The organism is Amycolatopsis sp. NPDC048633 (genome assembly GCF_040650695.1).
Lineage (GTDB): Bacteria > Actinomycetota > Actinomycetes > Mycobacteriales > Pseudonocardiaceae > Amycolatopsis.
In genome coordinates this window covers 1-55542 of record NZ_JBEZHS010000002.1, presented here as the reverse complement: position 1 = coordinate 55542, position 55542 = coordinate 1, and the positions used below count along the sequence as shown (strand labels likewise).

General features: G+C 71.9%; 57 protein-coding genes (1 of these 57 only partly in view). 26 read left to right on the top strand and 31 right to left on the bottom strand.

All coding sequences use genetic code 11. The annotated features are described in order from the left end of the window. Window positions 1–694, bottom strand: partial view of an alpha/beta hydrolase gene (locus AB0C38_RS06835; RefSeq protein WP_360667738.1) — the 5' portion only. Its footprint begins 158 nt before the window's first position; only the first 694 of its 852 coding nucleotides appear in the window; its start codon is at window positions 692–694; the stop codon falls past the left edge of the window. Beyond that, complete coding sequence (locus tag AB0C38_RS06830) at window positions 691–1833, bottom strand: NAD(P)/FAD-dependent oxidoreductase (RefSeq protein WP_360667735.1); 1143 nt, start codon at window positions 1831–1833, stop codon at window positions 691–693. The genes AB0C38_RS06835 and AB0C38_RS06830 overlap by 4 nt, the downstream gene beginning before the upstream one ends. A gap of 95 nt (window positions 1834–1928) precedes the next feature. Between AB0C38_RS06830 and AB0C38_RS06825 the strand changes: the two genes are divergently transcribed. Next, window positions 1929–2468 carry a TetR/AcrR family transcriptional regulator C-terminal domain-containing protein gene (locus AB0C38_RS06825; protein WP_360667732.1) on the top strand — a complete coding sequence of 180 codons (540 nt, stop codon included), beginning with the start codon at window positions 1929–1931 and terminating at the stop codon, window positions 2466–2468. Between the two features lie 108 nt (window positions 2469–2576). On the opposite strand, the gene AB0C38_RS06820 is transcribed toward AB0C38_RS06825, so the two are convergent. From AB0C38_RS06820 to AB0C38_RS06765, 12 genes are all read right to left on the bottom strand, one after another. Next, window positions 2577–4406 (bottom strand): copper-binding protein, encoded by a 1830-nt coding sequence (locus tag AB0C38_RS06820; protein ID WP_360667729.1) that lies wholly within the window; start codon window positions 4404–4406, stop codon window positions 2577–2579. A 57-nt stretch (window positions 4407–4463) separates the two neighbouring features. Beyond that, window positions 4464–8423, bottom strand: coding sequence for a ThuA domain-containing protein (locus tag AB0C38_RS06815; RefSeq protein ID WP_360667726.1), 3960 nt, complete (start codon window positions 8421–8423; stop codon window positions 4464–4466). Then, window positions 8420–9397, bottom strand: a complete 978-nt coding sequence (locus AB0C38_RS06810) for a multicopper oxidase domain-containing protein (protein ID WP_360667723.1) — start codon at window positions 9395–9397, stop codon at window positions 8420–8422. The genes AB0C38_RS06815 and AB0C38_RS06810 overlap by 4 nt, the downstream gene beginning before the upstream one ends. A 19-nt stretch (window positions 9398–9416) precedes the next feature. After that, entirely contained in the window at window positions 9417–10271 is an 855-nt protein-coding gene (locus AB0C38_RS06805; protein ID WP_360667720.1) for a TIM barrel protein, read from the bottom strand. 9 nt (window positions 10272–10280) lie between these two features. Then, complete coding sequence (locus AB0C38_RS06800) at window positions 10281–11285, bottom strand: sugar phosphate isomerase/epimerase family protein (protein WP_360667717.1); 1005 nt, start codon at window positions 11283–11285, stop codon at window positions 10281–10283. Further along, window positions 11282–12424, bottom strand: coding sequence for a Gfo/Idh/MocA family oxidoreductase (locus tag AB0C38_RS06795; protein WP_360667714.1), 1143 nt, complete (start codon window positions 12422–12424; stop codon window positions 11282–11284). Before AB0C38_RS06795 ends, AB0C38_RS06800 begins: the two co-directional genes overlap by 4 nt. A 34-nt stretch (window positions 12425–12458) precedes the next feature. Continuing rightward, on the bottom strand, window positions 12459–13514 hold the full coding sequence (locus AB0C38_RS06790; protein ID WP_360667711.1) for a substrate-binding domain-containing protein: 1056 nt from the start codon (window positions 13512–13514) through the stop codon (window positions 12459–12461). 24 nt (window positions 13515–13538) lie between these two features. After that, window positions 13539–14546 (bottom strand): ABC transporter permease, encoded by a 1008-nt coding sequence (locus AB0C38_RS06785; protein WP_360667708.1) that lies wholly within the window; start codon window positions 14544–14546, stop codon window positions 13539–13541. Continuing rightward, the gene (locus AB0C38_RS06780; RefSeq protein WP_360667705.1) at window positions 14543–16045 is read right to left on the bottom strand and encodes a sugar ABC transporter ATP-binding protein; all 1503 of its coding nucleotides are present in this window, start codon (window positions 16043–16045) and stop codon (window positions 14543–14545) included. The genes AB0C38_RS06785 and AB0C38_RS06780 overlap by 4 nt, the downstream gene beginning before the upstream one ends. Next, entirely contained in the window at window positions 16042–17238 is a 1197-nt protein-coding gene (locus AB0C38_RS06775) for an ROK family transcriptional regulator (RefSeq protein ID WP_360667702.1), read from the bottom strand. The genes AB0C38_RS06780 and AB0C38_RS06775 overlap by 4 nt, the downstream gene beginning before the upstream one ends. A 541-nt stretch (window positions 17239–17779) precedes the next feature. Continuing rightward, a complete protein-coding gene (locus tag AB0C38_RS06770) occupies window positions 17780–18982 on the bottom strand; it encodes an ROK family transcriptional regulator (RefSeq protein ID WP_360667699.1) in 1203 nt (400 codons plus the stop codon). Window positions 18983–19013: 31 nt separating this feature from the next. Beyond that, a complete protein-coding gene (locus AB0C38_RS06765; protein ID WP_360667696.1) occupies window positions 19014–19220 on the bottom strand; it encodes a hypothetical protein in 207 nt (68 codons plus the stop codon). A 151-nt stretch (window positions 19221–19371) separates the two neighbouring features. Between AB0C38_RS06765 and AB0C38_RS06760 the strand changes: the two genes are divergently transcribed. Then, window positions 19372–21189, top strand: a complete 1818-nt coding sequence (locus AB0C38_RS06760) for an arabinofuranosidase catalytic domain-containing protein (protein WP_360667693.1) — start codon at window positions 19372–19374, stop codon at window positions 21187–21189. Between the two features lie 40 nt (window positions 21190–21229). Here AB0C38_RS06760 and AB0C38_RS06755 read toward each other — a convergent pair whose 3' ends face one another. Continuing rightward, complete coding sequence (locus AB0C38_RS06755; protein WP_360667690.1) at window positions 21230–21697, bottom strand: cupin domain-containing protein; 468 nt, start codon at window positions 21695–21697, stop codon at window positions 21230–21232. Then, on the bottom strand, window positions 21694–24402 hold the full coding sequence (locus tag AB0C38_RS06750; protein ID WP_360667687.1) for a BTAD domain-containing putative transcriptional regulator: 2709 nt from the start codon (window positions 24400–24402) through the stop codon (window positions 21694–21696). The genes AB0C38_RS06755 and AB0C38_RS06750 overlap by 4 nt, the downstream gene beginning before the upstream one ends. A gap of 247 nt (window positions 24403–24649) precedes the next feature. Between AB0C38_RS06750 and AB0C38_RS06745 the strand changes: the two genes are divergently transcribed. The 12 genes from AB0C38_RS06745 to AB0C38_RS06690 all read left to right on the top strand — a co-directional run bounded on the left by AB0C38_RS06745 (window position 24650) and on the right by AB0C38_RS06690 (window position 35106). Continuing rightward, window positions 24650–25555 (top strand): LysR family transcriptional regulator, encoded by a 906-nt coding sequence (locus AB0C38_RS06745; RefSeq protein WP_360667684.1) that lies wholly within the window; start codon window positions 24650–24652, stop codon window positions 25553–25555. Between the two features lie 74 nt (window positions 25556–25629). Beyond that, window positions 25630–26973, top strand: a complete 1344-nt coding sequence (locus AB0C38_RS06740; RefSeq protein ID WP_360667681.1) for an MmgE/PrpD family protein — start codon at window positions 25630–25632, stop codon at window positions 26971–26973. Continuing rightward, complete coding sequence (locus AB0C38_RS06735) at window positions 26970–27566, top strand: MmgE/PrpD family protein (RefSeq protein ID WP_360667678.1); 597 nt, start codon at window positions 26970–26972, stop codon at window positions 27564–27566. Before AB0C38_RS06740 ends, AB0C38_RS06735 begins: the two co-directional genes overlap by 4 nt. Before the next feature lie 66 nt (window positions 27567–27632). Then, a complete protein-coding gene (locus AB0C38_RS06730) occupies window positions 27633–28151 on the top strand; it encodes a tripartite tricarboxylate transporter TctB family protein (protein ID WP_360667675.1) in 519 nt (172 codons plus the stop codon). Window positions 28152–28175: 24 nt separating this feature from the next. Then, window positions 28176–29690 (top strand): tripartite tricarboxylate transporter permease, encoded by a 1515-nt coding sequence (locus AB0C38_RS06725; protein ID WP_360667672.1) that lies wholly within the window; start codon window positions 28176–28178, stop codon window positions 29688–29690. A gap of 10 nt (window positions 29691–29700) precedes the next feature. After that, window positions 29701–30690 (top strand): tripartite tricarboxylate transporter substrate binding protein, encoded by a 990-nt coding sequence (locus AB0C38_RS06720; RefSeq protein ID WP_360667669.1) that lies wholly within the window; start codon window positions 29701–29703, stop codon window positions 30688–30690. A gap of 11 nt (window positions 30691–30701) precedes the next feature. Continuing rightward, a complete protein-coding gene (locus AB0C38_RS06715) occupies window positions 30702–32048 on the top strand; it encodes an MmgE/PrpD family protein (RefSeq protein WP_360667666.1) in 1347 nt (448 codons plus the stop codon). Further along, on the top strand, window positions 32045–32725 hold the full coding sequence (locus AB0C38_RS06710) for an SDR family NAD(P)-dependent oxidoreductase (RefSeq protein WP_360667663.1): 681 nt from the start codon (window positions 32045–32047) through the stop codon (window positions 32723–32725). The genes AB0C38_RS06715 and AB0C38_RS06710 overlap by 4 nt, the downstream gene beginning before the upstream one ends. 140 nt (window positions 32726–32865) lie before the next feature. Continuing rightward, the gene (locus AB0C38_RS06705) at window positions 32866–33195 is read left to right on the top strand and encodes a PadR family transcriptional regulator (RefSeq protein ID WP_360667660.1); all 330 of its coding nucleotides are present in this window, start codon (window positions 32866–32868) and stop codon (window positions 33193–33195) included. A 2-nt stretch (window positions 33196–33197) separates the two neighbouring features. Further along, window positions 33198–33584: a DUF1048 domain-containing protein gene (locus AB0C38_RS06700; RefSeq protein WP_360667657.1), complete on the top strand. Its 387-nt coding sequence runs from the start codon at window positions 33198–33200 to the stop codon at window positions 33582–33584. Next, window positions 33581–34348, top strand: a complete 768-nt coding sequence (locus AB0C38_RS06695; RefSeq protein ID WP_360667654.1) for an ATP-binding cassette domain-containing protein — start codon at window positions 33581–33583, stop codon at window positions 34346–34348. The genes AB0C38_RS06700 and AB0C38_RS06695 overlap by 4 nt, the downstream gene beginning before the upstream one ends. Further along, a complete protein-coding gene (locus AB0C38_RS06690; protein WP_360667651.1) occupies window positions 34345–35106 on the top strand; it encodes an ABC transporter permease in 762 nt (253 codons plus the stop codon). Before AB0C38_RS06695 ends, AB0C38_RS06690 begins: the two co-directional genes overlap by 4 nt. Window positions 35107–35212: 106 nt before the next feature. On the opposite strand, the gene AB0C38_RS06685 is transcribed toward AB0C38_RS06690, so the two are convergent. Further along, window positions 35213–36160, bottom strand: a complete 948-nt coding sequence (locus AB0C38_RS06685; RefSeq protein WP_360667648.1) for a LysR family transcriptional regulator — start codon at window positions 36158–36160, stop codon at window positions 35213–35215. Between the two features lie 100 nt (window positions 36161–36260). Here AB0C38_RS06685 and AB0C38_RS06680 point away from each other — a divergent pair, with 100 nt between their 5' ends. From AB0C38_RS06680 to AB0C38_RS06660, 5 genes are read left to right on the top strand one after another with little or no spacing between them, the layout of a single operon-like run. After that, complete coding sequence (locus AB0C38_RS06680; protein WP_360667645.1) at window positions 36261–36497, top strand: hypothetical protein; 237 nt, start codon at window positions 36261–36263, stop codon at window positions 36495–36497. Then, the gene (locus AB0C38_RS06675; protein WP_360667642.1) at window positions 36494–37360 is read left to right on the top strand and encodes a MoxR family ATPase; all 867 of its coding nucleotides are present in this window, start codon (window positions 36494–36496) and stop codon (window positions 37358–37360) included. Before AB0C38_RS06680 ends, AB0C38_RS06675 begins: the two co-directional genes overlap by 4 nt. Then, window positions 37353–38447 carry a VWA domain-containing protein gene (locus AB0C38_RS06670; protein ID WP_360667639.1) on the top strand — a complete coding sequence of 365 codons (1095 nt, stop codon included), beginning with the start codon at window positions 37353–37355 and terminating at the stop codon, window positions 38445–38447. The genes AB0C38_RS06675 and AB0C38_RS06670 overlap by 8 nt, the downstream gene beginning before the upstream one ends. A 10-nt stretch (window positions 38448–38457) precedes the next feature. Further along, complete coding sequence (locus tag AB0C38_RS06665; RefSeq protein WP_360667637.1) at window positions 38458–38724, top strand: hypothetical protein; 267 nt, start codon at window positions 38458–38460, stop codon at window positions 38722–38724. Further along, window positions 38721–39110: a hypothetical protein gene (locus tag AB0C38_RS06660; protein WP_360667634.1), complete on the top strand. Its 390-nt coding sequence runs from the start codon at window positions 38721–38723 to the stop codon at window positions 39108–39110. Before AB0C38_RS06665 ends, AB0C38_RS06660 begins: the two co-directional genes overlap by 4 nt. On the opposite strand, the gene AB0C38_RS06655 is transcribed toward AB0C38_RS06660, so the two are convergent. The 11 genes from AB0C38_RS06655 to AB0C38_RS06605 are packed head-to-tail and all read right to left on the bottom strand — an operon-like array spanning window position 39107 to window position 46053. After that, window positions 39107–39457: a hypothetical protein gene (locus AB0C38_RS06655; RefSeq protein WP_360667631.1), complete on the bottom strand. Its 351-nt coding sequence runs from the start codon at window positions 39455–39457 to the stop codon at window positions 39107–39109. The two genes, AB0C38_RS06660 and AB0C38_RS06655, sit on opposite strands and share 4 nt — an antisense overlap. Then, window positions 39454–39729 (bottom strand): hypothetical protein, encoded by a 276-nt coding sequence (locus AB0C38_RS06650; protein ID WP_360667628.1) that lies wholly within the window; start codon window positions 39727–39729, stop codon window positions 39454–39456. Before AB0C38_RS06650 ends, AB0C38_RS06655 begins: the two co-directional genes overlap by 4 nt. A gap of 1 nt (window position 39730) precedes the next feature. Then, on the bottom strand, window positions 39731–39973 hold the full coding sequence (locus AB0C38_RS06645) for a hypothetical protein (protein ID WP_360667625.1): 243 nt from the start codon (window positions 39971–39973) through the stop codon (window positions 39731–39733). A gap of 10 nt (window positions 39974–39983) precedes the next feature. Beyond that, complete coding sequence (locus tag AB0C38_RS06640; RefSeq protein ID WP_360667622.1) at window positions 39984–40211, bottom strand: hypothetical protein; 228 nt, start codon at window positions 40209–40211, stop codon at window positions 39984–39986. A gap of 14 nt (window positions 40212–40225) precedes the next feature. Further along, window positions 40226–40480 carry a hypothetical protein gene (locus tag AB0C38_RS06635; protein WP_360667619.1) on the bottom strand — a complete coding sequence of 85 codons (255 nt, stop codon included), beginning with the start codon at window positions 40478–40480 and terminating at the stop codon, window positions 40226–40228. Window positions 40481–40490: 10 nt separating this feature from the next. Then, the gene (locus AB0C38_RS06630) at window positions 40491–41069 is read right to left on the bottom strand and encodes an SRPBCC family protein (protein WP_360667616.1); all 579 of its coding nucleotides are present in this window, start codon (window positions 41067–41069) and stop codon (window positions 40491–40493) included. Next, complete coding sequence (locus AB0C38_RS06625) at window positions 41063–41986, bottom strand: XdhC family protein (RefSeq protein WP_360667613.1); 924 nt, start codon at window positions 41984–41986, stop codon at window positions 41063–41065. Before AB0C38_RS06625 ends, AB0C38_RS06630 begins: the two co-directional genes overlap by 7 nt. A 26-nt stretch (window positions 41987–42012) precedes the next feature. Then, a complete protein-coding gene (locus AB0C38_RS06620) occupies window positions 42013–44403 on the bottom strand; it encodes an aerobic carbon-monoxide dehydrogenase large subunit (protein ID WP_360667609.1) in 2391 nt (796 codons plus the stop codon). Between the two features lies 1 nt (window position 44404). Further along, a complete protein-coding gene (locus tag AB0C38_RS06615) occupies window positions 44405–44944 on the bottom strand; it encodes a (2Fe-2S)-binding protein (protein WP_360667606.1) in 540 nt (179 codons plus the stop codon). A 1-nt stretch (window position 44945) separates the two neighbouring features. Then, window positions 44946–45812 (bottom strand): xanthine dehydrogenase family protein subunit M, encoded by an 867-nt coding sequence (locus tag AB0C38_RS06610; protein ID WP_360667605.1) that lies wholly within the window; start codon window positions 45810–45812, stop codon window positions 44946–44948. Window positions 45813–45822: 10 nt separating this feature from the next. Then, window positions 45823–46053, bottom strand: a complete 231-nt coding sequence (locus AB0C38_RS06605; protein ID WP_360667602.1) for a hypothetical protein — start codon at window positions 46051–46053, stop codon at window positions 45823–45825. Between the two features lie 133 nt (window positions 46054–46186). Here AB0C38_RS06605 and AB0C38_RS06600 point away from each other — a divergent pair, with 133 nt between their 5' ends. The 4 genes from AB0C38_RS06600 to AB0C38_RS06585 are packed head-to-tail and all read left to right on the top strand — an operon-like array spanning window position 46187 to window position 50566. Then, the gene (locus tag AB0C38_RS06600; RefSeq protein ID WP_360667599.1) at window positions 46187–47053 is read left to right on the top strand and encodes a xanthine dehydrogenase family protein subunit M; all 867 of its coding nucleotides are present in this window, start codon (window positions 46187–46189) and stop codon (window positions 47051–47053) included. A 1-nt stretch (window position 47054) separates the two neighbouring features. Continuing rightward, window positions 47055–47522 (top strand): (2Fe-2S)-binding protein, encoded by a 468-nt coding sequence (locus AB0C38_RS06595; RefSeq protein ID WP_360667596.1) that lies wholly within the window; start codon window positions 47055–47057, stop codon window positions 47520–47522. Then, on the top strand, window positions 47519–49879 hold the full coding sequence (locus AB0C38_RS06590) for an aerobic carbon-monoxide dehydrogenase large subunit (protein WP_360667593.1): 2361 nt from the start codon (window positions 47519–47521) through the stop codon (window positions 49877–49879). Before AB0C38_RS06595 ends, AB0C38_RS06590 begins: the two co-directional genes overlap by 4 nt. 18 nt (window positions 49880–49897) lie before the next feature. Beyond that, entirely contained in the window at window positions 49898–50566 is a 669-nt protein-coding gene (locus AB0C38_RS06585) for an RraA family protein (protein WP_360667590.1), read from the top strand. Here AB0C38_RS06585 and AB0C38_RS06580 read toward each other — a convergent pair. Both AB0C38_RS06580 and AB0C38_RS06575 read right to left on the bottom strand, forming a co-directional pair. Continuing rightward, window positions 50543–51133: a ricin-type beta-trefoil lectin domain protein gene (locus AB0C38_RS06580; protein WP_360667587.1), complete on the bottom strand. Its 591-nt coding sequence runs from the start codon at window positions 51131–51133 to the stop codon at window positions 50543–50545. The genes AB0C38_RS06585 and AB0C38_RS06580 overlap by 24 nt on opposite strands. 94 nt (window positions 51134–51227) lie before the next feature. After that, window positions 51228–52118, bottom strand: coding sequence for a LysR family transcriptional regulator (locus AB0C38_RS06575; protein WP_360667585.1), 891 nt, complete (start codon window positions 52116–52118; stop codon window positions 51228–51230). Window positions 52119–52186: 68 nt separating this feature from the next. On the opposite strand from AB0C38_RS06575, the gene AB0C38_RS06570 reads away from it, so the two are divergent. Next, window positions 52187–53041, top strand: coding sequence for an EamA family transporter (locus tag AB0C38_RS06570; protein WP_360667582.1), 855 nt, complete (start codon window positions 52187–52189; stop codon window positions 53039–53041). Here AB0C38_RS06570 and AB0C38_RS06565 read toward each other — a convergent pair. Continuing rightward, the gene (locus tag AB0C38_RS06565; protein WP_360667579.1) at window positions 53025–53876 is read right to left on the bottom strand and encodes a helix-turn-helix transcriptional regulator; all 852 of its coding nucleotides are present in this window, start codon (window positions 53874–53876) and stop codon (window positions 53025–53027) included. The genes AB0C38_RS06570 and AB0C38_RS06565 overlap by 17 nt on opposite strands. A 117-nt stretch (window positions 53877–53993) precedes the next feature. On the opposite strand from AB0C38_RS06565, the gene AB0C38_RS06560 reads away from it, so the two are divergent. Both AB0C38_RS06560 and AB0C38_RS06555 read left to right on the top strand, forming a co-directional pair. Then, window positions 53994–55052, top strand: coding sequence for an aldo/keto reductase (locus AB0C38_RS06560; RefSeq protein ID WP_360667577.1), 1059 nt, complete (start codon window positions 53994–53996; stop codon window positions 55050–55052). 119 nt (window positions 55053–55171) lie between these two features. Beyond that, the coding region (locus AB0C38_RS06555; protein ID WP_360667574.1) for a hypothetical protein at window positions 55172–55542 on the top strand (371 nt) is incomplete at its 3' end.

The following is a 55542-nucleotide window of genomic DNA, read 5'->3' as shown; positions in this document are numbered from 1 at the left end:
CGCTCTTGGATCCGCCGAGGAGCAGCACCCGCGCCTCGATCGCCGCGTAGTCCGCGGCGGTGTCGGCCAGCTCCTCGATCACCTGGATGTCGAAGTGGAGCGTCGGGATGAGCGCCTCGACCGGCACCTCCTCCGGTGATCCCTCGCCCTGCAGCCGCGCGCCCACGGTCAGGAGCGGCACCAGGGCGAAGCGCGGGATCCGGCTGAACAGCGACGGTTCGGCGGCCAGGCCCTTCATACCGGTGACGAGGGCGGCCGCGCTCCTTCCGGCGGCGACCTCGCGGTCGAAGCGCGGCAGCCAGGCTGTCGGCACCGACCCGTCGATCGACAGCGGTGGCTCGTAGAGGGCGATCCGGTCCAGGGCGGGCGTGACCAGGGCCGTGCGCAGCACGACGAGGGCGCCGGAGCTCAGGCCGAAGACCCGCGACGCGCCGGTCGCGGCGACGAGCGCCTGCAGGTCTTCGACCTCCTGCCGGACGCCGAAGCCCGCGCCGTGCGGACCGCTCAGCCCGCGTCCGCGCCGGTCGGGCACGCAGACGGTGAACTCCGCCGACAGCGCGGCGGCGAGCTTCGTGAAGTGCTGCGACGCCAGCATCCCGCCGTGGACGAGGATCAGCGCGGGGCCGCGGCCGAGGCGGCGGTAGCCGATCGTGGTCCCGTCGGCCGACCGGACGTGCTCGTGGACGACGGTCATCGCGCGTCTCCCCCGGCCGGGATGAACCGGCTCAGCGCCCGCTTGCCGACCTCCACCGCCGCGTTCCCGCGGTCCAGCAGGTCTCGCTGGTACTCCGCCAGGGCCGGGAGCAGGTCGTGGCGGCCCTGATCCACCTCGGCCAGCAGCGCGCTCAGCCGGACGGCGTCCTGCATCGCGGTGGCGGCGCCGTTCCCGCCGCTGGCCAGCGTCAGGTGGGCGGCATCCCCCAGCAGCGTCACGCGGCTCACCGGCCACGGCGGCATCGGGCGGTCGAAGACCTTGGACCGGCCGACGGCGCTCAGGTCCGCGCCGCGGACCAGGTCCCGGAGCTCGGAGTGCCAGCCCTCGATCAGCTCCAGCACCAGCTCGCGGGCTTCCTCCCGGGGCGGCGCGGTGGCCGCCGGGTGGTCCGGCGGGACGAGCAGCACCCACCGGACGTAGCTTTCCCGGTGCGGCATGGGCAGACCGGGAGTGAGCTCGGCGGCGGCCTCGGAGGGCTCGCGGTCGAACTGCATCCGGCCCAGCATCAACGTGATCTCCGGGCCCTTGACCATCGTGCCGCGTCCCGGGACGAGCCTTCGGAAGCGGTCGGTGGCCGGGGTGCGTCCCATCGCCCCGCACAGGTCGGCGTCGACGAGCCGGACCTCGGGCACCAGCCGGCGCCGCACCGCGGAGCTCCCGCCGTCGGCGCCGACCAGCACGTCACCGGTGGCCTGGGTGCCGTCGGCGAAGAAGGCGGTGACGGTGTCCTCGTCGGTGAAAGTCTTCACCCGCTTCCCGAACGAGACCCGGTCGCCCAGCTCGCCGAGCAGGACCTGCCGCAGCACCTGCCGGTCGAACGCCCGGCTCTCCTCCGGTCCCGGCAGGTCGCTGCTGAGCAGGGTGAGCTGCTCGTCGAACAGCAGTCCCGGCCCGGTCAGGCTGCCGCTGGTGGCCTCGGCGAGATCGTAGAGCCGCGGCGGCAGACTGGCCCGCAGCGCCTCCATCGCCACCGGCGAGAGGCCGATCCGGTAGCCCTGGGTGCGTTCGCCGGTCCCGTCGTCGGCCTCGAACACCCGGACGTCGAGGCCCGCCCGGACCAGGGCGTGCGCGAGCGTCAGGCCGCCGAGCCCGGCGCCGATCACCAGAATCCGTGTCATCGTCTCTCCCCCATTCCTAGGTGAACAACGTTCACGTGTACATTGTTCACGTAGGCGAGGCAGACCTGTCAAGCCCGGATTTTCGGAGGACTTTCGTGGGGCAGCGGCGCACCGAGGTACTGCAGGCGGCCATCGAACTCCTCGACGAGGCCGGCTTGGACGCGCTGACGATGCGGCTCCTGGCGAGCCGGCTCGGCGTCCGCGCGAGCGCGCTGTACCGGCACTACCCCAGCAAGCAGGCCCTGCTCGACGCGATGGTCGCGCACCTGGTCAAGCCGGACGGCGACGGCTTCCCGGCGGACGCCCCCTGGGACGAGCTGCTGCGCGGCGCGGCATCGGGCATGCGCGAGGTGATGCTGGCCCACCGCGACGGCGCCCGCCTGATCTCCGGCTTCCACGACCCTGGCGACGACGCGATCGCGGTGTTCGAGCACCTGGTCACGACTTTGGCCGGCGCGGGCGTGCCGGCCGGCATGGCGACGGTCGCGGTGGACACGGTTCTGGCTTACGCCAACGGTTTCACGATCGAGGAGCAGGCGCGGAAGACCGCGTGGCCTCGGGAAGAGCGGGACCAGGCTTTCGGCGGCGGCCTCGATCTGATCATCGCGGGCATCAGGGGATCACTGCCGGCGTGACGCCAAGCCCGCACAGGGGCCTCCCCGGAACGCAGTGAATGACTCATTCCTGGCGTCTGGCGCCAGGAATGAGTCATTCACTCATGCGAACCGAGCCACGCGCAAAAGTCAGAGCGCCTTCTTCACGTCGCGGCCACGGACATCGGCCGCGCCGGCCGTGCCGCCGATGTCCGACTCGATCGCCGCCGTCACGATGCGGTTGCGGTCGCCGCCGGACAGCACTCCGTTGCCGACCAGCTCCTGCGTCACGGCCTTCACGTGCTTCACGAACCGGTCGTGCGACGCGTATTCCGCGTTCTCGTCGATGACGTCGTTGAGCGTGCAGCCGTTGCCGATGTCGATGTTCTCCACCTGGCTGTCGACCCCGCCGATCACCACCGTCTCCCGGGTGTCCGAGACCGGGCACGCATCCGTCGGCGGTGGCGCGGCCGCGACCACCGTGAACGCACCGAACACCTCCAGCGAGGCGTTTCCGGCGACGTCCGTGGCCCGGGCACCCACGGTGTGCGCGCCGAGTGCGGAGACGACCACCGGCGCGGTGTACCGCGTCCACGCTCCACTGTCCACTTTGTACTCCACCGGGCCCACCCCGGACCCGGCGTCGGTGGCGGTCAGCGTCACCGACGCTTGGCCGACGTACGACCAGTCGCCGTCCTGCTTGCCGCTCACCGCCAGGGACACCACCGGCGCCGTCGTGTCGCCGCCGGCGACCACGGTGAAGGACACGCTCGCCGGAGCGGACGTGTTCCCGGCGACGTCGCGAGCCCGGTAGTCGACCGTGTGCACGCCGGCCGCGGTCACCGGAACCGGTGCGGTGTAGGCCGTCCACGCTCCGCCGTCCACCCGGTACTCCACCGCCGCGACCCCGGACCCGGTGTCCGTGGCCACGACCGTGACCGTCGCCTTGCCGACGTAGCTGCCGTCGGCGTCCTGCGTACCCGCGAGCGACGCCGTCACGGTCGGCGGTGTCGTGTCGCTCTTCACCACGGTGAAGTCGGACATGCCCTCCGGTGACGTGTTCCCGGCCTCGTCGGTCGCCCGGAAGTGGACCATGTGCTCACCCGCGCCGGTCACGGCGACCGGTGCGGTGTAGGCGGTCCACGCGCCACCGTCCAGCTGGTACTCAACCGAGGCCACTGCCGAATCGGCGTCCGTCGCCGTCAGCTTCACCGTGGCGACATCGACGTAGTTGCCCGACGAGTCTTGAGCACCGCTGATCGCCGCGGTCACCGTGGGCGGGGTCGTGTCCCCCTGCCCTTCGACGATCGTGAAGTGCTCCATGCCCTCATCGGAGGTGTTCCCGGCGACGTCGGTGGCGCGGTAGTGGAGCATGTGCATGCCCACGGCCGACACCACCACGGGCGCCGAGTAAGCGGTCCAGCTGCCGCTGTCCAGCTGGTACTCGACCGAGGCCACCCCGGAGCCCGCGTCCGTCGCGGTCAGCGAAACCGTGGCCGACTCGAGGTAGTTCCCCGACGGATCGCGATCGCCCGCCACGGCGGCGGTCACCGTCGGCGCGGTGGTGTCGCCGGTGCCGTCGGAGACGACGAACTCCCCCACCATCGTCGTGTGCCCGGGGATCGTGCAGAAGTACCGGTACTTGCCCGGCGTGAGCGTCACGACCGCCTCGTGCCGCCCGTTCTGCGGGTCGAACGGGTTGGCCACGACGTTGAGGTTCACGTCGTGGTTGTAGCCCTCCGTCGAGGTGTCGAACGTCAGGGTGTGCGACATCCCCGTCGTGTTGCCGGTGGCTTCGCTGTTCTCGAAGACGATCGTGGTCTCGCCGGGCAGCGCGCCCGTCGGCGCGGACGCGTATTCGGTGGTGCTGTTGTTCCCGGTCCAGGTCAGGGTCTGGACCGGCGCCGCCACCGCGAGGGTGGGGAGCCCGAGCAAGACCAGGAAAGCGGCCAGCAGCACGGCGATCGGTCGTGGGGACATCGCGGGAAACCTTCCTGGGAGGAACGGGGGCCGGGCGCGAGCCCGGCCCCCGTCGCGCTACAGCTGCCGCACCCGGATGTTGCGGAACTCGGTCAGATCGTTGTCACTGTGGTTCTGCAGCCCGATGAACCCGCTGACGAACTGCCGCAGATCGGTCGGCGGATCACCGGCCCGGGACGACTGCTGGCCGGGCGTGTTGTCGAACTCGTTGATCACCACGCCGTTGCGGATGATCGTGTAGTGCTGCCCGACGACCTTGACCTCGTAGTCGTTCCAGGTCGCCTTCGGCCGCGCTCCCGCCTGATCGAGCGGGCGCGGGTCGAAGTTGTAGACCGACCCGGTCTTCTGCGGCTCGCCGGTGGCACCGTCGTAGATCTGGATCTCGTGGCCGCAGTAGATCGCGACCCACGCCTGCGACGTCCGTGCCGAGCCGACCGTGCCGCAGCTGCCCGGTGGCCGCTGGTCGAGCGGTGTCCTCGGGTCCGGGAACCGGACGAAGACCCCGGTATTGGCCCGGTTCGGGTCCGGGGCGATGTCCTTGAACTGGAGTTTCACCGAGAAGTCGCCGTACTGGCGCTGGGCGTACCAGAGCATGCCCAGCCCGCCGGCCGAGCGGATCGAGCCGTCGGGCTGGAGGGTGAACTCTCCCGACGGTGCCTGTGCCCACCCGCGCAGCGACTCGGCCGTGCCGTCGAAGATCGCGTCGTAGCCGGTGGTGCCCGGCTTCCCGATCGGCGACGCCTCCGCCGCCGCGTTCAGCTCGGCCGACTCGGCGTCGTTGAGGACGCCGATGTCGGTGAGCGTCTCGGTGGCCTGCTCGACATGGTTGACGAAGGCCGCGTGCGTGCTCCACGTGCTTTCGTCGTCGATGAAGTCGTCGACCGTGCAGCCGCCGCCCGCGTTCCGGTTCGGCACCTTGGTGATCGCGTCGCCCAAGGTCACCACCGGACTCGGATCCGCCACCACGCACCCGACGTTCACGGCCGTCCGGGTGGTCACCTGCTCACCGTTGGCATAGGTCACGGTCAGCTTGGCGGTGAAGATCCCGGTGCGCGGGTAGGTGTGCCGCGGGTCGGCCTGGGTGGAGACCGAGCCGTCGCCGAACTCCCAGCGGTAGGACACGCCGCCGGACTTCGAGCCGACGAACGCCGCTGTCAGCGCCTTGTTCTGCACCATCGTCGACGTCGCGGCCGGCGCCGGGGTCGGCGCGCCGCCCGTGTAGCTGATCTTCAGCAGCTTCTGGTTGGCGTCCAGGGAGAAGAAGCCGTTGCCGTAGTCGAGCACGTACAGCGCGCCGTCCGGCCCGAACTTGGCGTCCATCCAGCTCTGCACCCGGGTGTCACCGGACCCGCCGGGGATGATCTGCCGGAACGTCTCGGCGAACACCGGCGGCTGGTGCGTCGGCACGCCCGCCGGGTCCACGGTCACCGCGACCCGGTTCTGGGAGTTGGACTCGTCGCCGATGAACCACTTGTTGTCCCAGTACTCCGGCCACGCCACGCCGCTGTTCGTGTTGACCAGCGAGCGGTGGTAGGTCGGCCCGGACATGACCGCCTGGCCGCCACCCCGCAGGTACGGCTGCGTGTAGGTGGCGTCCGCCGCGTTGTACGTCGGGATCGAGCTGCCCGGCCGCTTCGGGAAGACCGGCCCGCCGCCGTCCGGCGAGTACCAGATCATGTTGTCCTTGATCGGCGGCAGGTTCACCAGGCCGGTGTTGCGCGGCGAGGTGTTGACCGGGTTGTCGCAGTCGTACCAGCCGGTCAGCTCCGCGGCGTTCGTGCTGCTGCGGTCGCGGTAGGGCTGCCGGTTGCCCATGCAGTACGGCCAGCCGTGGTTGCCGGCTTCGGTGATGATCGTCGCCGTCTCGTACTTCGCCGGCCCGAGCTCGGGACTCGGCGACGACGCGTCGGGGCCGACCCAGCCCGCGGTCATCCAGTTGTGGACCGGGTCGATCTGCAGCCGCGAGATGTTGCGGACGCCCATCACGTAGATCTCCGGGCGTGTCTTGTCCGCCGGCCCGTTCGGGAAGAGGTTGCCCTGCGGGATCGTGTACGTCCCGTTCGCCTCCGGGTGGATGCGCAGGATCTTGCCGTCGAGGTCGTTGGTGTTGCCCGCCGTGCGGCGCGCGTCCTGGAACGAGATGCCCTTGTAGTCGAGCGTCCAGTTGTTGCCCGAGTAGCCGTTCGAGCCGCCCGAGGAGTTGTTGTCCCCGGACCCGACGTAGAGGTTGCCGTCCTTGTCGAACGCCATGCCGCCGCCGGCGTGGCAGCAGCTGTGGATCTGCACGTCCCAGGACAGCAGGTCCTTGCGCGTGGCCTGGTCGAGCGTCTGCGCGGTGGCGTTGTAGGTGAACCGCGAGACCGTGCGCTTGCCGATCCGCTTGTCGCGGTCGATCGACGCGTGCGGCATCCAGTAGGCGTACATGAAGCCGTTCTCGGCGAACTTCGGGTCCAGCGTCAGCCCGAGCAGGCCCTCTTCGTTCTTGACCAGCTCGTCACCGCTGCCGCGGTTGCCCATCACCGGGAGGGTCGTGAGCAGCTTGACCTTCTTGGTGACCGGGTCCCACTGGTGGACCGTGCCGCAGCCGAGGCCGACGTTCGGGTCGTCCCAGCTGACGATCGGCCCGGTCGGGCAGGCCGCCTTGCCGATGTAGAACACCTTGCCGTCGGGGGCGATGGTCAGCCCGTGCGGCTCGCCGATCTGGTCGAGCTGCCCGGCCGCGTTCTTGCCGGTCAGCTTCTCGATCTTGTAGTTCGCGGCGATGCCGGCCTGGCAGTCGCCACGCACCATGCCGGTCGTCCAGCGCAGGGCGCCGAGCAGGTGGCTGCGGAACTGGTCTTCGCCGTAGGACGATTCGGTGCGGCCCATGCCGGTGTAGAAGGAGCGGCCGCCGTCGTAGTCGCGGCACCAGGAGATCGGGTGGAACGCGCCGTTCGCGCCGACCCCCGGGTTGTAGCCCTTCTCCTCGACCTGCGCGACCGTGTGGACGGTCCCGACCGGGTTGGACTCCCAGTTGAGCCAGCGGTCGGTGCGCGTCCAGTTCTGCGGCAGGCCGGCGGTGGCCGGGTGCTTGCTGTCCAGGACGTCGAGGACGGCCTTCTGCGGTGCCGGCTCGGGCGGCGGCGGGGTCGTCGAGGTGTCCTTGAACAGCTTGAAGTCGGCGAGCTGGATGAGCGGCTCACCCGCGTTCGCGGTGATGTTCAGCCGGTAGTTCGGGTAGACCGTGGTGTTGGCGAAGGTGAAGGTCCGGGTCTGGAACCGGTCGGTGAACGTCTCGTTCGTGCGCGTGTCCAGGTCGGTCCACGTGCTCCCGTCGGCCGAGCCCTGCAGGGTCCAGCTCTTCGGGTCGCGGCCGGGGAAGTCGTTCGCCGACACCAGCGAGTAGCTGCTGACCGCGACCGGGGTGGCCAGCTTGTAGGCCGCCCAGCCGGTCGTCGCGCGCGCCAGCCACTTGGTGTTTTCGTTGTTGTCGGCCAGCTTTTCCTTGGTCTCGTCCGGCGGGTTCTCCGCGCTCGCGGTCACCGACGCCACCGTCTCGGGCGTCGGGCGGGCGCCGACCGGGCGGGCGCCGATCAAGCCGGTGAACCACTGGGACGAGTCCTGCGCGCGGGCGGCGTCGGAGATGCCGAGGAACCCGCCGCCGGCCTTCATGTAGGCCTGCAGCGCGGCTTCCTGCTCACGCGCGAGCGTCACGCCCTGCGCCGACAGGAAGACCACGCCGCGGTACCGGGCGAGGTTCGCGGTGCTGAACACGGCGGGGTCGGACGACGCCGTGACCGTGATGCCGTTGTCCTGCCCGAGCCGCGCGATCGCGTCGGCGGCGCGGAGCACCGGGTCCTTCTGGTCGGCGGCCGCGCCGTGGAAGACCAGCACGTTCACCGCGACGTTCGCCGCCGGCGCCGCTTGGGCCACCGGCATCGTGATCAGCGGGGCCCCGGCCGCGAGGACCGCCCCGATAGCGAGCACCAGCGCCCCGCGCCGGCCGAACCATCGTCTCTTCATGGCTCCCCTCCTCATGCGTGTGTCCGGCCGTCGGGGTTCATGTCGTGCCCGGCGTGGCCGTGCTCCTTGAACCGGTCGATCGCTTCCTGCGCTCCGTCGGGCAGGCTGCCGTCGGGGTTGCGGACCAGGAAGAGGCCCACCATCCCGCCGTCGGAGTGGGTCTGGACGTGGCAGTGGTACATCCACACCCCGGGTCCGACGCCTTCGCCGGCCAGCACCTGGAAGCCGAACGAGCTGCCGGGGTCGAGGTTCTTGTTGTCGACGATCTGGGCGTTGTCGGTGGCGCTGCTCAGCATCCCGGTGCGGGTGTCGGCCCAGCGGTGCCCGTGGAGGTGGAACGTGTGCGGCAGGCTGCCGTACCCGATGCAGACCCACTCGACGCGCTCGCCGAGCCGCGCCTCGAACATGGGCGTGTCGGGCGCCATCTCGTGGTTGATCATCATCTCGTTGAACACGACGGTGTACTGCCGGCTGGGCAGCAGGTCGCCGCGCTTGCGCACGATCAGCCCGCCGTAGAGCCCGCGGGCGAGCCCGCCGGTGCCGTGGTCGGTGCCCATCGCATGGTCGTGGTAGTGCCAGTACCCGGCGCTGCCCGGCATCCAGAACCCACCGCTGGCTTCGTAGCGGGTCCGCGTCTTCCAGGTGTAGGTCCGGGTCTCGCCCGGCTTGTTGAACGACGCGTTGAGCGGGGCGCCGTCGGACGCGGTGTCGTAGATGACGCCGTGCGGGTGGATCGACAGCCGCTGGTCGGTCCGGTTGACCAGTTCGATCTCGAGGGTGTCGGCCTCGTAGATCTCCAGCAGCGGCCCCGGAATCGTCGCTTTGCCCGGTTCGAGCCCGTAGCCGTAGAGGCCACCGGGAAGCGCTTCCGCGTAGATCGTGATCTTGCGGGTCAGACCGGCCGCCGACGCCGTGTCGGCGGCGCCGATGGCGGGGACGAGCACGCCCGCGGCGGTTCCGGCCAGCATCGACCGACGTGACACTCGCATGTGGATTTCCCCCGGGGTCTCAGAACCGAACGGTGCGGAGGTATTCGAAGCCGACCTTGGCGGTGTTGAGCGGGTCGGTCGGCTGGTCGTGCTCGACGATGTACTCGCCGATGTTGTGGCAGGAAGCCGCGAAGATGCGCGGGAAGTTGATGACCCCGGCGCCGGGGTCGACCATCTGCCCGTCCGCGGTCCGGTCCTTCACGTGGTACTGGGTCACGCGCGGGTAGTTGCGCCGGAACAGCTCGACCGGATCCGCGCCGCCGTTGACCGCCCAGAAGAGGTCGATCTCCAGGTGCACGTCCCGCTTGTTCGTCTTCTTGGTGAGGACGTCGTACGGGACCACCCCGCCGATCGGCGCGAACTCGTGGTCGTGGTTGTGGTAGCCGAGCGCGAGCCCGGCCTTCTTGAAGGCGACCGCGGCCGTGTTCATGCGGCCCGCGAAAGCCTCCCACTCGGCGATGGTGCCGAAGTTCGCGTACGGCACCACGACGGAGCGGTTGCCGAGGACCTTCGCGTCGGCGATCGTCTGATTCAGGTCGCCGTCGATGCCGACGTGCGTCGAGGACGCCTTGATGTGGTTGCGGTCGAGGATGGCGCGGAACTCGGTGGCGCTGCGGCCGTACGTCCCGGCCAGCTCGACCTTGCGGTAGCCGATGTCGGCCAGCGCGGAGAGCGTGCCTTCGGGGTCGTCCTGCAGCAGCGAACGCAGGGAGTAGAGCTGGATGCTGATCTTGTCGAGCGGCACGCGCCGGCGGGCCGGGGAAGCGTCCGCCGTGCCGGGCAGGGCGATGGCCGCGGCCCCCACCGTGAGGGCCGCCGTCGCCACGTTCAGGAATGTCCGCCGGGAGTGCTGTTCTGGCCGGTCACCGCACATGGAACTCCCTCATTTCTGGTTGCTGAAAGCCGCGTCGAAAGCCGCCGACGGCTGGTCGAACAGGTGCTCGCGCAGGTATTTCACCGCCTCCGCCGCGCCGCGGAGGCGGTCCATCCCGGCGTCCTCCCACTCCACCGAAACGGGGCCGGTGTACCCGATCGAGTTCAGCGCCCGGAAGCAGTCCTCCCAGGGGACGTCGCCGTGGCCGACGGACACGAAGTCCCAGCCCCGGCGCGGGTTCGCCCAGGCCAGGTGCGAGCCGAGCCGGCCGTTGCGGCCGTCGAAGCGCTTCTTCGTGTCCTTGCAGTCGACGTGGTAGATCCGGTCGGCGAAGTCGAGGATGAACCCGACCGGGTCGAGGTCCTGCCAGACGAAGTGCGACGGGTCCCAGTTCAGCCCGAACGCGGGCCGGTGGTCCACGGCCTCGAGAGCCCGCTTGGTCGTCCAGTAGTCGTACGCGATCTCCGACGGGTGCACCTCGTGCGCGAACCGGACGCCGACCTCGTCGAAGACGTCGAGGATCGGGTTCCACCGGCGGGCGAAGTCCGCGTAACCGTCATCGATGTCATCGGCCGTGACCGGCGGAAACATCGCGACGTACTGCCAGATCTTCGACCCGGTGAACCCGATCACCGTGTCCACGCCGAGCTTCGCCGCCGCCCTCGCGGTGTCGGCCATTTCGGCCGCCGCCCGCTGCCGGACGCCCTCGGCCTCGCCGTCTCCCCAGATCCGGGACGGGAGGATCGCGCGGTGCCGGTGGTCGATCGGGTCGTCGCAGATCGCCTGCCCGACGAGGTGGTTCGAGATCGCCCACACCTTGAGCCCGTGCTCGGCGAGCACGGCCAGCCGGCCCGGCACGTAGTCCTCTTCGGACAGTGCGCGGTCGACCTCGAAGTGGTCGCCGGAGCAGGCGATCTCGAGCCCGTCGTACCCCCAGTCCGCGGCGAGCTTGCAGACCTCGGTGAACGGCAGGTCCGCCCACTGGCCGGTGAACAAGGTGACCGGACGGCTCATCGGGGCACCTCGGTCCACGCGGCCTGCGCGGAAGCGCTTTCCTCCACGGCGTGCAGCACGCGCTGCACGCGCAGGCCGTCCTCGAAGCTCGGCTCGGGATCGGTGCCCGCGCCGATGGCTTCCAGGAGGTCGGCGACCTCGTTGGTGAACGTGTGCTCGTAGCCGAGCAGGTGGCCCGGCGGCCACCACACCCCGACGTACGGGTGCTCGGGCTCGGTGACGAGGATGCGCCGGAACCCGGCCTCGGTACCGCCGCCCTCGTACCACTGCAGCTCGTTCATCGACTCGAAGTCGAACGCCAGGCTCGCCTTCGACCCGTTGACCTCCAGCCGCATCGCGTTCTTTCGGCCCAGCGCGAACCGGGTCGCCTCGAAGCTCGCCACGGCTCCCCCGGACAGCCGGGCCAGGAACAACGCGGTGTCGTCGACCGTCACGTCGTCCGTCCCGCCGTTTTCGGACGGCCGCTGCTTCACGAAGGTGTCCGTCAGCGCCGAAACGCCGGTGATCACGTCGCCGGTGACGAACTGCGCGGCGTCGACGATGTGCGCGCCGAGGTCCCCCAGCGCGCCCGAGCCGGCGGATTCCTTGCGCAGCCGCCAGGTCATCGGCGACTGCGGGTCGGACAACCAGTCCTGCAGGTAGACCGACCGCACGTGCCGGATCTCCCCGAGCGCCCCGCTCGCCACCAGCTTCCTGGCGTGGGCGAGCGCGGGCACCCGGCGGTAGTTGAACGCGACCATGGCCCGTACCCCGCGTTCACGGGCCTTCCGCGCCGCCTCGGCCATCGCCTCGGCCTCCGCGACCGAGTTGGCCAGGGGCTTTTCGCACAGCACGTGCTTCCCGGCCTCCAGCGCGGCGATCGCGATCTCGGCGTGGCTGTCGCCCGGCGTGCAGACGTCGACCAGGCCGACGTCGTCGCGGGCGATCAGCTTCCGCCAGTCCGTCTCGACGGCTTCCCAGCCGAACTTGGCCGCTGCGTCACCGGCCCGGGTCTCGTCGCGCCCGGCGAGGACGGCGAGTCTCGGCACCAGCGGCGGATCGAAGAACCGGTGGACGCTGCGCCAGGCGTGCGAATGCACCGCACCCATGAATGCGTGGCCCACCATCCCGATCCCGATGGTTTCCCGTGCCGGGCTCATACCCCTCCTTCTTGCTGTGCCTGCGGTTTCCGGGTCAGGAGTCGAAGCCGACGTCGAGGTACTGGTCGACGTTCTCCTTGGTGACGACCGCGGAGTACGTGGTGATCTCGGCCGGGATGTCGTGCTCGGCGAGGTCGCCGACGCCCTTGTTCTGCCCGAGCAGACGGGCCAGCGCGATCGCCGTCGAGGCCATCGACGGGCTGTAGAGCACGGTCGCCTTGATCGGCGATGCGTCGGCCTTGATCAGCGTCATCATGTTCTTCGAGCCGGCGCCGCCGACCATGAAGAACTCCTTGCGGCCCGCGGTGTCGATCGCGGCGTTGACGCCGATACCCTGGTCGTCGTCGTGGTTCCACAGGGCGTCCAGCTTGGGCGCGCTCTGGAGCAGGTTCGCGGTCTGCTGCTCACCCGACTCCGACGTGAACTGCGCCGAGACCCGCGGGCCGACCTTGAACCCGGCGCGTCCCAGCGCGTCCGAGAAGCCCTTGCTGCGTTCCTGGGTCAGCGGCAGCGAGTCGATCCCGGCGACCTCGCCGATGACCGGGTTGGCGACGTTCTTGGCCTTCAGCTGTTTCGCGATGTAGTTGCCGGCGTTGACGCCCATCCGGTAGTTGTCGCCGCCGATCCACGTTCTATAGGCGAGCGGCGTGTCGAAGACGCGGTCCAGGTTGATCACCGGGATCCCCGCGTCCATCGCCTGCTGCCCGACCGAGGTGAGCGCCTTGCCGTCGAAGGGCAGGATCACCAGGACGTCGACCTTGGCGTTGATCAGCGTCTCCACCTGGGAGATCTGCTGGTTGACGTCGTTGGTGCCCTCGGTGGCGTTGAACTTCACCTCGGTGAACTTCTGCGCCTGGGCTTTGGCGTTCTTGGTGATCGCGGCGATCCAGCCGTGGTCGGCGGCCGGCGCGGAGAAGCCGATGGTGATCGGCTTTCCCGGCTGGGCGTTGTTGCCCGCGTTGGCGACCGGCGCGTTCGACTCCGAGTTCGCGGGCGTGTTCGACGTGCAGCCGGCCAGCAGCGCGCCGGCGCCGACCGCGGCGCCGCCGAGCAGGAACCCCCGGCGGCCGAGGAAGGGTTGATCGGTCATGACGACCTCCAGAGGTGGTGACTACTACGACCCGGTCCTGGCTTTCCTGGCCCGGAACTGCAAGAGCACGGCGAGCACGATGATCACGCCTTTGGCGATGTTCTGGATGTCGGTGTCCAGGTTGTTGAGCGTGAAGAGGTTCGACAGCACCGTGAAGATCAGCACGCCGATGAGCGTGCCGATGAGCGAGCCGCGGCCGCCGGTGAGCAGCGTGCCGCCGATGACCACCGCCGCGATCGCGTCGAGCTCGTAGAACATGCCGTTGGTCGACGCGCCCGCCGTCGTCCGCGCGACGACCATGAGCGCGGCGATCCCGCAGCAGAGCCCGGCCACGCCGTAGACGAGCGCGAGGTGGCGCTTGACGTTGATCCCGGCCAGCCGCGACGCCTCGATGTTGCCGCCGACCGCGTAGGTCCGGCGGCCGAAGGTGGTGCGGTTGAGCACCACCCAGCCGACCGCGAACACCAGGGCGAACAGCCAGATCAGCACCGGGATGCCGAGCAGCGCGCCGCGGAAGAAGGCGAGGAAGTCCTGGTCGGCGACAACCTGCGTGCGACGGCCGCTGAGCCGCTCGGCGAGCCCGCGGGCCGAGACGTACATCGCGAGCGTCGCGATGAACGGCACGACCTTGCCGTAGGAGACGAGCACGCCGTTGACCAGCCCGCAGCCGAGACCGACCGCGAGTCCGCAGACGACCATCACCCACGGTCCGTAGGACTGCGTCGCCAAGGTCGTCAGCCAGACGCTCGACAACGCGACGATCGAACCGACGGAGAGGTCGATGCCGCCGCTGATGATCACGAACGTCATGCCGACGCTCACCACGCCGATCGCCGCGGCCAGCCGCAGGATCGTCGAGATGTTGCTTTCGGTGAAGAACAGCTCGGGCCGGGTGAACTGGCCGACCAGGCAGAGCACGACGAGCACGCCGGCCAGGCCGAGCAGGCGCGGGTCGGCCCGGAAGGAGAACCGCCGTCCTTCGGGGGACAGCGCTCTCGGTGCCTGCCCTGGTGGTGCTTCGGTGTCGGTCATGCCGCGCTCCCCTCGAGAATCACGTCGAGCACCGCGGCCTCGGTGAGGCCGGCGGAGGGCCGGTCGGCGAGGACGCGGCCCTCGCGCAGCACCAGCACCCGGTCGGACAGCCCGAGCACCTCGGGGATCTCGCTGGACACCAGCACGATCGCGACGCCGCTCGCGGCCAGCTCGTCGATCAGCCCGTACAGCTCGGCGCGGGCGCCGACGTCGACGCCGCGCGTCGGCTCGTCGAGCAGCAGCACCCGGCAGCCGCGGACCAGCCAGCGCGCGAGCACCGCCTTCTGCTGGTTGCCGCCGGACAGCGTGCGGACGATCCGCCGCGGGTCGGCGGGCCGCAGGTCGAGGCGCCGCAGGCTCGCGCCGGCGTCGTCGAGCTCCCGGCCGCGGTCGGTGAACCCGAACTTCGCGTAGTGGCCGAGGCTCGCCAGCGTCACGTTGTGCGCCACCGACAGGTCCAGCAGGAGCCCCTGGCTCTTGCGTTCCTCCGGGGCCAGCCCGATGCCCGCCTTGACGGCGGCGCGGACGTTGCCGGGGCTCAGCGCTTTCCCTTGGACCGTCACGGTTCCGCGGTCGGCGCGGCGAGCACCGAAGATCGTCTCCAGCAGCTCGCTGCGGCCGGACCCGACCAGCCCGGCGATGCCGACGACCTCGCCGGCGTGGACGGTGAAGCCCACGTCCTCGAACTCCCCCGCGCGGGAGAGGTCGCTGACCTCGAGCACCGGGGTGGTCCGGTCCGCGTGGCCGTCGTGGCGGGGCCCGAAGACGGTTTCGACCTTGCGCCCGGCCATCAGCGCGACCAGGTCCGCGGTCGGCGTGGTGCGGGCGTCGAGGCCGGTGCCGACCGTCCGGCCGTCCTTGAGCACGGTCACCCGGTGCCCGATCCGGCGCAGCTCCTCGAGCCGGTGCGAGATGTAGACGACCGCGACGCCGTCGGCGGTCAGCTCGCCGACGATGCGGAAGAGGTTGTCGACCTCCTCGCCGGCCAGTGCGGCGGTGGGTTCGTCCATCACGAGCAGCCGGGCGTCGTGGGCCAGCGCGCGGGCCATCGACACCAGCTGCTGGCCGGCGGCGGACAGCTTGCCGACCTCGTGCCACGGCCGGATGCCGGGGTGGCCCAGCCGGGCCATCAGCCGGGCGGCTTCGTCGCGGGCCTGCGAGATCCGCGTGAACCCGAGCCGGGCGCGCTCGTGGCCGAGGAAGATGTTGTCCGCCACCGAAAGCCCAGGCACCAGGTCGAGCTCCTGGTACATGGTGGCGATGCCGAGGCGCAGCGCGTCGACCGGCGACCCGAGCTCGACGCGTTCTCCCTGCCAGGTGATTTCGCCCGCGTCCGGCCGGTGCGCCCCGGACAGGACCTTGATCAGCGTCGACTTCCCCGCGCCGTTCTGCCCGAGCAGGCAGTGCACCTCGCCCGGTTCGACGTCGAGGTCGACGCCGTCGAGCGCGCGCACCCCCGGGAAGCTCTTCACGATCCCGCGAACGGAAAGCAGGCTCATACCGAGGCCTCCTCGGTGGCGGGGGCGAGCGTGGGGTCGGCGAAGAGCCGCTCGGCGGCCAGGTAGGCGGCGCCGCGCAGCGGTGCTTCGAGGCCGAACTCCGACGGCACCACCCGGGCGTGCCGTCCCGACTGGCCGTGCGCGGCGAGCTCGACGCGGACCGGTTCCACCAGCCACTCCCCGAGCTCCGCGAAGTAGCCGCCGAGTACGACGACGTCCGGGTCGAGCACGTCGACCACGGTGGACAGGGCGACGCCGAGCGCGACGCCGAGCTCATGCACCGCCGTCGCCGCGCGCTGGTCGCCCCGCCGCACGCGGTCCTTCAGCAGCGCCACCCGGCGTTCGACGCCGAGGGCGGGGTCGTGCAGGGGGTCACCCGGTGACGCGGCCGCGCGCAGGAACGCGGCCAGGTTCGCCTTCGTCTCCAGGCAGCCCGTCCGGCCGCAGGCGCACCGCTCGCCGGACGGGTCGACGGCGATGTGCCCGACCTCGCCCGCGAAGCCGCGCGCGCCGCGCAGGATCGTGCCGCCGGAGACGAACCCGCCGCCGACGGCCGTTCCGCCGCCGAGGTAGAACAGCTCGCTCCCGACGCCGGCGACCGACTCGGCGAGCGCGCCGAGGTTGGCGTCGTTGTCCACGGCGATGGCCGTGGCGGGCAGGTTCAGCCGGGCGGCCATCAGGCCGGCGATCTCCGCGTCGCGCCAGCGCAGGGCCGGGGCGAGCCGCAGCACGGCGGCGGCCGAGTCGACCAGCCCGGGCACCGAGATCGCGACGCCCACCGGCGGGCCGGGCAGCACCCGGTGCGCGAGGTGGGCGAGCTCGTCCATGCCGCGCTGGAGCCCGGCCGCGGCGACGTCGACGGTCTCCGCCCGCTCGGCCAGGACCTGCCCGGACAGGTCGGTGACCACCGCCGACAGCCGATCGGCCTCGATGCTCAGAGCCAGCGCGTACGCGTCTTCGCCGTGCAGCTCGACCAGCCGGCTCGGCCGCCCGTTGCCGGCGAGGACACCGGCGGGCCGGACCAGGCCCCGCTCCGCGAGTTCGGCGAGCAGCCCGGGGACGGCGGACTTGGCGATCCCGCAGCGAGCGGCCAGCTGGGTGCGCGACAGCGGGCCCGCGCGCAGGGCGCGCAGGACCGCGGCGAGGTTCGCCGTACGCGGGCTCGCCGAGTCGGCTCGCCTGGTACCGGTCACGGCCACGTTGCCCCCAGCTGCTGAACAGACTTTGTCACTCAGGAGGCGAAAGTAGGGTGACTCCAGTCACCCGTCAAGGTGACGAAGCCGCGTTAAGTCCGGTTTTCACCCGGATAGACGCGTCGATCCGTGCAGACTTTCGCTTCGTAAGTGCGAAAGTGTGCTTCAGTCGAGCACTACGGTGGAGGCTTGTTCAGCGACGGAGGGTGAGAGTTCGGGTCGTCCCCGATGCAGTGAATGACTCATTCCTGGCGTCCGGACGACCGGGTGGCGGTCGCGCGGCTGTGGTGCCGTGAATGACCCATTCACCTCATCCGACGACAGGAACGAGTCATTCACTGCGTTCGGAGCCGCGGCTCGGCCGTGCCCGGGGTACCGGTGCGCCGGGGTGATCGCGCGCTTGGAGGTCATGAAAGACCCTTTCACCTCGTCCGACGCGGTGAAAGGGTCTTTCATGACCTCCGGCGCCACCCGACTTGGCCGGGCCCCTGGCGCTGCGGCGCGGTGAAAGGGTCGTTCATGACGTCCGGGCCGGGCGCGGTCAGCTGCTGAGCGTGAAGGCCCGGTCGGTCGCGGACCAGGCCGCTCCGATCACACCCGCCGTCTCGCCGAGCTCCGACAGCACGATCGGGAGGTTGCCCGTGGCCAGCGGGAGCGAGCGCCGGTACACCGCGCTGCGGACCTCGGCCAGCAGCTGGTGCCCGAGCTGGGCCACGCCGCCGCCGATCACCACCATGCCCGGGTTGAGGAAGCTGACCAGCGACGCGACGACGTGCCCGAGCCGGCGGCCGCCGTCGCGGATCAGGTTGACCGCGCCGAAGTCGCCCGCCGCCGCCGCGCGGCCCACGTCGCGGGCGGTGACCACGCCGCGCTCGGCCGCCACCTCGGCGAGGTGGGCCGAGCGGCCGCTGCGGGCCAGTGCCAGGCCGTCGCGGGCCAGCGCGGCCCCGCCGAAGTAGGCCTCCAGGCAGCCGACCTCGCCGCAGGCGCAGGTCGGGCCGAAGTCGTCGAGCCGGATGTGCCCGATGTCGCCCGCCGTGCCGGCGACCCCGCGGTACACCTTGCCGCCCAGCACGATCCCGCAGCCGATCCCGGTGCCGATCTTGACGAACATCAGGTCGTCGGTCGATCGCGCGACCCCGGCGTGCCGCTCCCCGAGGGCCATCGCGTTGACGTCGTTGTCCACCGCGACCGGGCAGCCCCAGAGGCCGCCCAGGTGGTCCCGCACGTTGAACCGGTCCCAGCCGGGCATGATCGGCGGTGCGACCGCCATCCCCTCGGCGAAGCTGACCGGCCCCGGGAGCCCGATGCCCGCCGCGACCAGCCGGCCGGGTGCCTCGTCCCGCACCTTCGCCGCGAGCTCGGCGACCCGCCGCAGCACCGGGTGTGGCCCCTGCCGGACGTCGCAGTCCTCGACGGCGTGCGCGAGAACCTCGCACGATGCGTCGGTCACGGCCACGCCGACCGACGTCGCGCCGACGTCCACCGCGAGCACCCGCAGCTCGCCCGCGAGCCGGACCAGCGTCGACCGCCGCCCGCCGCGGCTGGCCGAGGGCCCCGCGGTTTCGACGAGCCCGACCTCGTCGAGCCGGGCCACCTCGGCCCCGACGCGGGCGCGCGGCAGCTCGAGCCGCTCCCCCAGCTCGACCCGCGACATCGGGCCCTCGTCCCGCAGCAGGGTGAGCAGCCGAGTCTGGTGCCGGGTTTCGACCATCGAGTGCTCCGTGCCGGATGCCACGCTCATTCGCCTCAGCCTAGTGCGTGGGTGCCGTCGCTCAGCCGAGCGACGGGCCGGTGACCAGGGGGACGTCGCGCGCCGGGGCGACCGGATCCCGGCGCCACCCTCCGGCGGCGACCGACCGCCGGCGGGCGAGTTGCCCGGAAAGTCCGGTCCGGTCCGCGTTTCCCGCGCCCCACAACGGATCCCCGCCCGATGGGCCGTCCGGGTGCACCACCACCGATCCCGCAGTGGACTGGACCATCGGTACCTCGTGCACTGTTGACACGGCCGAGAACGCGGCCATACCCTCGCCCCATCCCGTCCGATTCTCTCGCGCTCCCCTTCTCTCCTGGAAATACAACGTTGTAAAAATCCACGCAGGTTGCTGACCTGCGGTTTGAGAGTGAGGTCCCGTGCTACGCGGTCGAAGTCTCCTCGCCACCCTCGCCACCACCCTGCTCGTCCTCGGGACGATGCTCGGCCTGAGCACCGCCGCGCAGGCCGCCGGTCCCCTGCCGTGCGACATCTACGGCTCCGCCGGCACCCAGTGCGTCGCCGCGCACAGCACCACGCGTGCCCTCTATGCGGCCTACGCCGGCAACCTCTACCGCGTGCAGCGCGCCTCCGACCGCGCCGAGACGAACATCGGCCTGCTCGCCGCCGGCGGGTACGCCAACGCCGCCGCGCAGGACTCGTTCTGCGCCGGCACCACCTGCACCATCACGGTGATCTACGACCAGTCCCCGCGCCACAACGACCTCACCGTCGAAGGCCCCGGCACCGCGGGCGGGCAGGACGTCGCCGCGATCGCGTCCGCCCTGCCGGTGACCGCCGGCGGGCACAAGGTCTACGGCGTCTACGTCTCCCCCGGCACCGGGTACCGGCACTACGTCGGCGCCGGCGTCGCGGTCAACGGCCAGCCCGAAGGCATGTACATGGTCGCCAGCGGCACGCACGTCAACGGCGGCTGCTGCTTCGACTACGGCAACGTCGAGGCGCAGATCGCCGACACCGGCAACGGCCACATGGACGCCGTCAACCTCGGCACCACGTGCTACTTCCCGCCCTGCAGCGGGATCGGCCCGTGGGTGGCGGGCGACCTCGAAAACGGGCTGTTCCAAGGGAACCGCTCCAACACCGCCAACCGCGGCAACGCCACCCCGTTCGTCACCGCGCTGCTGAAGAACAACGGCCAGACCACCTTCGCGCTCAAGGGCGGCAACTCCCAGAGCGGCGGCCTCACCACCTGGTACAACGGCGCGCTGCCCTCGGGCGGGTACACGCCGATGCACCAGGAGGGCTCGATCGTGCTCGGCACCGGCGGCGACAACAGCAACGCGTCCATCGGCTCGTTCTTCGAAGGCGTGATGACCGCGGGCTACCCGACCGACGCCGCGGACGACGCCGTCCAGGCCAACGTGGTCTCCGTCGGGTACTCCGGCAGCACGGGCACACCCCCTTACGCGGCCACGGTTTCCGGCCCCGGCGGCAAGTGCCTCGACGTCGCCGGCGACGACACCGGCGGCAACAGCACGGCGGTGCAGCTGTGGGACTGCCAGGCGAACGCGTCCGACCAGCACTGGGCGCACAACGCGGACTCCTCACTGTCCACTTTGGGCCGCTGCCTCGACGTCACCGGCAACGGCACGGCGAACGGCGCGCTGCTGGAGCTGTGGGACTGCAACGGCGTCGGCGGCCAGAAGTGGGTGCAGCAGGCCGACGGCTCGCTGCGCAACCCGCAGTCCGGCCGCTGCGTCGACGCCCCCAACGGCGCCACCGCCAACGGGACCCGGCTGCAGCTGTGGGACTGCACCGGCGCCGCGGCGCAGAAGTTCTCCGTCACCGGCGGCGGCCCGGTCACCGGCCCCGGCGGCAAGTGCGTCGACGTGGCCGGCGACGACCACGGCGTGAACGGGACCGGCGTGCAGCTGTGGGACTGCCAGTCCTTCGCGGTGGACCAGCACTGGTTCCACCTGTCGAGCGGCGCGCTGCGCACCCTGGGCCGCTGCCTCGACATCGTCGGCAACGGCACGGCGAACGGCGCCCAGGTCGAGCTGTGGGACTGCAACGGTGTCGGCGGCCAGGCGTGGACGCAACAGGCCGACGGCTCCCTGCGCAACCCGCAGTCCGGCCGCTGCCTCGACTCCCCGAACGGCGCGACGGGCAACGGCACGCGGCTGCGGATCTGGGACTGCAACGGGTCCGCGGCCCAGCGGTTCCCGCTGATCTGACCACGGCCCGGTGGGGATCTCGCGGTCCCCACCGGGCGGGTCAGGCGCCTTCCACCGCACCCGGCGGCAGGAAGTCGACGTCGTGCAGCGCCGAGAGCCGGACCACCTCGGCCGGGTCCGCGAGGTCGTGCAGCCGGTCGAACAGCTGCGCGAGCCGTCCGGCCGGGCTCACCCAGAACAGTGCGCGGGTGAGGCCCTCGCCGCGGTTGTAGTAGGCGTGCGGCAAGCCTTTCGGCATCCGGACGGTGTCGCCGGGCCCCGCGGTCTCCCACTCGCCGTCGAGGTAAAGGGTGAACACGCCTTCCAGGACGTAGATGTGCTCGTCCTGGGTCGGGTGCACGTGCGGCGGGACGCCGGTGCCGGGCGGGTCGAGCGTCTCGAACGCGAAGCTCGACTCGCTCGCGGCCTTCATCGAGTAGGTGTGGCCGAGCACGTTCCACACCTTCCCTTCGCCTGCGGGCGTGATGCCCCTCGGCAGCGGGCCCAGCACGATTTCCTCGCCGTTCATCGAACCTCCTGCTCGTCGTGGCCGGCCGCGGCCAGCCGTTCCTGGACGCGGGCGTGGCGGAACTGGTAGACGCCGCCGGTCTGCCGGAGGACACCGCGGCGGTGGGCGTCGTCGAGGAAGTGCATGAGCCGCCAGGGAAGGCGCCCGGTCGCGGCGAGCCAGACGTGGTGGACGAAGTAGTTGCCCCAGGCGCGCGTCACCAGGACCACCAGGCCGATGCCGCCGCCGAAGAAGAGGCCGACCACGACCGGCAGCACCGGGTTCGTCGCCGCCGGGAACACCTGGCCGCCGGCGATCACGCCCGCCAGGCCGTAGCACACGGCGGCGACGCCGCGGGCCATGAACCACCCGAACGACGCGCCCGCGACCCCGCCGGCGATGCCCAGCGCCACGTCGTACCGGCCGCCCAGCACCGGCAGGAACCGCGTCTGCGCGGTGAACGCGAACGCCATCCCGTCGAACAGTCCCAAGGACACGAAGAAGGAGGCGGTCAGCGCGATCGCGCCGGTCCGCTCGTTGCGCAGGATCGTCCCCGGGCTCGACACGCGGCTGGCGTCGACCGGTTTCGCGAGCCAGACGTGCACCGCGAACACCAGGCCGAACACGAGCGCCAGGAACACGACCAGGCCGGTGGCCAGCGACCAGCCCAAGCCGAGCAGAACGCCGACGACGGCACCGATCGCGAAGCGGCCGGCGAACTTCCGGGTGGCTCCGGCGAAGCGCAGTTCGGTGCGCAGCGGCTCCGGCGGACGCCCGAAGCGGTGGGTCAGGTAGCCGGCGCCGCCGAACGAGAGGCCGTAGATCGCGGCCAGCGCCGGGCCGTCGTCGAGCCAGCCGGCGACGACGAAGAACACGGCGATCAGCACGCCGACCAGGCTCGCCCGGGTTCGCGTGGGCACCGCCCGGTACAGCTGCCACCAGGCCAGGTCGCGGCTGCGAGCCCGGTCGAGGTGCCGGGCCAGGAATCCCAGCCAGCGGGTCGCCTGCGCCGCGGTGTACCGCCCGGACGGGCTGGTCTTCGGGTTCCGCCCCGGCGGCTGCGGGACCTGCGCGTAGGCGTTGGGGACGAACGAGTCGAGCAGCTGCCCTTCGAGCGCTCCCGCGTCTTCGGCGGCGAGCAGCTCCGCGGGATCCGCGCCGGCCCGGCCGTAGCCGATCCGCGCGAGGTCGACCATCAACGGCGTCCGCAGCACCCGGGCCAGCGGTGCGTCCGGATCCCGGCGGAGCCGGTCGGCCACGGGCAGCCAGCGGTCGCTCCCCCGCGCCGAGAGATACGTGAGCGCCTCCTGCCGGGCGACGGGTTCGAGCCGCACCACGGTCGCGGCGCCCAGCACCGTGCCGGCTTCGCGCGTGACCTGCTCGTACTCGGCCGATCGGCAGGTCAGCACCAGTGCCCGGCCCACCGCCACGGCCTGGTCCAATGCGTCGAGCGCCGCGACGCGCAGGTCGGTCGGCATCTCGTCGAGGCCGTCGAGGACCGGGACGACGTGGCCGCCGAGGACGAGCCGCGTGGGGGCGTCGGGTCCGTACTCCCGGGCGTTGAGCAGGGCCGGGTGGTTGTCGGCGAGCCGGCCCGCCAGCCAGCGGTCGAGGTGTTCCCGCCGCGGATCCCAGGAGGCCAGCGAAAGCAGGACCGGGACCGGGGTCCCCGGGGCGCGGGTGCGCAGCAGCTCCAGCGTCAGCATCAGGGCGAGCACCGACTTGCCGGAGCCGGGGTCGCCGAGCACGACCAGCTGCCGCACCGGCAACGCTTCGAAGGTCTCCGCGATGTCGTCGAGGTCGCCGCGCAGCGCCGGCTTTCCCGGCCGCGCGACCGCCGACCAGCGCAGGACGATCGGCTGCGGCCGGTGCAGCGACCGCAGCTCGGCTTCGGCGCGCCACTGCCACGTGACGGCTTCGGCCAGCTCGGTGACCGCGCGGTCGAAGTGGTGCGCCGGCGGCCCGGGGTCGGGGGCCGCGGCCACGGCATCGGGCGTGGCCTCGGCGAGGAGCTGCTCGTGGAGCCGCCGCAGATCCGGGTTCGGGTCGACGCCGAGCTCGTCGGCCAGCCGCCGGCGCAGGCCGTGGAACAGCGTCGAGGCCTCGGCATAGCGGCCCTCCTTCGCGAGGGCTCGCATCAGGAGCAGGTGGGACTGCTCGCGCATCGGGTGCTCGCCGCAGAACTCGGTCAGCTCGCGGACGACCTCACCCGTTTCGCCCAGCCGCAGCTGCCATTCGGCACCGAGCTCCACGGCGTCGGCGCGCTGGTCGTCGAGCACCGCCGCGCGGCCGGCCAGCGTGGTCGTCCGCAGCCCGTCGAGCGCCGGGCCCCGCCACAGGGCGAGGGCGTTGCGGATCTCCGCGACGGCGTCGACGAGTTTCGCCTGCCCGGCGAGCCCGCGCGCGGCCGCGACGTGACGGCGGAACCGGAGCGAGTCGAGGTCGTCGCTGCCGGTCTGCAACCGGTACCCGGGACCGTCGGTGACGATCGACTCGCCGGCCTCGCCGAGCCGGCTCCGCAGGGCCGAGACGCAGTTGCGCACCTGCTTCACGGCCGTCGCGGGCGGCTCGTCCTCCCAGAGCGCGTCGATCATGCGCTCCACCGGGACGACCGAGTTGGGGTTGAGCAGCAGGACGGCGAGCGCGCGCTGCTGGCGCGGGCTCGCGAGGCTGACCCGGTCCCCGTACGCCCGCACTTCCAGCGTCCCGAGAATCCGGAACCTCATCGCATCCCCCCTCGTCCTCCAGGCTAGCGCCCGGCGCCCGGCTCCGAAACGCGCAGGTGGAGCCCTCGATGCCGGCGCGAGGACGAAACGAGGACGGGCTCCGGAACCCTAGGGGCACGGTGAAAGAGGGGGACTGCCGGGGCGACCCGGTGGCGGGCGCGTCGTTGGGGGTCGCGCCCACCACCGGGACCGCCGGCGCTCATCGTCCACAAGAGACAACGGCGGACCCGGCGAGTAGAACTGACGGGTGATCGACGGTGTAGACGACGTGTCCTTCCACGACCTCGAGATCTTCCTCGCCTTCGCCCGGCACGAGCACTTCGCCCGCGCCGGCGAGGATCTCGGCATCAGCACCGCGACCGTGCAGCGCAGCGTGCGCGGACTGGAGCGGAAGCTGGGCGTCGACCTGCTCGAACAGGCCGGCCGGCGGGTCCGGCTGCGGCACGCCGGGCACATCCTGGTGCAGGAGGCGAGCACCGTCCTGCGGGCCCGCTCGGACGCCGTCGCCACGACCCGCGCCGAGTCCGGCGATCCACAGCAGGTGCTGCGGATCGCCCACACCTACTCGCTCGGGCTCGGGTTCGTGCCGACGGTGCTGGCCCGGGTCCTCCAGCTGCACCCCGAGCTGCGGTTCCGCTGCCACCAGACGTCGGCGACGGAGGTGGTGACGCACCTGCTGCGCGGCGACGCCGACGTGCTCTTCGGCTCCACCCCGCCGACCGACCCGGACATCGTGGTGCTGCCGCTGTTCACCGAGCCGCTGCTGCTGGCGGTGCCGGTGGGCGACCCGCTCGCCGAGCTGGGCTCGGTGTCCCTGCGGAAGGCGCGGGACCGGCCGTTCGTCGCGATGGCGCCCGGGTCCAGCAGCCGCACCCACATGGCCAACGCGTGCGCCCGCGCCGGGTTCGTGCCGCGGATCTCGGTGGAGGGCAGCGACCCCTTCGTCGTCGAGTCGATGGTGGGCGCCGGCCTGGGCGTGTCGGTGGTGCCGGGCCGGATGGCCGATCACCACCACCCGCGGGTGGCGCGGGTCCCGATCGACGACGAGGCGGGCCGCCGGACGATCTTCCTGGCGCACCCGAAGAAGTCGGCCGTCGGGGCCATGGTGCAGGCGCTCGCCCGGGTCGCCGTCGCGCAGGGCGCCGACGTCTGATCATTGCGTCAAACGCAACGGTCCGGTGGGGAGTTGGCGTTGTTCGGGCCGGTGGCGCGCTGGATGCTCCCCGCATGCCATTCGCACCAACACAGGTCTTCTGCACGAACGTGCGGAAGGCGGCGGACGCCCCGCTCCCCGACGCGGTGTCGCGTGCCGCGCGGCGCAGCCTCTTCAACGTGCTCGGCACGGCGATCGGCGCGGCCCGGACCGAGGCCGTCGCGGCCCTGATCGCCACGGCGGAGGAGCTCGGCGCGACCGGCGCCGTCCCGGTCCCCGGCCGCCGGGAGTCCCTGGACCCGGAGTGGGCCGCGATCGTCACCGGCACCGCCGCTCACCTCGACGACTTCGACGACACCCACCTCGCCACGGTGATCCACCCCGGCGCGGCCGTGCTCGCCGCGGTGCTCGCGCTCGCCCCCGAGACGCGGCCCGACGGCTCCGCCGTCTTGACGGCGTTCGCGCTCGGCTGCGAGGCGCAGCTGCGGATCGGCGTCGCGATCTCGCCCAGCCACTACGACCGCGGCTGGCACATCACCGGCACCTGCGGGGTGTTCGGCGCGGCCGTCGCCGCCGGGTACCTGCTCGGTCTGGACGCCGAGCGGCTCGGCCACGCGCTGGGGATCGCGTCGACCGGCACGCTGGGCCACCGCGAGGCCTTCGGCTCGATGACGAAGCCCCTGCACCCCGGCAAGGCCGCCGCGGTGGGCGTGTCCGCGGCCCGGCTGGCCGCCGCCGGGCTCACCGCGCCCGAGGACCCGCTCGGTCCCGGCGGGGTGCTGCCGGTGTTCTCCGAGCCCGTCTACGACGAGCTGCAGCGTGGCTGGGACGCCACCTGGGAGCTGGAGTACAACGCGTTCAAGCCGTACCCGTGCGGGATCGTGGCGCACCCGGCGATCGACGCGGCCGTCGGCGCCTCCCCCGCGGTCGGTGACCCGGGCGCGATCACGGCGGTCGAGCTCACCTGCCACCCGCTGGTGCCGGAGCTGATGGGCCGCCTGCAGCCCGCCGACGGCTTGCAGGCCCGGTTCAGCGCGCGGCACGCGGCGGCCGTCGGACTGCTCGACGGCGAGGTCGGGCTGCGGCAGTTCTCCGACGAGCGGGCGGTCGAGGCGGACGTCACGCGGCTGCGGGCGCTGATCCAACTCGTGCCGTCGCCGGACTGCCCGCGCGACTCGGCGACGATCCGCGTCGCGCGTGCCGGCGCCGAGCCGGTGGTGGTCCACGTCGAGCACGCACGCGGCAGCGCGGACCGCCCACTGACCGACGACGAGCTGTTCACCAAGGTGGACCGACTGGTGGAACCGGTGCTGGGCGCCGGGGCGGCCCGGAAGATCCTGGCCGCCGTCGACGGTCTGGCCGGCGCGCCCGGGCTCGACGCGGTGATCGAAGCGGTGCGACCGGAGGTGGCGAAGTGATCGGGACGGACGCGGTGCTGGAACTGGTGCACGCACCGGTCGGCGAGCAGGCGGTCCGCACGGCGGACGGGGCGTTGGCGAAGGTACGAGCTGCTGAGCCGGAGCCTCTTTTGCGCGTCGGCGTGTCGGCTTCGTCGACGACCGGCCGCGCTTGGCTCTTCGGCGCGGCGGCTTCGCGGACTTCGGTCGAATGGGCCGCGGTCGTCGCGGCCGTCCTCGCTTTGGACGCCGGCGCCGAAGCGGTGGCCGCCGGTTCCGCGGCCGCCCGGACGGTGGCCGAAGCGCTGGGACCACCGCACGTCGCGGCGGGCTGGTGCCTGGAGACGACGGCGGGCGTGGTCGGCGCCGCCGCGGCGGCCGCACGCGTGCTCGGCTTGCGGGACAAGGCGGTGCGCTACGCGATCGGGATCGCGGCGACGCAGGCGTCGGGCCTGGAGGCCGTGCGCGGGACGCAGCTGGGCGCGGTGCAGGTCGCCCGCGCCGCGGCGGCGGGGGTCGAGGCGGCATTGCTGGCCCGCAACGGTTTCACGGCCGCCGAGGACCCCCTGGCGGGCCGGCGCGGGATGTACGCGCTGATGTCGGCACCGCGGTAGCGGAGGGAGAAGACGGTGAGCATCGAGGAACCGGCACCAGACGGTCCGATCAGAACAGAGCTGCCCGTGACCGAGGAGATTCGTGGTCCGGCGGAAGAGGCACGGCCCCGGCCGGACCGCCACGCGATCGGGCAGCTGACCTTCGGGATCATCTCGGTCGCGGTCGGCGTCGCCGCGCTGATCGACGCCGCCGGGCTGGCCAAGTTCGGCAAGAGCGGGCAGCCCGGGCCCGGCCTGTTCCCGGACATCGTCGCCGCCCTGCTGGTCGTGCTCGGGGCGTGGCTCGCGATCCTCACCGTCGTCCGGCCCACCCGGGCCGAGCCGGTCGAAGAGCCCGTCGAACCGGGTGGGTTCAAGCGCGCCGCCACCGTATGGCTCGCCTTCGTCGTCTCGATCCCGCTGCTCGTCCTCTTCGGCTTCGCCCCCGCGATGGCCGCGCTGGTCGCCTTTCTGGTCTTCGGCGTCGAACGGATCCGGGGCTTCCGGCCGGTGCTCGCCGTCGTGCTCGTGCCCGCCGTCGTCTACCTGCTCTTCTCCGTCGTCCTCGGGGTCGACCTGCCCGAGTCCGTCCTCTTCCCCGTCTGAGCCCCGGTCTCAAAGGAGAGTTCCATGGGCGCACTGAACAACCTGATCGACGGCTTCGCCGCCGCGCTGACCCCGACGAACCTGTTCTGGGTCGCGGTCGGCGTCGTCGTCGGGACGCTCGTCGGCATCCTGCCCGGCCTCGGCCCGCCGGCCACCCTGGCCATCCTGCTGCCGCTGACCACGAGCCTCGAACCGGCCACCGGCCTGATCCTGATGGCCGGCATCTACCACGGCGCGAAGTTCGCCGGCTCGACCACGGCGATCCTGCTGAACATCCCGACGGAACCGTCGTCGGTGGTGCTCTGCATCGACGGCCACGAGCTCGCGAAGAAAGGCCGGGCCGGACCCGCGATGGGGATGTCGGCCATCTCCGGCTTCATCGCCAGCACGGTCGGCGTCGTCGCGCTGACGTTCGCCGCGCCGCTCGTCGCCCAGCTCGCCGTCGACTTCGGCCCGCCGGAGTACGCCGCGCTGATGGCGTTCGCGCTGCTGCTGGTGATCATGATGGCCAGCGAGTCCCCGTTGAAGGGCTTCATCTCCATGGGCCTGGGGCTGCTGCTGTCCACTGTGGGCATCGACCTGTTCACCGGCCAGCAACGGCTCACCTTCGGCAGCGTGACGATGTCGGACGGCATCGAGTTCATCACGCTGTCCGTGGGCCTGTTCGCCGTCGCGGAGGTGCTGATCAACGTCGAGAAGGCCTCCGGCAGGCCCCTGTTCACCATGCCGTCGAAGTTCCGCGAGCTGCTGCCCACCCGCGCCGACCTGCGCCAGAGCCGGGGCGCCATCGGGCTGGGGTCGGTGCTCGGCTTCCTGGTCGGCGCGCTGCCCGGCGGCGGCTCGACCGTCGCGTCCTTCCTGTCCTACACGCTGGTCAAGCGCACCTCGCGGACGCCGGAGCGGTTCGGCAAGGGCGCCATGGAAGGCGTCGCCGGGCCGGAGGCGGCGAACAACTCCGAGTCCGGCGGCGCGATGATCCCGCTGCTCAGCCTCGGCCTGCCCGGTACCGCGAGCACGGCCGTGATGCTCGCCGCGCTGCTGCTGTACGGCCTGCAGCCCGGGCCGCTGCTGTTCACCGAGCACCCGGAGATCGGCTGGCCGGTGATCGCCAGCCTCTACATCGGCAACGTCGCACTGCTGATCCTGAACCTGCCGATGATCCCGATCTGGGTGAAGCTGCTGAAGGTGCCGTACTGGGTGCTCTACCCGGCGATCCTGGTGCTGGCCGTGGTCGGCGTGTTCAGCATCCGCAGCTCCATGTTCGACGTCGTGCTGCTCGCCTTCTTCGGTCTGGTCGGGTTCGCCTTCCGGAAGCTGGGGGTGCCGGCGGCGCCGATGCTGATGGCGTTCGTGCTGGGGCCGATGGCGGAGAACGCCGTGCGCCAGTCGCTGGTGCTGTCGAAGAACAGCCCGCTGATCTTCGTGCAGCGGCCCATCGCCGCGATCATCCTCGGCGTGGCCGCGCTGGCCGCGATCACCCTGGCCATCACCGGAAAACGGCGCCGCGCCGCGGTTCGGCACCCCGTGGCGTCCCTCTGAAGGAGATCCGATGCGCACGTATTTCAGGCTGGGCGCCGGCCTCGCGGCGGCGGTCCTCGTGCTCGGCGGCTGCGGGATCGCGCAGCGGCACTCCGCGAACGGGGTGCCCAGCCGGACCGAAGCCGTCGTCCACACCGGACCCGGCGGCGGCAGCGACGTCTTCGCCCGCCAGGTCGTCAAGATGCTCCAGGGCGACAAGCTGATCGACGCCAACTGGCCGGTCCGCAACGAGACCGCGGGCTCCGGCATCGGCGCGATGTCCTACCTCAAGAGCCGCCGCGGCCGCGAAGACACCGTCGCGGCCGTCACGCCCACGTGGATCGTCACGCCGCTGACGCTCGACGGGGCCGCGGTGTCGATCTCCGACGTCCGGCCCATCGCGGGCCTGCTCGTCGAACCGCAGGTCATGGCGGTGCGCGCGGACTCGAAGTACGGCACGGCCGCGGACTTCATCGCCGACGCGCACGCCCGGCCCGACACCCTCGTCCAGGTCGGCGGCTCGATCACCGCGACGGACTCCCTGACCGGGCAGGCACTCCAGGCGCGCACGCAGTCCAAGTGGAGCTTCCTCACCTTCGCCGACAGCGGGCAGCGCATCGCCGCGCTGCTGCGCGGTGACGCCCAGATGATGATCGGCTCCACCGGCGACTTCAGCGAGCAGGTGCGCGCCGGGGCGATCCGGGTGGTCGGGGCGGTCGGCGACAAGCGGCTGCCGGCCCTGCCGGACGTCCCGACGCTGGCCGAGGAGGGCGTGCCGAGCCAGGGGCTGCCCGAGGAGTTCCGCGGGTTCGTCGGGCCGCCCGACATGCCCGCGCAGACCGTGACCTATTACCAGGAACTGTTGCGGCGGCTGACTTCCCAGCCGGACTGGCAGAAGTACGCGGCCGAGGACGGCGACGTCACCCGGTTCCTGGACGCCGGCCAGTTCCGGGACTACCTCGGGCAGCAGCAGGCTTCGCTGAAGAAACTGGTGGACCAGCTGGGGCTGGCTTCACACTGAGAAAGAGGGAAATGGTGGACGAGACCCGGTCGCTGTCGGCGTTCGCGTCGGTGCTGGCGTACGAGGACCTGCCCGAGGTGGTGGTGCACGAGGCCCACCGCGCGCTGCTCGACTGGCTGGCGTGCGCGTTCGCGGGGGCGCACGCGGCCGGCACGGACGCGCTGGTGCGGGTGGCCGGCCGCGTCGGTCCCGGAAGCACCACGCTGGTCGGCCGCGGCGAGCGCGCCTCGGCGCCGTTCGCCGCGCTGGTCAACGGGTTCGCTTCGCACGTCGAGGACTACGACGACACGTTCAACCCCGGCGGCACGACCGTGCACGGCTCGGCACCGGTGTGGCCGGTGGTCTTCGCGGCGGCGCAGCAGACGCCGTTCTCCGGGGCGCGGGCGCTGGCCGCGTTCGTCGCCGGGTTCGAGACGGAGACCCGCGTCGGGCTGGCGGCCGGGCCGGAGCACTACGAGGCCGGCTGGCACGTCACCGGCACGACCGGGCACCTCGGGGCGGCGGCCGCGGCGGCCAACCTGTTCCGCCTCGCGCCGGACGTCGCGGCGCAGGCGTTCGGGACGGCGGGCACGCAGGCCGCCGGCCTGAAGAACGTCTACGGCACCGACGGGAAAGCCCTGCACCCCGGGAAAGCCGCGATGGACGGGCTGCTGGCGGGCCTGGCCGCGGCCGAGGGCTTCAGTTCGTCGTCCGACGTGCTGGAGGGTGAGCGCGGGTTCCTGGCGGTGCTCGCGCCGGCACCGAAACCGGACCTGCTCACCGAGGGCCTCGGGCGGACGTGGCACCTGCTCGCCAACGGGTACAAGGCCTACCCGAGCGGCTCGCTCACCCATCCCACGCTCGACGCGATCCGGACTTTGCGCGCCCGTCACGGTTTCACGGCCGGCGAAGTGTCCGAAGTGGAGGCGCAGGTGCACCCCTACGCGGCGACCGTCACCGGGAAGGTGCGGCCCCGGACCGGTCTCGACGCGAAGTTCAGCCTCACCCACGGCGCCGCGGTGGCCCTGGTCGCCGACCGGCCGGGCATCGAGCACTTCACCGACGCCGGCGCGACCGACCCCGTCCTCGCCGAGATGCGGGAGCGCGTCACCGTGGTGGCCGAGCCGACGCTGACCAAACGCGGCGCGGTCGTCACCATCACGACGACCGACGGCCGGCGCTTCACCGAGTCCGTCACGGACAACCGCGGCACCCCGGACAATCCGCTCCCCGACGACGACCTCGCGGAGAAGTTCCTGGACAGCGCCGGCCCCGTGCTGGGCGCTTCCCCGGCCCGGGAGCTGCTGGCCGACTGTTGGCGGGCCGGCGAGCTCGGTGACTTCGCCGCACTGGTCGAGCGGACGGGAGCGGTCTCGTGACCCCGATCGCGATCGTGACGGGCGGCGCGCGCAACCTCGGGCGCGCGATCGCGTTCGCGCTGGCCCGCGACGGGTTCGGCGTGGTGGTCACGGCGGGCTCCGACGTCACGACGGCGCGGCGGACGGCTGAGGAGATCGCCGAGCTGGGCGTCCCGGCGCTGGGTCTGGTCGCCGACGTCGCCGACCCGGCGGCGGTCGCGGACATGGTGGCGCGGGCGGCGGAACTCGGCCCGGTGCGAGCGCTGGTGAACAACGCGGCGCTGCGCACCCGGGTCCCGTTCGAGGAACTGACGGAGGCCGGCTGGGCGGCGGTGCGCTCGGTGACGCTCGACGGCGCGTTCCACTGCGCCCACGCGGTCCTCCCCCACCTGCGCCGGGCGGGCGGCGGCCGGATCGTCTCGATGATCGGCGCGAACGCCCTGCGCGGCGACCCGTCCCGGGTGCACGTCTCGGCCGCCAAGCACGGCGTCATCGGACTGACCAAGGCCCTCGCGGCCGCCTACGCCGGCGAAGGGATCACGGTGAACGCGGTGTCGCCGGGCCGCATGAACACCCCGGACGCGGCGGAGGCGGAGCTGCGCCGCTCCCGGGTGGCGGCGACGGTGGCGTTCCTGGCTTCGGCCGCGGCGGGCCATGTGAACGGGCAGCTGATCCCGGTGGGCCCACCCGAGGTCTGACCGGCGGGAACGACAGCGAGGCCATCGCGGAACCCTCCGCGATGGCCTCACTGTCGTTTCGCGGACTTGCGTCGTCCTCACTATTCAGTGTTACTATGTACCGGTACTCAGCAAGACTGAGTAGTACCGGGAGGCGGTTCATGGGCAAGCAGATGACGGAGATGCTCAAGGGCGTGCTGGAGGGCATCGTCCTGGCGATCCTGGCCGGCCGGTCCGCGTACGGCTACGAGATCACCGCGTGGTTGCGGGAGCAGGGGTTCTCCGACATCGCCGAAGGCACCGTCTACGCGCTGCTGATCAGGATCGAGCGGCGGGGCCTCGTCGACGTGGAGAAGGTCCCGTCCGAAAAGGGGCCGCCGCGCAAGGTGTACGCCGTCAACGCTCAAGGGCGGCAGTACCTCGAGGAGTTCTGGAAGACCTGGGGCTTTCTCTCGGACCGGCTCGAGCAGCTCCACCAAGGAGGGAACTGACCATGGCCGAGACCGAAGACGGCGGCTTCATCACCAAGTTCATCACGCTGGTGATCGGCGACAAGCGGCGGTGGCGGCAGTACAAGGCGCGCGTGAAGCGGCTTCCGCCGAATTACCGCACGGCGGTCGAGGGGATCGAGCGGTACCTGATGCACTTCGGGTCGCTGGACAGCGACAACGCCGCCTCGCTGTTCGAGGACGTCGCCGACCTGTTCGAACAGGCCGTGGCGGACGGGACGCCGATCCGTGAGATCGTCGGGGACGACCCCGTGGAGTTCGTGGACGAGCTGATCCGGAACTACGCGAAGGGCGGGTACGTCGCCCGCGAGCGGCAACGGCTGATCAGCGCGATCGACCAGGCCGCCGGCGAAGACGGGACCGGCCGATGACCCCGGCGATCCAGGTGCGCGGCCTGGAGAAGTCGTACAAGGCGCTGCGAGTGCTGCGCGGGGTGGACTTCGACGTGGCGCGGGGCAGCATCTTCGCCCTGCTCGGCTCCAACGGGGCGGGCAAGACCACCGTCGTGAAGATCCTGTCCACCCTCCTCAAGGCGGACGCGGGAACGGCCGGCGTCACCGGCTTCGACGTCGTCACGCAGGCCGGGGACGTGCGCGCGGCGATCAGCCTCACCGGGCAGTTCGCCGCCGTCGACGAGATCCTCAGCGGGCGGGAGAACCTCGTGCTCATCGCCAGGCTGCGGCACCTGAAGCAGCCGCGCAAGATCGCCGACGACCTGCTCGCGCGCTTCTCGCTGACCGACGCGGCCACGCGGAAGGTGTCGACGTACTCGGGGGGCATGCGCCGCCGGCTGGACATCGCCATGAGCCTGCTCGGGGATCCGCCGGTGATCTTCCTGGACGAGCCGACCACCGGGCTCGACCCCGAAGCACGCCTCGAGGTGTGGGACGCGGTGAAGGGCCTCGCCGCGCGCGGCACGACGGTGCTGCTCACCACCCAGTACCTGGACGAGGCCGAGCAGCTCGCCGACCGGATCGCGATCCTGCACGAGGGCCGGATCATCGTGAACGGCACGCTCGCCGAGCTCAAGCGGCTGCTCCCGCCGGCCGAGGTCGAATACGTCGAGAAACAGCCGACCCTCGAGGACGTCTTCTTCGCCGTCGTCGGCTCCCGCATGGAAGGGGAAAACCGGTGACCACGCACGTCCTCGGCGACACCACCGTCCTTTTGGGACGCTCACTGCGCCACGTCACCCGCAGCCTGGACACCGTCATCACGACCGCGATCATGCCGATCGCCATGATGCTGATGTTCGTCTACGTGTTCGGCGGCGCGATCGACACCGGGTCGGACTCGTACGTGAACTACATGCTGCCCGGCATCCTGCTGATCACGATCGCGTCGGGCATCGCCTACACCGCGCTCCGGCTCTTCACCGACCTGAAGAGCGGGATCTTCGAGCGGTTCCACTCGATGCCGATCGCCCGCTCGGCCGTGCTGTGGGCGCACGTGCTGACGTCGCTGGCCGCCAACCTGATCTCGGTCGTGATCGTCGTGGGCGTCGCCCTGCTGATGGGCTTCCGCTCGGGAGCGGGCCCGGCGGCCTGGCTGGCGGTCACCGGCATCCTGGTCCTGTTCACCCTGGCGCTGACGTGGATCGCGGTGCTCGCCGGCCTCACCGCGAAGACGGCCGAAGGCGGGAGCGCGTTCTCCTACCCGCTCATCTTCCTGCCGTTCCTCAGCTCGGCGTTCGTCCCCACCACGACGATGCCCGGCCCGGTCCGGGCGTTCGCCGAGCACCAGCCGGTGACGTCCATCGTCAACACGATCCGGGACCTGTTCACCGGGCAGCCGATCGGCGCGGACATTTGGATCGCTCTCGCCTGGTGCGCGGGAATCCTTGTGGTCGCGTATGTCTTCGCCACGGCCGCTTACCGGCGCCGGATTTCCTAGGCGGCTGTCCGAGGGATGTCTTGAAAGACTCTTTCATGTCGTCGGACGCGGTGAACGAGTCTTTCATGACGCCACAGCGCAGGCCCGACCCAGCGCGGACCGGGGGTCAGCTCCAGATCGTCACGTAAACCGGTGGCCGGAACCGCGAAGGCGGCACCCCGCTCCCCGGCGCCCGCATCACCTGCATCGCCGCCGGCGTACCCAAGAAATGCCGCAGGGAGTTGGCCGCCCCCGAGCGGCGGTCCGTGGGCAACGTTGTCACGTGCCAGCACAACGACATCGGCGTGCCGCGGGCCGGGACCACCGCCAGCTCGTGGCGGCGCAGCTGGGGCGCCACCAGGTGCTCCAGCGCCACCGACACCCCCGCCCCGCTGGCCGCGGCCGACCACGCCGCCGTCTGGTTGGGGAAGATCTGGATGCCTTCGTCCGGGACGCCCAGCCGGCGCAGCAGGCGGAGCGTGTCGCTGCCCGGGTCGGCGCCGGCCGGGTCGAGCAGCCAGCGCCAGTGCGCTGGACTGCCCTGGTGCCGGCTGTTCGGCGAGCCCACCACCACCAGCGAACCCCGGAAGACCGGGACGCAGTCGAGACCTTTCGCCGCGTCGCCGGTCAGCTCGGGGCCCAGCGCCACGTCGGCGAGGCGGTTGGCGACCAGGACCGCCAGCTCCGTCGTGCGGGCCAGCCCCGCCGACGCGTCGATCGAGTTGCCCGAGCGGCGGGTGAACGCCTCCAGCAACGGGTTCGCCACGAACTCGGCGATCTCGCTCGTCACCGCCAGCTGCAACCGCGCCGCCACGCCGTTGGCCTGCCGCACCGCCGCGTCCGCTTCGGCGCCCAGCGCCACCATCTGCGAGGCGATCGGCAGCAGCCGGCTGCCGCCCGCGGTGAGCGTCATCCCGCCCGCGCGCTTGGTCAGGAGCTTGTCGCCGTGGTGCTGGCGCAGGGCGGCCAGTGCCTGGGACACCGCGGGCTCGCTCACGCCCAGGGCCTTCGCCGCGTCCGTGACCGAGCCGAGCCGCGCCACGAGGACGAACGCGTTGAGCTGGCCCAGTGTCATAGTCCCAGGTTCTCCGTCGAGGCGATCACGGGACACTACAACTTAAGAGAAGCATTAATCGACCGCCATCACGGCCGCACCTCGCTTCTACCCTCGGCTGATGGCCGATTCCGACGAGACCCTCCGGGTGCTGCGCGAGATCTGGGACGCCGGCGGGCGGAGCACCGAAGACGTCGAAGAAGCGTGCGGGCCGCAGCGGGCCTGCAAGAACATGCAGGCCGTCGGGTTCGACGGGCTCACCTCGAGCTGGCGGGACCAGCTGGCCGCCGAGGGCAAGCTCGACGCGGGCGCGACCACGGTCCGCGACCTCGTTCTCGGTCGCGACCCGCAACCGTGACGCGGGAGTACCCGGACACCGTCGCCGGCCTGACCGGGCAGCTGCGCACCGCCGGCTACCTCGCCGACCGCGGCCTGGCCACGGCCCTGCTCGTGGCCACCCGGCTGCACCGGCCGATCCTGCTGGAGGGCGAGGTCGGCGTCGGGAAGACCGAGCTGGCCAAGACGGTCGCGGAGGTCTTCGGCCGCGACCTCGTCCGGCTCCAGTGCTACGAGGGCATCGACACCGCGCAAGCGCTCTACGAGTGGGACTACGCGCGCCAGCTGCTGCACATCCGGGCCCTGTCCGCCCCGGACGCGGGCGAGCGCGCGGTGGCCGACCTGTTCGGTCCCGAGTTCCTGGTGGAACGGCCGCTGCTCACCGCCGTCCGGCGCGGCGCGCAAGCCGTGCTGCTGATCGACGAGATCGACCGCGCGGACGACGAGTTCGAAGCGTTCCTCCTGGAGCTGCTGGCCGACTTCCAGGTGACCATTCCCGAGATCGGCACGATCCGCGCGCCGAGCCCGCCGCTGGTCGTGCTGACCTCGAACCGCACCCGGGAGCTGCACGACGCGCTCAAGCGCCGCTGCCTCTACCACTGGCTGGACTACCCCTCCGCCGAGCGCGAGGTCGAGATCGTGCTGGCCCGCGAACCCGAGCTGCCCGAGGTGCTGGCCCGCAAGGTGGTCGCGGCCGTGCACCGGCTGCGCGAGCTCGACCTGGCGAAGCCGCCGGGGGTCGCGGAGACGATCGACTGGGCGCGGATGCTGCGGTTCCTCGGTTTCGACGAGCTGGACGCCGACACGCTCGGCGCGGTGGTCAAGGACCGCGACGACCTCGACGTCGTCCGCGCGAACCTGGCGGAGATCACCTCCGGTGGCTGAAGCGTTCGTGCCCCTGTTCGTCGGCTTCGCCCGCGCGCTGCGGTCCGCCGGAGTCGCCACCGGGCCAGGTGACGTGCTGACCTTCTGCCGGGCGGCGGCCGTGCTCGACCCGGCCGATCTGTCCGATGTGTACTGGGGTGGCCGGGTCACGCTCTTGGGGCGCCACGAGGACATTCCCCGCTACGACGAGGTGTTCCGGCGGTACTTCCTCGGCGACGGACCACCGCCCGACGACCTGACGCTCACCGCGGAAGCCGCCGCCGACGCCGTGCTCGCCCTGCCCGAAACCGAGGGCGACGGACCCGAGCGGGAGGCGGAGGCGGTGCTCGGGCTCACCGCCTCCGGCGTCGAAGCGGTCCGGGACAAGGCTTTCGGCGCGTGCACCCCCGAAGAGCTGGCCGCCATCCGGCGGATGATCGCCCGGCTGCGGCTCACCCCGCCGCGCCGGCGCACCCGCCGCACCCGGCCCGCGCGCAACGGCCCGATCCCCGACCTGCGCAGCACCGTGCGCGGGACGCTGCGCCGCTACGGCGAGATCGACGAGCTGCGGAGACGCCGCCGCCGCGTCAAGCCGCGCCCGCTCGTGCTGGTGCTGGACGTGTCGGGCTCGATGGCCGACTACTCGCGGCACCTCCTGCAGTTCGCCTACTCCGCACGTCGCGCCGCGGCGCGGGTCGAGGTCTTCTGCTTCGGCACGCGGCTCACCCGGATCACCGACGAGCTGGGCGAGCGGGACGCCGACTTCGCGCTCGCGAAAGCCGCCCGCACGGTCGTCGACTGGGAAGGCGGCACACGGATCGGCGACTCGCTGGCCGAGTTCGTCCGGCGCTGGGGCCGGCGCGGGCTCTGCCGCGGCGCGGTGGTGGTGATCTGCTCCGACGGCCTCGACCGCGGCGACCCGGAGGTGCTGGCGAACGCCCTCGAGCGGCTGGCACGGCTGTGTCACCGGCTGGTGTGGACGAACCCGCACCGGCTCGCGGGCGCGGTGGGGATGGTCGTCGCCGCCCCGCACGTCGACCTGGTCGTGCCGGGGCACGACCTGCGCAGTCTGGAAGAGCTGGCGGCGCTGCTGCCACGGCTGGGATAGGAGGACGCGGATGCGGTGGAGCGTGGCGATCGAAGCGGCCGGGGACCGGGTGCTGACGCGGGAGGAGATCGTCGAACTGGCCGACGCGGTCGCCCCGAGCGGCGGCATCGCGAGCGGGATCGGCACCCCGCGCTACGGCGCGCAGCTGCTGGTCGAGGCGCCCGACCGGGCCGCCGCCATCGAGCTGGCGACCCGGGAGTTCGGCCGGGCCGTGGCGACCGCCGGGCTCCCGGTGTACCCGGTGGTGCGCGCGGAAGCGCTGGGCGAGGACGAATGATCCAGCTGGGTTCGGCGGCGGGCTACCCGTTCGAAGGGCCGCGCCTGCTCGGCGGCTGGACCCCGCCGGCGACGGCGGCGGTGTACGCCGTGCTCTACAAGCCCGACCCGGACGAGCGCCCCGAGCGCTACGCCGTGACGTACGTCGGGCACAGCGACGACCTGTCGCGGGAGCGGTTCCCGTTCCAGCACGCCCGGGCCGCCTGCTGGGTCAAGCGCGCCGGCTCCCGCTGGAAGGTGCACATCTGCACGTACGAGGCTCCCGGCGCGGGACGGGCGCACCGGGAGCAGATCGTGCGGGAGCTGCTGGCCGTCTACCGCCCCGGGTGCAACGCCGAGCGGTTCGAGCACGACTGGCCCGGACACTGGATCGGCCACAGCACCTAGCGCGGGACGAACCCCACCATCTCGTGCAGCCGCGAGCGCCGGGTGCCCGACGCCGGCCGCGCGGGCTCCCGCTCCCCCACCGGCGGCTGGTACGTCGCTCCGATGACGATGTCCTCCGCCATCCCGTACAGCAGCGGCAACGCGCCCGCGACCACGCCCCCGGTCCGGTTGATGTGCTCGACGCCGGGCCCGATCAGCTCCGCGTGGGAGTTGATCTCGCGCACCTTCTCCGCGCAGTCCTCGAGGTTCGCCGCGATCCGGCCGAGCAGCGAGCCCACCCAGTACAGGTAACCCGCGAGCGCGGCGGTCAGCAGCACGATGTCGACGACCGTCAGCACGACCATCATGACTTCACCTTTCCGAGCACCCGGCCGAGGAACAGGTGGTGCCGCAGCCCTTCGGCGAGCACCCCGTCCACGCGGCCGGCGGTCTCCGGGATGAGCGCCGTGTCCCGGGTGTTCGCCGCCGCCGCGCGCAGGGTGCCGCGGATTCCGGCGACGCGCTGGTCGATCACCCGCACGTACCGGATCAGCAGGCTCAGCAGCGCGACGACGGCGAGCACCACCACGAACCCGGCCACGATCGCGATCCACCACAACGTCTCGTCCGAAGAAGACACGTCAGCCCCCCAGTCGTTCCCGGCCGCGGCGCAGCCCGGCCGTGATGGCCTCCGCGTGGCCGATGGTCGTGCGCAGCCCACCCAACGCGGCCGTGTGCCGCACCGCCGCCGCGAGCTCGTCGTCGATCAGCGGTGCCGCGCGGCCGATCGACCGCGCCAGCACCAGGATCGGCACCACGAGCGCGACGACGGCCAGCACGACCACCGCCCCGATCACGTACCCGACGATCCAGCCCGTCGTCATGGCCGCCTCCTCACACCGTCTCGCAGAAGTCGCGCACCGGTTTCAGGTCCGCGTTGACGCTGTCCAGCGCGCCGGGCACCGGCGCGGTGCGTTCGGCCACCAGCCGGACCCCGCCCAGCACCCCACCCAGCGTTTTCCGCACGTGTGCCAGGTGCAGGATGACGCGGAAGAGGCCGACGGCGGCGAACAGGATGATCAGGGCGGCGATGGCCAGGGTCGTCCAGGCGGCTGCGGGCATGACCGGTTCTCCTTTCAGCCGAGCAGTTTCGCGACGCTGCCGGCGTACCGGGCGGCGCCCGCGGACACTTCTCCGATGGTCGTCGCGGTCCGCGCCAGCGCGGCCGGCACCGGTTCGAGCTGCCCGGCCAGGCGACCACCGCCGGCCAGGATGTCGTCGGCCGCGCCGCGGATGCGTTCCACCGCGGCGAGCACCCGGTTCAGCAGGGCGATCACCACCGGCAGCACGACGAACAGCAGCACGGCGTTGCCGATCCACCACAGGACCACGACGTCCTCCTCAGGCCGGGTTGCTCTGGTAGGGCAGGAAGAACCGGCGGAACACCCGCCGCAGCGCCAGCAGCGCGGCCTGCACGCCGATCCGGAACCCGCGGGCGGGCGCGGCCCCGGCGACGAGCTCCTCGCCGCGTTCGACGCGGTCGATGCCGTCCTGCAGGTTCACCGCGAAGTCGCGCATCAGCACCGACGAGACGTCGGCGATCATGCCGCGGCCGTACTGCGCGGCGGCGCCGGAGATCTGCAGGTCCTGGTCGACGTCGACGCGGGTGCCCTGGCCGGCGGGCACGAGCGTCGCGGTGAGCGTCATGCCCGCCGTCCCGCGGCCCTTCTCCTCGGCGCCTTCGGCGTTGACGACGATCCGGTGGGCCGCGTCGTCGCGTTCGACGATCTCCGCGGTGCCCTTGAACCGCAGCGAAACCGGGCCCATCCGGACGGCGACCCCGCCGCGGTAGCGCTCGTCGCCGAGGTCCTCGGTCAGCTCCGCGCCGGGCAGGCAGACGGCGACGCGCGGGACGTCGTCGAAGAACCGCCAGACCTTCTCGACCGGCTGGGCGACCTCGAACCGGTTGCGGATCAGCATCGGACGTCCTTCCTCGCGTACGCCTCGGGGTCCCGGCGGAACGCGTCGCGGCACCCGGGGCAGCAGAAGAAGTAGGCGGTCCCGTCGTGCTCGACCGGCTCGCCGATCCGCTCGACGGTCATGCCGCACACCGGATCGACCACGGCCTCGGCCGGCCGCGCGGGAACCGGCGGCGGTGCAGCCGGTTCCCGCGACGCGCGGAAGGCGACCAGCTCGGCCAGGATGGCGACGGCGATCTCCCGGTGCGGCACCGGGCCGAGGTCGAGCCCGGCCGGGACGCGCACCCGGTCCAGGTCGGCCCGCGGCACCCCGCGGTCGGCCAGGTAGCCCAGCACGGCCTCGCCGCGCCGGCGTGACCCCACCAGCCCGACGTATGCCGGCCCGGCGCGCAACGCGCCTTCGACGGCATCTTCGTCGAAATGTCCTTGAGTGGCCACGACGACCATGCTGCGCGGGCCGATTTCGTCGAACTCGGTGCGGCCGATCAGCTCGGCGCACCAGCCGAGCGCGGTGGCCAGGCCGACGAGCGTGCGCGCCATCGGCGACCGGCCGACGACCAGCAGGTGCGGCGCCGGCTCGACCGGCTCGACGTAGATTTCCAGCGCTCCTTCGCTCTGGCAGGCGATCGGCACGACCGTCATGCCTTCCGGCACCGCCTCGCCGAACCGGCCGGACGTCCCGAGCAGCAGCAGCCGCGGTTCACCGTCGGCGATCGCCCGCACCGCCTCGCTGACCACGGCCGGTTCGGCGCACGCGCCGCCGATCCAGCCGTCGAGCACGCCGTCGGCGGTGACGATCGCCCGGCAGCCTTCCTTGCCCGAGGACGGGCCCTGGCGCCAGACCACGGTGGCCCAGGCGAACGTCTCGCCCCGCTCGGAAAGCGCCCGGGCCCGGTCGAGCATGCTCCAGTCGTGCATTCCGATCCCTTCAGTCCGACGTCCGCTCAGTCCGATGTACGGAGTGGCGGCATGCCACCCACGTCGTGGCGGTCCCGCAGCGCTTCCCAGACGCGGTCGGGCAGCACCGGCATGTCGATGTTGCGCACGCCGGTGTCGCCGAGCGCGTCCATCACCGCGTTGACGAAGGCCGCCGGGCCGCCCACGGCCGCGCACTCCCCCACGCCCTTGGCGCCGATCGGGTGGTGCGGCGACGGCGTGACGACCTCGCTGTGCAGCTCGAACCCCGGGGTCTCCCAGGCTGTCGGCAGAAGGTAGTCCATGTAGTTCGAGCCGATGCAGTTGCCCTCGGCGTCGTAGGTGATGAACTGCATGTTCGCCATCGCGTAGGCCTCGGTGAGCCCGCCCATGATCTGGCCTTCGACGATCATCGGGTTGATCCGGACGCCGCAGTCGTCGACGGCGACCAGGTTCAGCACGTCCCACACGCCGGTCTGCGGGTCCACCTCGACGGTGACGATGTAGACCGCGAACGGCCAGGTCAGGTTGGGCGGGTCGTAGTAGGCGGTGTTCTCCAGGCCGGGTTCCATGCCGTCGGGCATGTTCCCGTACGCGGCCATCGCGCACTCCTGGATCGTCACGCCGCGGTCGGGCGCGCTGCGGACGTAGAACCGGCCCAGCTCCCACTCGACGTCCTCTTCGGACACTTCGAGCAGGTGCGCGGCCAGCTTCCGGGCCTTGGCCCGGATCTTGCGCGCCACCATCGCGGTCGCTGCGCCGGCGACGGGCGTGCTGCGGGAGGCGTAGGTGCCCATGCCGAACGGCGCGGTGTCGGTGTCGCCGTGCTCGACCACGATGTCGTCGGCCGGGATGCCCAGCTCGTGCGCGACGATCTGGGCGAACGTCGTCTCGTGGCCCTGCCCCTGGCTCTGCGCGCCGATCCGCAGCAGGGCCTTGCCGGTGAGGTGCACCCGCAGCTCGGCGGAGTCGAACATCTTGATGCCGAGGATGTCGTATTCGCGGCTGTTGCCCGCGCCGAGCGGCTCGGTCATCGTCGAGATGCCGATGCCCAGCCGGCGGCCGCGGGCGCGGGCTTCTTCTTTTTGCCGCAGGAAGTCCTGGTAGCCGACCGCCTTCAGGCCGACGTCGAGGCACTTCTCGTACTGGCCGGAGTCCACGAGGAAGCCGTAGGGCGTGCGGTGCGGGAACTGGTCGTCGCGCACGAAGTTGCGCCGGCGGAACTCGGCCTGGTCGATCCCCAGGTCCTGGGCGGCCTGGTGCACCATGCGTTCCTGGAAGAACATCGCCTCGGTGACCCGGAACGAGCACCGGTAGGCGACGCCGCCGGGCGCCTTGTTCGTGTAGGTGCCGCGGGCGGCCAAGTACGCGTGCGGCACGTTGTAGCAGGCGAACGCCGAGTGCAGCAGGCCGATCTTGAACTTGCTCGGCTGGGCGTCGGCGAAGAACGCGCCGTGGTCGGCCACCGCGCGCATCCGCACGCCGAGGATGCGGCCGTCGTCGGTCAGCGCCATCTCGCTGTCGAGGTACATGTCGCGGGCGAACCCGGTCGAGATCAGGTTGCCGGTCTTGTCCTCGATCCACTTCACCGGCCGTTCCAGCAGGATCGAGCAGAGGATCGAGCAGACGTACCCCGGGTAGACAGGCACCTTGTTGCCGAAGCCGCCGCCGACGTCCGGGGAGATGATCCGGATCAGGTGCTCGGGCAGTTCGGCGATCATCGCGACGGCGGCCCGCACGATGTGCGGCGCCTGGGACGTCAGGTAGACCGTGAGCTTCGACGTCGCCCGGTCGAAGTCGGCCACCGAGCCGCAGCACTCGATCGGCGACGGGTGCGAACGCGGGTAGTGCAGGCGCAGCTTCGAAATCCGGTCAGCCTGGGCGAACGCACGATCGGTGCCCTCGCGGTCGCCGACCTCCCAGTCGTAGATGACGTTGTCCCGCTGCCCCGCCTTGTCGTCGCGGATCACCGGCGCGTCTTCGGCCATCGCCTGCTCGGGGTTGACGACCGGCGGCAACGGCTCGTACTCGACGTCGATCGCGTCGCACGCGTCCTTGGCGATGTACGGGTCGTCGGCCACCACGCAGGCGACCTCCTGCCCCTGGAAGCGCACCTTGTCCGTGGCCAGCACGGCCTGGGTGTCGTAGGACAGGGTCGGCATCCAGGCCAGGTTGCGGGTCGCGGCCATCTCGCCGGTCAGCACCAGGCGCACGCCCGGGATCTCCCAGGCGCGGCTGGTGTCGATCGACTTGATCCGCGCGTGGGCCAGCGGGCTGCGCAGGATCTCCATGTGCAGCATGCCGGGCAGCACGATGTCGTCGGTGTAGGTGCCCTTGCCGCGCAGGAACCGGTTGTCCTCCACCCGGCGGCGGCTGGCCCCGAGCCCGCCGATCTTGTTCTCGTCCAACGCCTGGGACACGTCACGCCTCCGGTTCCGGCTCGTCGGACCGCAGCTTCGCCGCGGCCCACAACACCGACTTCACGATGTTCTGGTAGCCGGTGCAGCGGCAGAGGTTGCCCGACAGCGCCCAGCGCACCTCGTCCTCGGTCGGGTCGGGGTTCTCCGCGAGCAGCGCCTTCGCGGCCATCAGCATCCCGGAGGTGCAGAACCCGCACTGCAGCCCGTGTTCCTCCTTGAACCCCTCCTGCAGCGGGTGCAGCCCGCTCGGCGAGGCGAGGCCTTCGACGGTCGTCACCGCGCGCCCGTCGGCCTGGACGGCGAGCATGGTGCAGGACTTGACCGGCCGGTCGTCGACGAGCACCGTGCAGGCGCCGCAGTTGGTGGTGTCGCAGCCCAGGTGGGTACCGGTGAGCCGCAGCCCCTGGCGCAGCAGGTGCGCGAGCAGGAGCCGGGGCTCGCACTCGACGACGCTGCGCCGCCCGTTCACCGTGACGGTGATCCGCCGCGTCGGGACGTCCCCTTGGTCCGGACCTTCCTCGATGACCCGCACGCTCGTCATCTCACGCCGCCCTTTCCCCGGTCTGCTCGAGGATGCGCCGCACGAAGACGCGCACCATGTGCCGCTTGAACTCCGCCGAGCCGCGGTGGTCGCCCTGGGGCCGCGCGGCCTGTGCGGCCAGGCCGGCCGCGTGCTCGATCACGTCGCCGGTCAGCGGTCCGCCGACGAGCGCCTGCGCGGCGTCGGCGGCTTCGATCGTCGCGGCGCCGACGCCGGTCAGCGCGATCCCGGCGCGGGTGACCGTGTCCCCGTCGCGTTCGATCGCGACGGCGACACCGACGGTCGCGAAGTCGCCCACACGCCGTTCGAGCTTCAGGTAGCCGCCCGCCGGGATCCCGCGTGGCGCGGGAACCACCGCCTCGACCGCGACCTCGTCGTGGGCCAGTGCGTTCTGGAACGGGCCGTGCACGAAGTCCCGCACCGGGATGCTCCGCCGCCCGCCGGGTCCGGCCGCCACCACCGAGCCGCCGAGCGCGAGCACCACCGACGCCCAGTCGCCCTGCGGGTCGGCGTGGCACAGCGAGCCGACGAGCGTGCCGCGGTTGCGCACGAGCGGGTCGGCGACGAGCCGCGCGACGGCCGCCATCACCGGCTGGGTGCTCTTCAGCAGGGCCGAACGCTCGAGGTCGCCGTGCCGGCACAGCGCGCCGACGTGCAGGTTCCCCTGCTCGTCGACGTCGTGGTGGTCGAGGCCGGGCACGGTGTTCAGGTCCACCAGCAGCGTCGGCGACGCGAACCGCAGCTTCAGCAGCGGCACGAGGCTCTGCCCGCCGGCCAGCACCTTCGCGTCCTCGCCGCCCTCGTGCAGGAGGCCGATCGCCTCGTCCAGCGAGCGGGGCGCCTCGTAGCGGAACCGGGTCGGGTACACAGTGCTCCCCTCAGTCTTCGGGGTCGGGCACGGCCACGGGCAGCGTCTCGTCCGTGGGATCGGGCCGGGGCCGCTGGTGCGGGGGCCACGGCCCGGCGACCGGGCGGGAGGCGACCTTGAGGAAGCCGAGGAGCTCGGGCCACGCGTGCACCGTGGGGCTGCCGCCGCCGGTGGGGGCGTCCTCGACGAGCTCGTACAGGCGGGGGTTGTCCCGGCTGTGCCCGTCGGACTCGATCCGCATCTCGCGCCCCGCTTCCGCTGTCGGTCCAGGTGGAAATCGATCTTTCACCCGCATCGGTGGTGCGGCAACGCGCGATTAACCCTTTGCTTAAGGCGGTTGCGGTGCCGGTCCGCGCGGAGAACGATCGGCGGCTATGCAGGTGCCCGCCCAGTTCGAGTACGAGCGCGCCACCAGCGTCGACCACGCCCTCACGCTGCTGGAGAAGTACGGACCGGTCAGCCGGGTCATCGCCGGCGGGCACAGCCTGATCCCGATGATGAAGCTGCGGCTGGCCCAGCCGGAGGTGCTCGTCGACATCAACGAGCTGACCGAGCTGGGCGGGATCGGCGCGACGCCGTCGACGCTGCGGATCGGGGCGCTCGCCCGGCACGCCGACCTGCTCTCCTGCGCCGAAGCCGGGACGCTGTTCCCGGTGCTGCACGACGCCGAGCGCGTCATCGCGGACCCGATCGTGCGCAACCGCGGCACGGTCGGCGGCTCGCTGTGCCAGGCCGACCCGTCAGAGGACCTCTCCGCCGCCTTCGCCGCCGTCCGGGCCGAAGCGGTGATCCGGAGCCTGGACGGCGAACGCTCGGTGCCGGTGCGGGAGTTCTTCCACGGCCCCTACGAAACCGCGGTGGGCCCGGCGGAGCTGCTGACCGAGATCCGGGTCCCGGTCCGGCCCGCCACGGGCAGCGCCTACGCGAAGGTCGGCCGGCGCGCCGGCGACTGGGCGGTCGCCGCGGCCGCCGCCGCGCTCGCCCTGGACGGCGACACGATCACCGAAGCCGGGATCGGGCTCACCGCGGTCGGGGCACGCCAGTTCGTCGCCGCCGAGGCGGAGGACTTCCTCCGCGGCGGGGCGGCCACCGCCGAGCGGTTCGCCGAGGCGGGCGCCATCGCCGCCGAGCACTGCCGGCCCGCGCCCGACCAGCGCGGCCCGGTGGACTACAAGCGCCACCTGGTCGCCATCCTCACCACACGCGCGCTCGCGCTCGCCAAGACCCGCGCGGAGGCGTGACGTGGACATCACCGTGACCGTCAACGACGAACGGCACCGCCGGTCGGTGGAGCCCCGGCTGCTGCTGGTCCACTTCCTGCGCGACGACCTGGGGCTGACCGGCACGCACTGGGGGTGCGACACGTCGAACTGCGGCGCCTGCGTCGTGTGGCTCGACGACGTGCCGGTCAAGTCGTGCACCGTGCTCGCCGCGATGGCCGACGGCAAGCGGGTCCGCACGGTCGAGGACCTCGCCGACGGCGCCGCGCTCGACCCGGTGCAGCAGGGATTCGTGGTCTGCCACGGCATTCAGTGCGGATTCTGCACGCCAGGGATGCTGATGACCGCGCGCTGGGTGCTCGACCACGACCCGGACCCGGCCGAAGACGTCATCCGCGAAGCCATTTCGGGGCAGTTGTGCCGGTGCACCGGCTACGAGAACATCGTCCGGTCCATCCGCTGGGCGGCCGAGCACCCGGCGGGCGAGTGACGACCGGCGGGTCCGGCGGGTTCGGCCCCCGGCAGCGCAAGGAGGACGCCCGGTTCGTCCGCGGCCGCGGCACCTTCGTCGACGACCTCGACCGGCCCGGCATGCTGCACGGCGCCGTCCTGCGCAGCCCGCACGCGCACGCGCGGATCGTCTCGGTCGACGCCAGCGCGGCCGAGGCGCACCCGAAGGTGCGGCTGGTGCTGACGGGCGCGATGCTCGCCGAGCGCGAGATGGCGTGGATGCCGACGCTCTCCCACGACGTCCAAGCCGTGCTCGCCACGGACAAGGTCCGTTTCCAGGGGCAGGAAGTCGCCTTCGTCGTCGCGGAAGACCGTTACGCCGCGCGGGATGCGCTGGAGCTCATCGAAGTGGAGTACGAGCCGTTGCCGGCCGTGGTCGATGCGCGGACCGCGCTCGATCCGGGCACCGCGGTCATCCGCGACGACCTGGGCCACACCGACAACCGCGTGTTCGACTGGGACGCAGGCGACGCCGAGGCGACCGAAGCCGCGTTCGCGCGCGCGGACGTCGTCGTCGGGCAGGACATGCTCTACCCGCGGGTGCACCCGGCGCCGCTGGAGACCTGCGGCGCGGTCGCCGAGGTCGACGTGATCAGCGGGAAGCTCACCGTGTGGTCGACCGCGCAGGCCCCGCACGCGCACCGGCTGATGTACTCGCGGGTCACCGGCCTGCCCGAGCACCGGATCCGGGTCGTGGCCCCGGACATCGGCGGCGGTTTCGGCAACAAGGTCGTCGTGTACCCGGGCTACCTGTGCGCGGCGGTGGCCGCGATGGTCACCGGGAAGCCGGTGAAGTGGGTCGAAGACCGGTCGGAAAACCTGATGAGCACGTCGTTCGCCCGCGACTACCACATGCACGGCGAGATCGCGGCCACCCGCGACGGCAAGCTGCTGGGCCTGCGGGTGCGGGTGCTCGCCGACCACGGCGCGTTCAACGGCACCGCCCAGCCGGCGAAGTTCCCCGCCGGGTTCTTCCACGTCTTCACCGGCTCCTACGACCTGCCGGCGGCGCACTGCTCGGTCACCGGCGTCTACACCAACAAGGCTCCCGGCGGTGTCGCGTACGCGTGCTCGTTCCGGATCACCGAAGCGGTCTACGTCGTCGAGCGGATGATGGACGTGCTCGCGCGCGAACTGGACGTCGACCCGGCTTCGCTGCGGGAACGGAACCTGCTGCGACCCGAGCAGTTCCCGTACACCTGCGCGACCGGGTGGAGCTACGACTCCGGCGACTACCCGCGGGCGCTGTCGCTGGCGCTCGAGATGGCCGGGTACGCCGAGCTGCGTCGCGAACAAGCTGAGCGGCGGGCGCGGGGCGAGCTGATGGGCATCGGGATCAGCTTCTTCACCGAGGCGGTCGGGGCGGGACCGCGCGAGCACATGGACATCCTCGGCTTCGGCATGGCCGACGGCGCCGAGCTGCGCGTCCACCCCACCGGCTCGGCCGTGCTGCGACTGTCCTGCATGTCGCAGGGCCAGGGGCACGAGACGACGTTCGCCCAGCTGGTTTCGCACGAGCTGGGGATCCCCGAAGACGAGGTCGAGATCGTCCAGGGTGACACCGACCGGACGCCGTTCGGGCTGGGCACGTACGGCTCCCGCTCGACCCCGGTGTCCGGCGCGGCCGCGGTGACGGTGGCCCGCAAGGTCCGCGAGCGCGCGCGGCAGGTCGCGTCCGCGATGCTGGAGGTCGACCCCGGCGACCTGGAGTGGGAACGCGGGCGCTGGTTCGTCCGCGGGGTGCCCGACCGCGGCCACACGATCCGGGAGATCGCGCTGGCGGCGCACTCGGATCTGGCGCTGCCCGAGGGAGTGGAAGGGCACCTGGACGCCACCACGGTGTACAGCCCGCCGAACCTGACTTTCCCTTTCGGTGCTTACGTTTGCGTGGTCGACGTCGACGCGGGCACGGGCCAGGTCCAGGTGCGCCGGTTCATCGCGGTCGACGACTGCGGAGTGCGCATCAACCCGGCGATCGTGGCGGGCCAGGTCCACCGCGGCCTCGCCGACGGCATCGGGATGGCGCTGATGGAGCTGGTCGCGTTCGACGAGGACGGCAACCACCTGGGCGGCTCGTTCATGGACTACCTGCTGCCGACGGCGCTCGAATGCCCGTCGTGGGAGCTGGGCGAGACGGTGACGCCGTCGCCGCACCACCCGATCGGCGCGAAGGGCGTCGGCGAGTCGGCGACGGTCGGCTCACCGGCGGCGGTGGTCAACGCGGTGGTGGACGCGCTGGCGCCGTACGGCGTCCGCCACGCGGACATGCCGTTGACGCCGGCCGCGGTGTGGCGCGCGATGCGGGGGGATCCGCTGCGTGCGGATCTCGCGGTGTAGCCGCGCTAACCTCACGAAATGCCGGTGAACGACGAGCTCGCCCAGAAGTTCCTCGCGGTGGACACGACCGCCCTCTGCGATGTCGACAAGACGACCAGGGTGGCGCACAACGCGATCCGCCCGCGATCCGCCCGGAAGCGGATCTTCGGGCCCGCGTTCACGGTCCGCTGCCGCGACGACTTCCTCGGCGTGCTCCAAGCGATCGAATCGGCGGCCCCGGGCGACGTGATCGTGGTCGACGGCGGCGCGCGCGAAATCGCCCTCGGCGGCGAACTGTTCGCGCGCGGAGCGTTGGTCCGGTCGCTCGGCGGACTCGTCGTGGACGCCGGTTACCGGGACATGGCCTACGTCAGCAGCTGCGAACTCCCCGTGTACAGCCGCTTCGTCACCCCGCTCTCCGGCACCTCGTCGAAGCTCGGCGAGCTGCAGGTGCCGGTGACCTGCGGCGGGGTCACGGTGAACCCCGGCGACCTGGTCCTGGCCGACGGCGAAGGCCTCATCGTGGTGGCGCCCGACCGGATCGACGACCTCCTCGACGGAGCACTCGCGATCAAGCAGACCGAGAACGCCGTCATCGACCGGCTCGACGCGGGAGCCACGCTCAGCGAGACGTTCACCCTCGCCGAGCACGTCGCCGCTGTGCGCCGGGCGGAGCCGTCCGCGTTACGGCCTCGGGATCGAAGCTGACGGAAGCACCGCGACGCATCGGGTGCAGCCGGACTCCTTCAGGTGCTGGCGCCACACCTGGTGCGGGTTGGCGCTGTCGCAGGTCTGCTGGTACAGCTGGACTCCGCTGCCGGTGCCGGTGATGCACTTCTGGCTGGTCGCGTTCCGGAACATGACGTTCGCCGAACCGTTCGGGTTCACCGAAACGGTCGGCACCTGCCACTCCTGCGCCCAATAATCGGGGCCCGGTTCCGGGCAGTTGGTCAGGAACACCGGTGCGCCGTCGCTCGTCGAGCCCGAGGCGACGGCGATGCACATGGTGCCCGGCACGCCCGACCTGATCCACACGTTTCCGTCGGCGAGCGGCGCGGTCTGGAACACCTGGTTGGCGGCCTGGCTGCCGACCGGCGACTTGCAGGCGGCCTCCTGGAGCGACCAGGTGCCGTAGCTGGCGTTGTACACCCCGTCGATGCACAGGTTCGTGCTGCGATCGGAGTACTGCAGCCACCAGCCGTCCGCGCCGGCCGGGGCCGCGGTCAGGAACACCACGCACAAACTGACGAACACCGCCGCGAGACGACCAGGCATAGTCGGTCCATTCCGAGGTGATTCCCCACAAGGGCTGGAAGAAATGCTCGCAGCATGCGAGAGCGCTTTCCAGCCACCATCCGGCCGCAGTTGTTCAGCGCGCGAGCAGTCCGAGGACCAGCGCGAGCGGCGGCCACGCCTCCCGCCCGCGCCGGGTGCAGGCGAAGGCGCGTTGCCGCACGTCCGGTCCGGCCAGCGGCAGGAGCGCGACCCCGGGTCTCGTCGAGCGGCCGGCGGGAAGCAGTCCGACGGCGGGCGCCGGGCCGGTCGCGATGAGGTCCTCCACCAGCTCCAGGCTGTCCGCGCGGTGCGTGACACGCGGGGTGAACCGCGCCATCGACGCCAGCCTGCGGACGACGTCCTCGTCGGCGCTGTTGCGGGAGTTGACGATCCAGCCGTGGTCGCGGAACGCCTCGAAGACCGCCACCGTGTCGCCGCCCCGCGCTCCGGCCGCGTCGGCCGCCGGGACGGCGAGGCCCCACCGTGCCGTCCACAGTGGACGCACGGTGACCGCGGGGTCCGTGACGGCCGGCGCGAGGTCGTAGTCGTAGGTGAGGGCGAGGTCGATGTCGTCGGCCAGCAGCGCGGCGAAGGCCTCGTGTGGTTCGTACTCGCTGATCCGCAGCTCGACCCGCGGGTGCCGGTCGGCGAGTGCGGCGGCCGCCGGGAGCACCGAGCGCCGCACGGCCGTGGCGAACCCGGCGACGCGCACGGTCCCGGCCGGTTCGGCGTCCGGGTCGAGGTCGGCGCGGGCGGCTTCCACGGCGGCGAGGATCGTCACGGCGTGTTCGGCCAGGCGCCGTCCCGCGGGGGTGAGCCGCACGCGGCGGCCGTCCGGCTCGAGCAGGGGCGCGCCGGTTTCCTTCGCCAGTACCGCGATCTGCTGCGAAACCGTCGACGTCGTGGTGCCGAGCACCTCCGCCACCGCGCGCATCGAGCCGTGGCGGGACAGCTCGAGGAGGAACCGGAGCCGGCGAGTGTCCATGATTCCTGAACAGTACATCCATGATCGGCACGTGGACATGAACGGTCCGGATCGGTTTTGCTGGGTGCGTGCCGTCCTCCACCCGCACCGGGGCGTCCTTCGCGGTCGCTGCCATGCTCTGCGTCCAGCTCGGCCTCGCCGTCTCCGTCGGCCTGTTCGACCGCATCGGTCCCGAAGGCGCGGCCTGGCTGCGGCTGGCGTGGGCCGGGGTGCTGCTGCTCGTCCTGGTCCGGCCACGGCCGTCGTCGTTCCGGCGGGCGACTTTCCTGGCCTGTTGCGGGCTGGGCGTGGTCACGGCCGGGATGACCCTGCTGTTCATGGAGGCCGTCGCCCGCCTGCCGCTCGGGACGGCGAGTGCCCTGGAGTTCCTCGGCCCGCTCACCGTGGCCGTCACGCGCGGCCGCGGCGGCAAGAAGCTGTGGCCCGTCCTCGCCGCGCTCGGCGTGGTGTTGCTGACCGAGCCGTGGCGGGGTGGCGCCGACCTGCCCGGCGTCGGCTACGCCCTCGCGTCCGCGGTGTGCTGGGCGGGCTACATCCTGCTGACGCAACGGGTCGGCGACGAGGTGGCGGGCGTGCGCGGGCTCGCCGTGTCGATGCCGGTGGCGGGGATCGTGGCGACCCTCGCCGCCGGGCCGGGAGTGTTCGGGCACCTGACCTGGGAGCTGCTGCTCGCCGGCCTCGGGCTCGCGATCCTGCTGCCGGTCGTCCCGTTCAGCCTGGAGATGCTCGCGCTGCGGCGGCTGGACACCGCGGCGTTCGGGACGCTGATGAGCCTGGAGCCGGCCATCGCCCTGACGATCGGGCTCGTCGTGCTCCACCAGGTCCCGGACGCCGGTGCGGCGACCGGCGTGCTGTTCGTCGTCGCGGCCGGGATCGGCGCGGAGCGCACCGGGGCGCGGGAGCCGGTCAAGCAGGTGGCGTAGCGGCCGGGGCGCACAACCGGTCCAGCGCCGCCTGGCTCGCCTCGTCCGCGGCACGGTAGATCACCAGCAGCTGGTCCGGGTCTTGCAGGGGCGTGAGCACTTCGAACCGCAGCGCGAGCTCGCCGACGCCGGGGTGGCGCAGTGTCTTGCTCCCGCGGCCGTGGCCCTTGACGTCCCGCTCGGCCCACAGCCGCGCGAAATCCGCGTCCCCGGCGATGAACTCGGCGATGAGGTCGGTCAGCGCCCGGTCGTCCGGATGCGCGGCCCACGCGGCACGCAGGTGGGCGATCCCTTCCCGCACCACGCGTTCGCGGTCGACGTAGAGCTCGCGCACCCGGGGGTGCATCTGGCACAGCCACATCGCGTTGCGCCGCGACGGCGCCACGGTGTCGAAATCCACCAGCAGCCTCGCCATCGCGGGGGTCCAGGCCAGGATGTCGTAGCGGTGGTTCAGCAGCAGGACCGGCAGCGGGGCCAGGTCGGCGACCAGCCGGGCCAGCGGCGGCGCGGCGGTGGTGACGAGCTTCTCAGCGGTGCGGGGGTGCTGCCGGGCCAGGCCGTACAGGTAGGCGCGTTCGTCGGGGGCCAGGCGCAGGGCCCGGGCCAGCGCCTCCACCACCTCCGCCGAGGGCCGCAGCCCGCGGGCCTGCTCCAGCCGCACGATGTAGTCGGTGCTGACCCCGGCCAGCTCGGCGACCTCCTCGCGACGCAGCCCGGGAGTCCGCCGGGCCTGCCGGCGCGACGGCAGGCCGAAGTCCCGCGGGTCCAGGCGTTCGCGCCGGGTCCGGAGGAACGCGGCCAGCTCCTCCGTCCGGTCCACCGTGGGAGTGATCATGTCCGGTCCAACAGCCAGGGTGGGACCGGTGTTCCCAGGAACTTCCTTCCCTTACCCCGGGCCCGCGTCGGCCGGAGACTCGGTTCCGGCAACGGATCACGAGCTCAGGAGGACACGATGCCGCTCACCCTCGACACCTACCGGCCGCTGGGCCGGTCCGGGCTGCGGGTCTCGCCGCTGGCACTGGGCGCGGCGACGTTCGGCACCGAGTGGGGCTGGGGTGCCGGGCCGGACGACGCGCGCAAGCTGTTCGACCACTACGTCGAGCGCGGCGGCAACTTCGTCGACACCGCCGTCACCTACACCGACGGCAGCTCCGAGCGCATGCTGGGCGAGTTCGCCCGGGACATCCGCGAGAGCCTGGTACTGGCGACCAAGTACACGACCCAGCGCCGGCCCGGCGACCCGAACTCCGGGGGCAGCCACCGGAAGAACCTGTTCGCGTCGGTCGAAACCAGCCTGCGCCGGCTCGACACGGACTACGTCGACCTGCTCTACCTGCACGTGTGGGACTTCCTGACGCCGGTCGAGGAGATCCTGCGCGGCCTGGACGACCTCGTCCGCCAGGGCAAGGTCCTGTACGTCGCGATCTCCAACGCCCCGGCCTGGCAGGCGTCGCGCCTGCAGGCGATCGCCGACCTGCGCGGCTGGTCGCCGCTGGTCGCGCTGCAGATCGAGTACAACCTGGTCGAACGCACCGGGGAACGGGACCTGATCCCGATGGCCCGCGAGCTGGGGCTGGGCGTGGTGCCGTACTCGCCGCTGGCCGGCGGGGTGCTCACCGGCAAGTACGGCCGCGCCGACCTGACCGCCGCGAGCACCGGCGACGGCACCCGCAAGAGCTTCAACTTCGACCGCGGCACGGTCACCGAGCGCACCCTCGGGATCGCCGAGGTCCTGAAGGACGTCGCCGCGGAGCTGGGCCGCACCCCGGCGCAGGCCGGGCTGGCGTGGGTCCTGCAGCGGCCAGGGGTGACGGCGCCGATCATCGGCGCCCGCACCTCCGCCCAATTGGCGGACAACCTGGGCGCCCTCGACGTCGCCTTCACCCCCGCCCAGCTGGCCCGCCTCGACGAGGCCGGCGCGATCGACCTGGGCATCCCGCACGACCTGCTCGCGGGCGACCTCGGCCGCACGCTGACCCACGGCGACCTGAAGGTCGAAAGCCGCCGCTGATCGCGCCGGGCACGATCGGCTGGTCGCAGTGGCATCACCGGGGGTTCGCGTGGATCACGCGCGGGTGACTTGTTAACTTCAATCGTCGTCGCCCGGTCGGTGGAGGGAAAGAGTCACCCGTGAGCAATCCGTTGGTCGCGCCGACGCAGGACTCGACGAAGGCGTATTCGGGCGTGTCGCTGCTGGAGTCGGCGGCCGACCTGAAGTCGGCGATCGAGAGCGGCGACTGGGCGTCGGTCGCGATGGGCGCGGTCGGTACCGCCCTGGACGCGCTGTCGATGGCGATGGACCCGTTCGGCGCGGTCCTGGCGGCCGGGGTCGGCTGGCTGATGGAGCACGTCGGGCCGCTGAAGGAAGCGCTCAACGGCCTGACCGGCAACGCCGACGAGATCGCTGCCCAGTCGGAGACGTGGAAGAACGTCGCCACCGAGCTGGGCAGCGTCGGCGAGGACCTGACCGCCATGGTCAAGACGGACGTCGCGTCGTGGAC

Bases quoted from the DNA above. Each gene is read 5' to 3' on its own strand.
- AB0C38_RS06830 (WP_360667735.1), bottom strand. From the start codon at position 1,833: ATGACACGGATTCTGGTGATCGGCGCCGGGCTCGGCGGCCTGACGCTC.
- AB0C38_RS06820 (WP_360667729.1), bottom strand. From the start codon at position 4,406: ATGTCCCCACGACCGATCGCCGTGCTGCTGGCCGCTTTCCTGGTCTTG.
- AB0C38_RS06815 (WP_360667726.1), bottom strand. From the start codon at position 8,423: ATGAGGAGGGGAGCCATGAAGAGACGATGGTTCGGCCGGCGCGGGGCG.
- AB0C38_RS06810 (WP_360667723.1), bottom strand. From the start codon at position 9,397: ATGCGAGTGTCACGTCGGTCGATGCTGGCCGGAACCGCCGCGGGCGTG.
- AB0C38_RS06805 (WP_360667720.1), bottom strand. From the start codon at position 10,271: ATGTGCGGTGACCGGCCAGAACAGCACTCCCGGCGGACATTCCTGAAC.
- AB0C38_RS06800 (WP_360667717.1), bottom strand. From the start codon at position 11,285: ATGAGCCGTCCGGTCACCTTGTTCACCGGCCAGTGGGCGGACCTGCCG.
- AB0C38_RS06795 (WP_360667714.1), bottom strand. From the start codon at position 12,424: ATGAGCCCGGCACGGGAAACCATCGGGATCGGGATGGTGGGCCACGCA.
- AB0C38_RS06790 (WP_360667711.1), bottom strand. From the start codon at position 13,514: ATGACCGATCAACCCTTCCTCGGCCGCCGGGGGTTCCTGCTCGGCGGC.
- AB0C38_RS06785 (WP_360667708.1), bottom strand. From the start codon at position 14,546: ATGACCGACACCGAAGCACCACCAGGGCAGGCACCGAGAGCGCTGTCC.
- AB0C38_RS06780 (WP_360667705.1), bottom strand. From the start codon at position 16,045: ATGAGCCTGCTTTCCGTTCGCGGGATCGTGAAGAGCTTCCCGGGGGTG.
- AB0C38_RS06770 (WP_360667699.1), bottom strand. From the start codon at position 18,982: ATGAGCGTGGCATCCGGCACGGAGCACTCGATGGTCGAAACCCGGCAC.
- AB0C38_RS06765 (WP_360667696.1), bottom strand. From the start codon at position 19,220: ATGGTCCAGTCCACTGCGGGATCGGTGGTGGTGCACCCGGACGGCCCA.
- AB0C38_RS06755 (WP_360667690.1), bottom strand. From the start codon at position 21,697: ATGAACGGCGAGGAAATCGTGCTGGGCCCGCTGCCGAGGGGCATCACG.
- AB0C38_RS06750 (WP_360667687.1), bottom strand. From the start codon at position 24,402: ATGAGGTTCCGGATTCTCGGGACGCTGGAAGTGCGGGCGTACGGGGAC.
- AB0C38_RS06740 (WP_360667681.1), top strand. From the start codon at position 25,630: ATGCCATTCGCACCAACACAGGTCTTCTGCACGAACGTGCGGAAGGCG.
- AB0C38_RS06725 (WP_360667672.1), top strand. From the start codon at position 28,176: ATGGGCGCACTGAACAACCTGATCGACGGCTTCGCCGCCGCGCTGACC.
- AB0C38_RS06720 (WP_360667669.1), top strand. From the start codon at position 29,701: ATGCGCACGTATTTCAGGCTGGGCGCCGGCCTCGCGGCGGCGGTCCTC.
- AB0C38_RS06715 (WP_360667666.1), top strand. From the start codon at position 30,702: ATGGTGGACGAGACCCGGTCGCTGTCGGCGTTCGCGTCGGTGCTGGCG.
- AB0C38_RS06705 (WP_360667660.1), top strand. From the start codon at position 32,866: ATGGGCAAGCAGATGACGGAGATGCTCAAGGGCGTGCTGGAGGGCATC.
- AB0C38_RS06700 (WP_360667657.1), top strand. From the start codon at position 33,198: ATGGCCGAGACCGAAGACGGCGGCTTCATCACCAAGTTCATCACGCTG.
- AB0C38_RS06695 (WP_360667654.1), top strand. From the start codon at position 33,581: ATGACCCCGGCGATCCAGGTGCGCGGCCTGGAGAAGTCGTACAAGGCG.
- AB0C38_RS06685 (WP_360667648.1), bottom strand. From the start codon at position 36,160: ATGACACTGGGCCAGCTCAACGCGTTCGTCCTCGTGGCGCGGCTCGGC.
- AB0C38_RS06680 (WP_360667645.1), top strand. From the start codon at position 36,261: ATGGCCGATTCCGACGAGACCCTCCGGGTGCTGCGCGAGATCTGGGAC.
- AB0C38_RS06665 (WP_360667637.1), top strand. From the start codon at position 38,458: ATGCGGTGGAGCGTGGCGATCGAAGCGGCCGGGGACCGGGTGCTGACG.
- AB0C38_RS06660 (WP_360667634.1), top strand. From the start codon at position 38,721: ATGATCCAGCTGGGTTCGGCGGCGGGCTACCCGTTCGAAGGGCCGCGC.
- AB0C38_RS06655 (WP_360667631.1), bottom strand. From the start codon at position 39,457: ATGATGGTCGTGCTGACGGTCGTCGACATCGTGCTGCTGACCGCCGCG.
- AB0C38_RS06645 (WP_360667625.1), bottom strand. From the start codon at position 39,973: ATGACGACGGGCTGGATCGTCGGGTACGTGATCGGGGCGGTGGTCGTG.
- AB0C38_RS06640 (WP_360667622.1), bottom strand. From the start codon at position 40,211: ATGCCCGCAGCCGCCTGGACGACCCTGGCCATCGCCGCCCTGATCATC.
- AB0C38_RS06630 (WP_360667616.1), bottom strand. From the start codon at position 41,069: ATGCTGATCCGCAACCGGTTCGAGGTCGCCCAGCCGGTCGAGAAGGTC.
- AB0C38_RS06625 (WP_360667613.1), bottom strand. From the start codon at position 41,986: ATGCACGACTGGAGCATGCTCGACCGGGCCCGGGCGCTTTCCGAGCGG.
- AB0C38_RS06615 (WP_360667606.1), bottom strand. From the start codon at position 44,944: ATGACGAGCGTGCGGGTCATCGAGGAAGGTCCGGACCAAGGGGACGTC.
- AB0C38_RS06605 (WP_360667602.1), bottom strand. From the start codon at position 46,053: ATGCGGATCGAGTCCGACGGGCACAGCCGGGACAACCCCCGCCTGTAC.
- AB0C38_RS06600 (WP_360667599.1), top strand. From the start codon at position 46,187: ATGCAGGTGCCCGCCCAGTTCGAGTACGAGCGCGCCACCAGCGTCGAC.
- AB0C38_RS06585 (WP_360667590.1), top strand. From the start codon at position 49,898: ATGCCGGTGAACGACGAGCTCGCCCAGAAGTTCCTCGCGGTGGACACG.
- AB0C38_RS06580 (WP_360667587.1), bottom strand. From the start codon at position 51,133: ATGCCTGGTCGTCTCGCGGCGGTGTTCGTCAGTTTGTGCGTGGTGTTC.
- AB0C38_RS06575 (WP_360667585.1), bottom strand. From the start codon at position 52,118: ATGGACACTCGCCGGCTCCGGTTCCTCCTCGAGCTGTCCCGCCACGGC.
- AB0C38_RS06565 (WP_360667579.1), bottom strand. From the start codon at position 53,876: ATGATCACTCCCACGGTGGACCGGACGGAGGAGCTGGCCGCGTTCCTC.
- AB0C38_RS06560 (WP_360667577.1), top strand. From the start codon at position 53,994: ATGCCGCTCACCCTCGACACCTACCGGCCGCTGGGCCGGTCCGGGCTG.